At 60.9% G+C, this 53946-nt stretch carries 63 protein-coding genes (2 of these 63 cut by a window edge); 16 read left to right on the top strand and 47 right to left on the bottom strand.

What is annotated here, in order from left to right; translation table 11 throughout:
- Positions 1-349, top strand: partial view of a CAF17-like 4Fe-4S cluster assembly/insertion protein YgfZ gene (gene ygfZ, locus A3OO_RS0105080; protein WP_018406754.1) — the 3' end only. It extends 488 nt beyond the left edge of the window; 349 of the gene's 837 nt are visible here — the last part of the coding sequence; its start codon lies beyond the left edge, outside the window; it ends in the stop codon at positions 347-349.
- A gap of 63 nt (positions 350-412) precedes the next feature.
- Here the strand turns inward: ygfZ and A3OO_RS0105075 are convergent, their stop codons facing one another.
- The 12 genes from A3OO_RS0105075 to A3OO_RS0105020 form a co-directional block, all read right to left on the bottom strand.
- Entirely contained in the window at positions 413-1171 is a 759-nt protein-coding gene (locus tag A3OO_RS0105075) for a 4Fe4S-binding leucine-rich repeat protein (RefSeq protein WP_026222702.1), read from the bottom strand.
- Positions 1161-1694: a tetratricopeptide repeat protein gene (locus A3OO_RS0105070; RefSeq protein WP_018406752.1), complete on the bottom strand. Its 534-nt coding sequence runs from the start codon at positions 1692-1694 to the stop codon at positions 1161-1163. The genes A3OO_RS0105075 and A3OO_RS0105070 overlap by 11 nt, the downstream gene beginning before the upstream one ends.
- An 11-nt stretch (positions 1695-1705) precedes the next feature.
- Positions 1706-2044 carry a HesB/IscA family protein gene (locus A3OO_RS0105065; RefSeq protein ID WP_018406751.1) on the bottom strand — a complete coding sequence of 113 codons (339 nt, stop codon included), beginning with the start codon at positions 2042-2044 and terminating at the stop codon, positions 1706-1708.
- 10 nt (positions 2045-2054) lie between these two features.
- Positions 2055-2279 carry a 4Fe-4S binding protein gene (locus A3OO_RS0105060; RefSeq protein ID WP_018406750.1) on the bottom strand — a complete coding sequence of 75 codons (225 nt, stop codon included), beginning with the start codon at positions 2277-2279 and terminating at the stop codon, positions 2055-2057.
- A gap of 34 nt (positions 2280-2313) precedes the next feature.
- Complete coding sequence (gene nifB, locus A3OO_RS0105055) at positions 2314-3825, bottom strand: nitrogenase cofactor biosynthesis protein NifB (RefSeq protein ID WP_018406749.1); 1512 nt, start codon at positions 3823-3825, stop codon at positions 2314-2316.
- Positions 3826-4296: 471 nt separating this feature from the next.
- Positions 4297-5616: a Fe-S cluster assembly protein SufD gene (gene sufD, locus A3OO_RS0105050; RefSeq protein ID WP_018406748.1), complete on the bottom strand. Its 1320-nt coding sequence runs from the start codon at positions 5614-5616 to the stop codon at positions 4297-4299.
- Positions 5617-5619: 3 nt separating this feature from the next.
- Entirely contained in the window at positions 5620-6378 is a 759-nt protein-coding gene (gene sufC / locus A3OO_RS0105045; RefSeq protein ID WP_018406747.1) for a Fe-S cluster assembly ATPase SufC, read from the bottom strand.
- Positions 6379-6404: 26 nt separating this feature from the next.
- Complete coding sequence (gene sufB, locus A3OO_RS0105040; RefSeq protein ID WP_018406746.1) at positions 6405-7892, bottom strand: Fe-S cluster assembly protein SufB; 1488 nt, start codon at positions 7890-7892, stop codon at positions 6405-6407.
- A 12-nt stretch (positions 7893-7904) separates the two neighbouring features.
- Complete coding sequence (locus A3OO_RS0105035) at positions 7905-8660, bottom strand: 4Fe4S-binding leucine-rich repeat protein (protein WP_018406745.1); 756 nt, start codon at positions 8658-8660, stop codon at positions 7905-7907.
- Between the two features lie 26 nt (positions 8661-8686).
- Complete coding sequence (locus A3OO_RS0105030) at positions 8687-8881, bottom strand: 4Fe-4S binding protein (RefSeq protein WP_018406744.1); 195 nt, start codon at positions 8879-8881, stop codon at positions 8687-8689.
- A 281-nt stretch (positions 8882-9162) separates the two neighbouring features.
- Positions 9163-10947, bottom strand: coding sequence for a nif-specific transcriptional activator NifA (gene nifA, locus A3OO_RS0105025; protein ID WP_245257107.1), 1785 nt, complete (start codon positions 10945-10947; stop codon positions 9163-9165).
- Between the two features lie 250 nt (positions 10948-11197).
- Positions 11198-11677: a hypothetical protein gene (locus tag A3OO_RS0105020; protein WP_018406742.1), complete on the bottom strand. Its 480-nt coding sequence runs from the start codon at positions 11675-11677 to the stop codon at positions 11198-11200.
- Between the two features lie 333 nt (positions 11678-12010).
- Between A3OO_RS0105020 and A3OO_RS0105015 the strand changes: the two genes are divergently transcribed.
- Positions 12011-12313, top strand: coding sequence for a hypothetical protein (locus tag A3OO_RS0105015; RefSeq protein WP_026222700.1), 303 nt, complete (start codon positions 12011-12013; stop codon positions 12311-12313).
- Positions 12314-12517: 204 nt separating this feature from the next.
- On the top strand, positions 12518-14545 hold the full coding sequence (locus tag A3OO_RS0105010) for a thioredoxin domain-containing protein (protein WP_026222699.1): 2028 nt from the start codon (positions 12518-12520) through the stop codon (positions 14543-14545).
- 24 nt (positions 14546-14569) lie between these two features.
- On the opposite strand, the gene A3OO_RS0105005 is transcribed toward A3OO_RS0105010, so the two are convergent.
- Positions 14570-15196 carry a class I SAM-dependent methyltransferase gene (locus A3OO_RS0105005; protein ID WP_018406739.1) on the bottom strand — a complete coding sequence of 209 codons (627 nt, stop codon included), beginning with the start codon at positions 15194-15196 and terminating at the stop codon, positions 14570-14572.
- 230 nt (positions 15197-15426) lie between these two features.
- On the opposite strand from A3OO_RS0105005, the gene mtnC reads away from it, so the two are divergent.
- From mtnC to A3OO_RS0104990, 3 genes are all read left to right on the top strand, one after another.
- Complete coding sequence (gene mtnC / locus A3OO_RS0105000; RefSeq protein ID WP_018406738.1) at positions 15427-16113, top strand: acireductone synthase; 687 nt, start codon at positions 15427-15429, stop codon at positions 16111-16113.
- Positions 16114-16176: 63 nt separating this feature from the next.
- A complete protein-coding gene (locus A3OO_RS0104995) occupies positions 16177-16506 on the top strand; it encodes a 2Fe-2S iron-sulfur cluster-binding protein (RefSeq protein ID WP_018406737.1) in 330 nt (109 codons plus the stop codon).
- Positions 16507-16624: 118 nt separating this feature from the next.
- Positions 16625-16879 carry a hypothetical protein gene (locus A3OO_RS0104990; protein WP_014892083.1) on the top strand — a complete coding sequence of 85 codons (255 nt, stop codon included), beginning with the start codon at positions 16625-16627 and terminating at the stop codon, positions 16877-16879.
- A 117-nt stretch (positions 16880-16996) separates the two neighbouring features.
- Here the strand turns inward: A3OO_RS0104990 and A3OO_RS0104985 are convergent, their stop codons facing one another.
- The 3 genes from A3OO_RS0104985 to A3OO_RS0104975 form a co-directional block, all read right to left on the bottom strand.
- Entirely contained in the window at positions 16997-17632 is a 636-nt protein-coding gene (locus A3OO_RS0104985; protein ID WP_018406736.1) for a cysteine dioxygenase family protein, read from the bottom strand.
- 64 nt (positions 17633-17696) lie between these two features.
- A complete protein-coding gene (locus A3OO_RS0104980) occupies positions 17697-18803 on the bottom strand; it encodes an aminotransferase class III-fold pyridoxal phosphate-dependent enzyme (RefSeq protein WP_018406735.1) in 1107 nt (368 codons plus the stop codon).
- Between the two features lie 55 nt (positions 18804-18858).
- The gene (locus A3OO_RS0104975) at positions 18859-19329 is read right to left on the bottom strand and encodes an SRPBCC family protein (RefSeq protein WP_018406734.1); all 471 of its coding nucleotides are present in this window, start codon (positions 19327-19329) and stop codon (positions 18859-18861) included.
- 217 nt (positions 19330-19546) lie between these two features.
- Between A3OO_RS0104975 and A3OO_RS0104970 the strand changes: the two genes are divergently transcribed.
- From A3OO_RS0104970 to A3OO_RS0104960, 3 genes are all read left to right on the top strand, one after another.
- Complete coding sequence (locus tag A3OO_RS0104970; RefSeq protein ID WP_018406733.1) at positions 19547-20020, top strand: J domain-containing protein; 474 nt, start codon at positions 19547-19549, stop codon at positions 20018-20020.
- Positions 20021-20325: 305 nt separating this feature from the next.
- Positions 20326-20523: a CsbD family protein gene (locus tag A3OO_RS0104965; protein ID WP_026222698.1), complete on the top strand. Its 198-nt coding sequence runs from the start codon at positions 20326-20328 to the stop codon at positions 20521-20523.
- Positions 20524-20700: 177 nt separating this feature from the next.
- On the top strand, positions 20701-20889 hold the full coding sequence (locus A3OO_RS0104960) for a hypothetical protein (protein WP_018406731.1): 189 nt from the start codon (positions 20701-20703) through the stop codon (positions 20887-20889).
- Positions 20890-21100: 211 nt separating this feature from the next.
- On the opposite strand, the gene A3OO_RS24765 is transcribed toward A3OO_RS0104960, so the two are convergent.
- The 7 genes from A3OO_RS24765 to A3OO_RS0104920 all read right to left on the bottom strand — a co-directional run bounded on the left by A3OO_RS24765 (position 21101) and on the right by A3OO_RS0104920 (position 27446).
- Positions 21101-21265, bottom strand: coding sequence for a NepR family anti-sigma factor (locus A3OO_RS24765; protein WP_425338972.1), 165 nt, complete (start codon positions 21263-21265; stop codon positions 21101-21103).
- Between the two features lie 255 nt (positions 21266-21520).
- Positions 21521-22312: an energy transducer TonB gene (locus A3OO_RS0104945; RefSeq protein ID WP_018406728.1), complete on the bottom strand. Its 792-nt coding sequence runs from the start codon at positions 22310-22312 to the stop codon at positions 21521-21523.
- Positions 22309-22734, bottom strand: coding sequence for a TonB system transport protein ExbD (gene exbD, locus A3OO_RS0104940; protein WP_018406727.1), 426 nt, complete (start codon positions 22732-22734; stop codon positions 22309-22311). The genes A3OO_RS0104945 and exbD overlap by 4 nt, the downstream gene beginning before the upstream one ends.
- A gap of 3 nt (positions 22735-22737) precedes the next feature.
- Positions 22738-23547 carry a tonB-system energizer ExbB gene (gene exbB / locus A3OO_RS21155; RefSeq protein ID WP_018406726.1) on the bottom strand — a complete coding sequence of 270 codons (810 nt, stop codon included), beginning with the start codon at positions 23545-23547 and terminating at the stop codon, positions 22738-22740.
- On the bottom strand, positions 23544-24227 hold the full coding sequence (locus A3OO_RS0104930; RefSeq protein ID WP_018406725.1) for a Fe2+-dependent dioxygenase: 684 nt from the start codon (positions 24225-24227) through the stop codon (positions 23544-23546). The genes exbB and A3OO_RS0104930 overlap by 4 nt, the downstream gene beginning before the upstream one ends.
- Before the next feature lie 5 nt (positions 24228-24232).
- Positions 24233-24916: a Fe2+-dependent dioxygenase gene (locus A3OO_RS0104925; RefSeq protein ID WP_018406724.1), complete on the bottom strand. Its 684-nt coding sequence runs from the start codon at positions 24914-24916 to the stop codon at positions 24233-24235.
- A gap of 13 nt (positions 24917-24929) precedes the next feature.
- Positions 24930-27446 carry a TonB-dependent receptor domain-containing protein gene (locus A3OO_RS0104920; protein ID WP_026222697.1) on the bottom strand — a complete coding sequence of 839 codons (2517 nt, stop codon included), beginning with the start codon at positions 27444-27446 and terminating at the stop codon, positions 24930-24932.
- Positions 27447-27922: 476 nt separating this feature from the next.
- Here A3OO_RS0104920 and A3OO_RS0104915 point away from each other — a divergent pair, with 476 nt between their 5' ends.
- Both A3OO_RS0104915 and A3OO_RS0104910 read left to right on the top strand, forming a co-directional pair.
- Complete coding sequence (locus A3OO_RS0104915; protein ID WP_018406722.1) at positions 27923-28360, top strand: response regulator; 438 nt, start codon at positions 27923-27925, stop codon at positions 28358-28360.
- 43 nt (positions 28361-28403) lie between these two features.
- Positions 28404-28829: a group III truncated hemoglobin gene (locus A3OO_RS0104910; protein ID WP_018406721.1), complete on the top strand. Its 426-nt coding sequence runs from the start codon at positions 28404-28406 to the stop codon at positions 28827-28829.
- A gap of 23 nt (positions 28830-28852) precedes the next feature.
- Here A3OO_RS0104910 and A3OO_RS0104905 read toward each other — a convergent pair whose 3' ends face one another.
- Positions 28853-29059 (bottom strand): TOBE domain-containing protein, encoded by a 207-nt coding sequence (locus A3OO_RS0104905; RefSeq protein WP_018406720.1) that lies wholly within the window; start codon positions 29057-29059, stop codon positions 28853-28855.
- An 846-nt stretch (positions 29060-29905) separates the two neighbouring features.
- Between A3OO_RS0104905 and nifA (A3OO_RS0104885) the strand changes: the two genes are divergently transcribed.
- Positions 29906-31645, top strand: coding sequence for a nif-specific transcriptional activator NifA (gene nifA, locus A3OO_RS0104885; RefSeq protein ID WP_018406717.1), 1740 nt, complete (start codon positions 29906-29908; stop codon positions 31643-31645).
- Between the two features lie 115 nt (positions 31646-31760).
- Here nifA (A3OO_RS0104885) and A3OO_RS0104880 read toward each other — a convergent pair whose 3' ends face one another.
- The 4 genes from A3OO_RS0104880 to A3OO_RS0104870 all read right to left on the bottom strand — a co-directional run bounded on the left by A3OO_RS0104880 (position 31761) and on the right by A3OO_RS0104870 (position 34446).
- Positions 31761-32216, bottom strand: coding sequence for a hypothetical protein (locus A3OO_RS0104880; protein ID WP_156824758.1), 456 nt, complete (start codon positions 32214-32216; stop codon positions 31761-31763).
- A 76-nt stretch (positions 32217-32292) separates the two neighbouring features.
- Positions 32293-32562 carry an usg protein gene (locus A3OO_RS0104875; protein ID WP_018406715.1) on the bottom strand — a complete coding sequence of 90 codons (270 nt, stop codon included), beginning with the start codon at positions 32560-32562 and terminating at the stop codon, positions 32293-32295.
- Between the two features lie 261 nt (positions 32563-32823).
- Entirely contained in the window at positions 32824-32901 is a 78-nt protein-coding gene (gene pqqA / locus A3OO_RS24760; protein WP_083481327.1) for a pyrroloquinoline quinone precursor peptide PqqA, read from the bottom strand.
- Between the two features lie 156 nt (positions 32902-33057).
- Positions 33058-34446 (bottom strand): ATP-binding protein, encoded by a 1389-nt coding sequence (locus A3OO_RS0104870; RefSeq protein ID WP_156824899.1) that lies wholly within the window; start codon positions 34444-34446, stop codon positions 33058-33060.
- Positions 34447-34555: 109 nt separating this feature from the next.
- Between A3OO_RS0104870 and A3OO_RS0104865 the strand changes: the two genes are divergently transcribed.
- Positions 34556-35188 carry a response regulator transcription factor gene (locus tag A3OO_RS0104865; RefSeq protein WP_018406713.1) on the top strand — a complete coding sequence of 211 codons (633 nt, stop codon included), beginning with the start codon at positions 34556-34558 and terminating at the stop codon, positions 35186-35188.
- Between the two features lie 101 nt (positions 35189-35289).
- Here the strand turns inward: A3OO_RS0104865 and A3OO_RS0104860 are convergent, their stop codons facing one another.
- From A3OO_RS0104860 to A3OO_RS0104805, 12 genes are all read right to left on the bottom strand, one after another.
- Positions 35290-35796: a hypothetical protein gene (locus A3OO_RS0104860; RefSeq protein WP_018406712.1), complete on the bottom strand. Its 507-nt coding sequence runs from the start codon at positions 35794-35796 to the stop codon at positions 35290-35292.
- Positions 35797-35803: 7 nt separating this feature from the next.
- Entirely contained in the window at positions 35804-36328 is a 525-nt protein-coding gene (locus A3OO_RS0104855; protein ID WP_018406711.1) for an SRPBCC family protein, read from the bottom strand.
- Positions 36325-37329, bottom strand: coding sequence for a vWA domain-containing protein (locus A3OO_RS0104850; RefSeq protein WP_018406710.1), 1005 nt, complete (start codon positions 37327-37329; stop codon positions 36325-36327). The genes A3OO_RS0104855 and A3OO_RS0104850 overlap by 4 nt, the downstream gene beginning before the upstream one ends.
- Positions 37329-37937, bottom strand: a complete 609-nt coding sequence (locus A3OO_RS0104845) for a hypothetical protein (protein WP_026222696.1) — start codon at positions 37935-37937, stop codon at positions 37329-37331. Before A3OO_RS0104845 ends, A3OO_RS0104850 begins: the two co-directional genes overlap by 1 nt.
- Positions 37934-38935 (bottom strand): vWA domain-containing protein, encoded by a 1002-nt coding sequence (locus A3OO_RS0104840; RefSeq protein ID WP_018406708.1) that lies wholly within the window; start codon positions 38933-38935, stop codon positions 37934-37936. Before A3OO_RS0104840 ends, A3OO_RS0104845 begins: the two co-directional genes overlap by 4 nt.
- The gene (locus A3OO_RS0104835) at positions 38932-39825 is read right to left on the bottom strand and encodes a hypothetical protein (protein WP_026222695.1); all 894 of its coding nucleotides are present in this window, start codon (positions 39823-39825) and stop codon (positions 38932-38934) included. The genes A3OO_RS0104840 and A3OO_RS0104835 overlap by 4 nt, the downstream gene beginning before the upstream one ends.
- Before the next feature lie 8 nt (positions 39826-39833).
- Entirely contained in the window at positions 39834-40679 is an 846-nt protein-coding gene (locus A3OO_RS0104830; protein ID WP_026222694.1) for a DUF58 domain-containing protein, read from the bottom strand.
- The gene (locus tag A3OO_RS0104825; protein ID WP_018406705.1) at positions 40676-41707 is read right to left on the bottom strand and encodes an AAA family ATPase; all 1032 of its coding nucleotides are present in this window, start codon (positions 41705-41707) and stop codon (positions 40676-40678) included. The genes A3OO_RS0104830 and A3OO_RS0104825 overlap by 4 nt, the downstream gene beginning before the upstream one ends.
- Before the next feature lie 130 nt (positions 41708-41837).
- Entirely contained in the window at positions 41838-42128 is a 291-nt protein-coding gene (locus tag A3OO_RS0104820; RefSeq protein ID WP_018406704.1) for a methanol dehydrogenase [cytochrome c] subunit, read from the bottom strand.
- 68 nt (positions 42129-42196) lie between these two features.
- The gene (moxG, locus tag A3OO_RS0104815) at positions 42197-42778 is read right to left on the bottom strand and encodes a cytochrome c(L), periplasmic (protein WP_026222693.1); all 582 of its coding nucleotides are present in this window, start codon (positions 42776-42778) and stop codon (positions 42197-42199) included.
- A 35-nt stretch (positions 42779-42813) separates the two neighbouring features.
- On the bottom strand, positions 42814-43719 hold the full coding sequence (gene moxJ, locus A3OO_RS0104810) for a methanol oxidation system protein MoxJ (RefSeq protein WP_018406702.1): 906 nt from the start codon (positions 43717-43719) through the stop codon (positions 42814-42816).
- 110 nt (positions 43720-43829) lie between these two features.
- Entirely contained in the window at positions 43830-45704 is a 1875-nt protein-coding gene (locus tag A3OO_RS0104805) for a methanol/ethanol family PQQ-dependent dehydrogenase (RefSeq protein ID WP_018406701.1), read from the bottom strand.
- Between the two features lie 325 nt (positions 45705-46029).
- Here A3OO_RS0104805 and A3OO_RS0104800 point away from each other — a divergent pair, with 325 nt between their 5' ends.
- On the top strand, positions 46030-46899 hold the full coding sequence (locus tag A3OO_RS0104800) for a trypsin-like serine peptidase (RefSeq protein ID WP_026222692.1): 870 nt from the start codon (positions 46030-46032) through the stop codon (positions 46897-46899).
- A gap of 1 nt (position 46900) precedes the next feature.
- Here the strand turns inward: A3OO_RS0104800 and A3OO_RS0104795 are convergent, their stop codons facing one another.
- Both A3OO_RS0104795 and A3OO_RS0104790 read right to left on the bottom strand, forming a co-directional pair.
- The gene (locus A3OO_RS0104795) at positions 46901-47773 is read right to left on the bottom strand and encodes a c-type cytochrome (RefSeq protein WP_156824757.1); all 873 of its coding nucleotides are present in this window, start codon (positions 47771-47773) and stop codon (positions 46901-46903) included.
- Between the two features lie 110 nt (positions 47774-47883).
- Positions 47884-48537, bottom strand: a complete 654-nt coding sequence (locus A3OO_RS0104790) for a pentapeptide repeat-containing protein (protein ID WP_018406698.1) — start codon at positions 48535-48537, stop codon at positions 47884-47886.
- A 158-nt stretch (positions 48538-48695) separates the two neighbouring features.
- On the opposite strand from A3OO_RS0104790, the gene A3OO_RS0104785 reads away from it, so the two are divergent.
- Entirely contained in the window at positions 48696-49115 is a 420-nt protein-coding gene (locus A3OO_RS0104785; protein WP_018406697.1) for a DUF3617 domain-containing protein, read from the top strand.
- Positions 49116-49384: 269 nt separating this feature from the next.
- Here the strand turns inward: A3OO_RS0104785 and A3OO_RS23470 are convergent, their stop codons facing one another.
- Complete coding sequence (locus tag A3OO_RS23470) at positions 49385-50146, bottom strand: hypothetical protein (protein WP_156824756.1); 762 nt, start codon at positions 50144-50146, stop codon at positions 49385-49387.
- Positions 50147-50352: 206 nt separating this feature from the next.
- Between A3OO_RS23470 and A3OO_RS0104770 the strand changes: the two genes are divergently transcribed.
- Positions 50353-51429 carry an alkene reductase gene (locus tag A3OO_RS0104770; RefSeq protein WP_018406694.1) on the top strand — a complete coding sequence of 359 codons (1077 nt, stop codon included), beginning with the start codon at positions 50353-50355 and terminating at the stop codon, positions 51427-51429.
- A gap of 227 nt (positions 51430-51656) precedes the next feature.
- On the opposite strand, the gene A3OO_RS0104760 is transcribed toward A3OO_RS0104770, so the two are convergent.
- The 4 genes from A3OO_RS0104760 to A3OO_RS21135 all read right to left on the bottom strand — a co-directional run.
- The gene (locus tag A3OO_RS0104760; protein ID WP_018406692.1) at positions 51657-52406 is read right to left on the bottom strand and encodes a L,D-transpeptidase; all 750 of its coding nucleotides are present in this window, start codon (positions 52404-52406) and stop codon (positions 51657-51659) included.
- A 132-nt stretch (positions 52407-52538) separates the two neighbouring features.
- On the bottom strand, positions 52539-52985 hold the full coding sequence (locus tag A3OO_RS21140) for a peptidoglycan-binding domain-containing protein (RefSeq protein ID WP_018406691.1): 447 nt from the start codon (positions 52983-52985) through the stop codon (positions 52539-52541).
- 62 nt (positions 52986-53047) lie between these two features.
- Positions 53048-53509 carry a peptidoglycan-binding domain-containing protein gene (locus A3OO_RS24525; protein WP_026222691.1) on the bottom strand — a complete coding sequence of 154 codons (462 nt, stop codon included), beginning with the start codon at positions 53507-53509 and terminating at the stop codon, positions 53048-53050.
- Between the two features lie 101 nt (positions 53510-53610).
- Positions 53611-53946 carry the 3' portion of a peptidoglycan-binding domain-containing protein gene (locus A3OO_RS21135; RefSeq protein ID WP_018406689.1) on the bottom strand. Its footprint extends 150 nt past the window's final position, so the window shows 336 of its 486 coding nt (coding positions 151-486); its start codon lies beyond the right edge, outside the window; it ends in the stop codon at positions 53611-53613.

The following is a 53946-nucleotide window of genomic DNA, read 5'->3' as shown; positions in this document are numbered from 1 at the left end:
TGATTTCGCCTATGGCGCCGCATTTCCGCACGAAGCGAACATGGACCTGCTCGCCGGCGTCGATTTCACCAAGGGGTGCTATATCGGCCAGGAAGTGGTCTCACGCACGAAACATCGCAACCTCGTGCGCAAGCGCGTGACGCCTTACCACGTGGACGGCGAGGCTCCGGCGCCCGGAACAAAAGTCATGGCGGGCGAGATCGAAATCGGCGTGGTCGGCTCACACAGCGGCGATAGGGGCCTCGCGTTGATCCGCCTGGACAGGCTTGCCGACGCTTTGGCGGCCGGAACAGTCCTGACTGCTGGCGGCGCGTCTTTGGATTTCGTCGTGGGGCGGGCTGCGAGTTGAAGCCGGCTTAAGGCTGATGCGGCGACGCGGCGGCGCCAATGGCGCAACGTCGTCGGCAGGCTTTCATCCCTTCAATGCCTCGCCCGCGAGACGTTCGCGGGCGGCCTCCGCGACGAGCGGATCGCTGTCGTTGATCAAATGTCCGATTTCATCCACGTTCAGTCTCGTCGCGACGTAATGGCGCACGCGCCAATCGACGTCATCTCTCAAATCCAACAATTGTTCCGGCGTCAGCCTTTGCGCCGCCTCAAGGCGCACATCGGCGTTCGAATCTCGACACACGCGCCCGAGCCACTGGGCGTCGATCCGTTGCGCGACAATACGCCGGACTTCCACTTCCGGATCATCGAACATCATCACCAGCAGCGCCGGCGCCACCTTCCGCGCGATCACGATCCGCACGTAATAATCCTCATCCTGCATCATCGGCAGAAGGTCTGGATCATCAAGCAGAGTGGCGACGCGGATGCGCACCTCGCGATGCGGATCGTTGCGCAATTCGCATTGATAACGCGCAGGCAATCGGCGCACCGCTTCCCAGCGCACGGTTTCATCGGGATCCGACAATAAGCGCGGCAAGAGAAACGGATTGGCGAATTTCGCCGCTATGGCGCGCACTTCGAAATGGGGATGCGCGAGATAGCCGTCGGCGAGTTCGGGATTCCAATTGAAGAAGCGATCGATGCGCCGCGCATATCGGTCGTGCACGCAGGCTTTGCGCAATTCGCACCGCCCCGCGGCCAGCAGGTCCCGATGCGCGCAGTTCGCACAATCGATATCCAGACCGCGCCAGTCGCGCGCTTCGTCGATCTCACGCGTCATCGTCAAAGCCGATTCTGTCTAGAACGCCAAGAAGAACCTTGGCGCCGATCTTGTCCGTTGGGTCGAGCTCGAGAAGCTTGGCGATGGCGACCCGGCTTTCGTCGAACTCGCCAAGGCGCATCTGCAAATAGGCGTAGCCCTTCAACGTAAAGAGAAAGAAGCGCGGCAGAATTTCGTCGTAGCGGTCAAAAACCGCGTCCTGCGCCGAGGCGCGTCGCCAGTCCCGCGGCATGTTGTTTTCGCGCGCCGCTTTTTCGAGACAGCGATTGGCGATCTCCAATGCTTCTCGCAATCTGCCTTTGTAAAAGTAAAAGCGATAGAAGCCGATCAGCACCGCCGCGTGATCCGGGGCCCATTGCTGGGCCTGGCGTAAGTAACGCTCAGCCGTTTCAGAGTCAGCGTAGGTTTCGCTGGCGAGATGGAGAAATTCTTCGGCCTCCGATGGCAGGCCCTCGCCAAGCAGCGCCCCGGCGAGAAGTTCCTTCTCGTCGGGGCTTAGAGTGGCGTGCTCGCCATTCACCATGACGCGCGCCTTTAATGCACATGCTCCATGACGGGCCCGCCGGTGCTCTTGCACGATCCCGTGTTCTTTGGATCGTGAAAGACGAGCCCCCCGCTTGAAGAGGAATCGGCGAAGTCAATCGTGACGCCATCAAGCAGCAGGCGGCTTTCGGCCGGCAGGAAAAACTTCACGCCTTCGACGATGAACTCCTGATCGCCGGCGCGCGGCGCGGCTTCGACGTCAAACAGCGCGCTGAGCCCGGAGCACCCGCCCGGCGACACCATCAAGCGAAAGCCTCCGCCTGGGTTGGCGCTGAACTGAATCATTCGCCGGATGAATTTTTGTGCGGCCGGCGTAAGCGTAAATTTCATTGCGGCCTCCTCAAGCCGGTGCTTGGTAACGGGGATAGGCGTTGTCGATCACGCAGGTGTTGTCGACCGGACAGACCGCCGCGCACTGCGGCGCGTCGAAATGGCCGATGCACTCCGTGCATTTCTTCGGATCGATGACGAATGTGCCGTTCTTCTCGGTGATCGCCACATTCGGGCATTCCGGCTCGCAGGCCGAACAACTCGTGCACTGCGAGGAAATGATCTTAAGCGTCATGTCTTGCTCCCTAGCTGGTTCCTTGACGCATGTCTCAAGCCGCGTTGATGAGCGCGCCCTGTCGGATTTCGGCGTCGCCGCGCTCCTGATGTTCGATTTCGCCGCTGTTCACCTTGTCGAGATAGGCCTTGAACCAGGCGATCGCCGACTTCTCGATGAACTCATGGGCGAATTGATCGACGGGCTCGATCCCGGCCTTGATCAGGTCGTTCTTCGGGCAACCGCCGATCTTCGCGACGAACACCGCATGGCAGTCGTTGATGGCGCGGATAACCGTCTCCAGACTGTCCTCGTCGCCATATCCGCCCTGGCAGTAGAGATCGACGCGGCGATGTCCGACGAATTTCGCGCCCGAGGTCGAGAGTTCGTAAACCTGGAACTCTTTGGCGTGACCGAAATGTTCGTTGATGAGGCCCGAACCCTTCGTCGCCACCGCGATCAACAACTTGATGTCGCTCGCCGCGCCGGCCAACGTCGCCAGCTCTTCCTGTTTCGCGGCCACCTTGGCGACGCGCTCTTCTTCGACCTTCTCTTGATAGGCCTTGCGGGACTCAAGATCGTAGTCGACCTCCATCGCCATGATCTTTTCGGTCGTGAACTCAGCGCTGCGATCTTCGCCGAGCAGGCCGACCGCGTCGGCGCGGCACTGGCGACAGTGGCGCATCATGTTCATCTCGCCTTCACAGCTGTCCTGCAGCGCCTTCAGCTCTTGCGCCGACGGACCGCGCTGACCGTTAAGGCCAAACACCGTGCCGTGCTCCGGAGCCGAGATCAGCGGCATGATGTTGTGCAGGAACGCGCCGCGAGATTTGACGGCCTTGTTCACTTCGACGAGGTGCTTGTCGTTGACCCCCGGGATCATCACCGAATTCACCTTGCACAGAATGCCGCGCTCGGTGAGCATTTCCAGGCCCTGCAGCTGGCGGTCGGTGAGAAGCTTCGCCGCTTCGACGCCGGTGTAGCGCTTATGCTTCCAGAACACCCAAGGATAGATCTTCGCGCCGACTTCCGGATCGACCATGTTGATGGTGATCGTGACGTGATCGACGTTGTAACCAGCGATCGTGTCGACGTGATCCGGCAACGCCAGGCCATTTGTCGACAGGCAGAGCTTGATATCCGGCGCGGTGCGCGAGATCAGATCGAATGTCTTGAAGGTTTTTTCTGGATTGGCGAGTGGATCGCCCGGGCCGGCGATGCCCAAAACCGTCATTTGCGGAATGGTGGAGGCGACGGCCAAAACTTTCTTCGCGGCCTGCTCCGGGGTCAGCTTCTCGCTGACGACGCCGGGGCGCGATTCATTGGCGCAATCATATTTGCGGTTGCAATAGTTGCACTGGATGTTGCAAGCGGGCGCGACGGCGACATGCATGCGCGCATAATGGTGGTGCGCCTCTTCGCTGTAGCAGGGGTGGTTCTTGACCTTCTCCCAAATCTCCGTCGGGAGGTCGCCCTCACCGGCGCCCGAACCGCAGCTCGCCTTTCCGCTGCCGCCCGACGTGCCGCACCCCTTGTGCTCGGCGATCTTCTGCATCACGTCGCCCATGGCGACCGCCGCGTTCACCCCTTCAGCTGCCTCCGCCGTTCCAACATCCAGAGACGTCATGGCTTTGCTTCCTTCTGTCGCTGCAAAGTCGTCTTTGCCGACTCTCGGCTGAGACGGAGCGATGCATCAGTTTGCCGGAGGGATCGCAACAACCATGCCAGCGCCTGAACTAACATTTTACGTTATATTTCAAAGCTGTATGGCGATCCAACAATGTAAATATTCAAACACGTCCCTACAATCCGTGTGACGACACTTGTTACAGATTCAACATCGTCGACAGGTTCGGCGACGCAGGGCGGCTCATCCGCTCGGACGAGCGTCTGCCGCATTATCCATGTCGAGGCATTTTCGCCGACGCCGCGTTGTCGAGGTCGACTCGCGGCTACCGTGGATTTTTACGTTCAAATCGGAACGTCACGACGAAACCGCGCGACGTCATATGATGCGTCGTTCACAGGTTTGGAATCTTTATCGCGTTCTCAGCCGCTCGGAAACGAGGCCGGTGAGAGCCTCTCGCAGGCTGCGATTCGCCACGACGTCGATCACTTCCCCGACGAAGGCTTCCGTCAGCAGCGATTGGGCTTCCGCCTGGGGAATCCCCCGCGCCATCAAATAGAAAATCAAGTTCTCGTCCAAAGCACCGACGGTCGACCCATGCGCGCATTGCACGTCGTCAGCAAAGATTTCTAGCTCAGGCTTACAGTTGGCCTGCGCCCCTTCGGACAATAATAGCGTGCGGGCCATCATGCGCGCATCGGTCTTTTGCGCGCCGGGCCGAACCAGGATCTTCCCCTGAAACACCGCCTGCGACGAGTCATCCAGCACGGATTTGAACAGCGCCTTGCTTTCCGAACGTTCCGCCGCATGATCGAGGAACAAGGTCGCGTCGGCGTGCTCCTTGCCCTTCAATATGTTGGCCCCGCGCAGGCCGGCATGGGCGCCCTGCCCGTTAATGTTGATGAAGGACTGGTTGCGCAACACGGCTCCGCCGAGATTGAACCCGAAATCGCTCAGCTGGGCATCGGCGGCGAGTGAGGCGACGAATGTCGAGACATGCATGGCGGCGGCGCCTTCGCGACTGATCTTGAGTCGCTCGAGGGACGCGCCCTCTTCCAGCACAATTTCGGTCGCGGCGTTCACATGGTATTCCTGCGCCGTTTCGCCCTCAAAGCTCTCGATCAGAGTCGCCCGCGCGCCTTTTTCCACGATGACAAGCGAGCGCAGGAAATAGGTCGCCGGCTGCGCGCCCGCCACGAAAACCAATTGTATCGGCCTGTCCACGCATACGCCGGCGCCGACCCGAATAACGACGCCTTCGCCCATGAAGGCGGTGTTGAGCGCAAAGGCCGGATCGTCGACCTCGCCCACATTCCCGATCTGTGCCGTCGTCCCGGCGTCGCCCTTGGCTAAGGCCTCCGACAGCGACACGACGCTCAACCCTGCTTCCAAATCGCCAAGATCGGAAAGCTCCGGGACGAAATAGCCGCCGACGAAGACGAGCCGCCGCGCCGCGACGCCCTCAAGAACTGCCGCACTCCGCGCGCTTTCCTTCGCGCTATCTTCCGGCGGCGCCGCCAGGGGCTTCACGTCGCGCAGCAGGGCGCGCAAATCCGTGTATTTCCACGCCTCGTCGCGTCGGTTGGGGAGGCCGGTCTTCGAAAACGCGTCGAAGGCGGCGGTGCGCAGCTTCGCAAGCTGCGGCGCGCCATCGCTTTGCTGCATGGCGAAGATTTCCGCCAGCCGAGCCTCGGCGTCGGTGAGTTTGCGAGTGGTCGGTGCGTTGCCCATGACTTATGCCGCCTCGCTTTGGTAGCGCGCGTAGCCCGTTTCCTCGAGCTCCAGAGCAAGCTCCTTCCCGCCGGTCCGCACGATGCGGCCGGCAGACTGCACATGAACGACGTCCGGCGTGATGTAATCGAGCAGCCGCTGATAATGGGTGATCACAACGATGCCGCGGTCCTTCGAGCGCAATTGATTGACGCCGTTGGAGACGACTTTCAGCGCGTCGATGTCGAGTCCCGAGTCGGTCTCGTCGAGGATGCACAGCTTGGGTTCGAGCAGCATCATCTGCAGCGTCTCGGCGCGCTTTTTCTCTCCGCCCGAGAAGCCGACGTTCACCGGACGCCGCAGCATCTCCATGTCCATGTCGAGGATCTTGGCGAGTTCCTTGACGCGCTTGATCAGATCGGGCGAAGACATTTCCTCCTCGCCGCGCTTCTTGCGCTGCGCGTTGAGCGCGGCGCGCAAAAAAGTCATCGTTGCGACGCCCGGCACCTCCAGCGGATATTGAAACGCGAGGAACAGCCCCGCCGCAGCGCGTTCGTCGACGCTCATCTGCGACAGATCGGCGCCGGCGAGCAGCGCCTGTCCCTCGGTGATTTTATAGCCGGGCCGGCCGGAGAGCACATAGGACAGCGTCGATTTGCCCGAGCCGTTGGGACCCATGATCGCATGCACCTCGCCCGCCTTCACGGTGAGGTCATAGCCATTCAGGATCTGCTTGCCGGCAATCTCGGCCTTGAGGTCGCGAATTTCCAGTAGCGCCGTCATTCCACCACTCCCACTCTATCGAGGCGTCAGCCGACGCTGCCTTCGAGACTGACCGAGATCAGCTTTTGCGCTTCGACCGCGAATTCCATCGGCAGTTGCTGCAACACGTCGCGCACGAACCCATTGACCACCAGCGCGGTCGCATCTTCCTGCGATAGGCCACGTTGCATGCAGTAGAACAAGACGTCCTCCGAGATCTTTGAAGTCGTCGCCTCGTGTTCGAACACGCAGGACGGGTTCTTCGCTTCGATGTAGGGGATTGTGTGCGCGCTGCAGGCGTCGCCGATGAGCAGCGAGTCGCAATTCGTGAAATTGCGGGCGCCCTCCGCCTTGCGATGCGCCGAGACGAGGCCCCGATAGGCGTTTGACGAGCGGCCGGCCGAAATGCCCTTCGAGATGATGCGGCTCGTCGTGCCCTTGCCGAGATGGATCATCTTGGTGCCGGAGTCGACTTGCTGGCGACCGTTGGAGATCGCGATCGAGTAGAATTCGCCGCGCGAATTATCGCCGCGCAACACGCAGCTCGGATATTTCCAGGTGATCGCCGAACCGGTTTCGACCTGGGTCCAGCTGATCTTCGAATTGGCGCCGCGGCAATCGCCGCGCTTTGTGACGAAATTATAGATTCCGCCCTTGCCGTTCTCGTCGCCCGGATACCAATTCTGCACGGTCGAATATTTGATTTCGGCGTCGTCGAGCGTCACGAGTTCGACCACCGCCGCGTGCAACTGATTCTCGTCGCGCTTGGGCGCGGTGCAGCCTTCGAGATAACTGACGTAGGAACCTTTGTCGGCGATGATGAGCGTCCGCTCGAACTGCCCGGTGTTTTTTTCGTTGATTCGGAAATAGGTCGACAATTCCATCGGGCAGCGCACGCCCGGCGGGATGTAGACGAAAGAGCCGTCCGAAAACACCGCGCTGTTCAGCGTCGCAAAGTAGTTGTCGGAGGTCGGCACCACGGTCCCGAGATATTTGCGCACCAGTTCGGGGTGCTCGCGCAGCGCCTCGGAGATCGGGCAGAAGATCACGCCCGACTTCTTCAGCTCCTCTTTGAACGTCGTTGCGACGGAGACCGAGTCGAATACCGCATCGACCGCGACGCGCGGGCGCTCTTCGCCCTCCGGCCGTTCGACGCCGGCAAGAATTTCGCGCTCATGCAGCGGAATGCCGAGTTTTTCGTATGTGCGCAGCAACTCCGGGTCCACTTCGTCAAGCGATTTCGGACCAGCCGTCGATTTCGGCGCCGCGTAATAATAGAGATCCTGATAATCGATCGCCGGGTAGTCAACGCGCGCCCATTTCGGCTCGGTCATCGTCAGCCAGCGGCGATAGGCCTCCAGCCGCCATTCGAGCATCCATTCGGGCTCGCCCTTCTTCGCAGAAATGAAGCGGATCACCTCTTCGGAAAGACCCTTTGGAGCGAGATCGGATTCGATGTCGGTGATGAAACCATATTTATATTGATCAGCGCCGACACGACGAACCTGTTCAACTGTCTCTTGCACCGCCGCCATTTCGCTCTCCGTTCACTGTTGCGCTTCGTCCAGGCGCGCCTGGACGAGGCGCCTCACTTCCGGATCAGGATCGTCGCGCAGACGCGCCAGCAATTCCGTCCCGCATCGCTCCGCCACCAGGAAGCGGACTCGTAAATCTTCGTCGGCGACAAGCAGTCCCAATTGTGCCGGCGCCAACCGCTCTGCAATAATCATGCGCACGCGGGGTTCGGGATCGCGCGCCATGGCCGGAAGTCTGTCGAGGGCGATCCGGCGCGCCGCTTCGCATCGCACCTGCGAGTCGTCATCGTTGGTCGCGCCGGCGAGGATATCGGGCGGCGCGCGACGCGCGGCAATCAGGCGGACGCCGCTGTCTTCGTCGAAGAGCAGCTTCACGAGGCCCGCGCCCTCGACTCGCTGGGCCATCGCCATGCGCACTTTGCGGTCGGAGTCGCCGATCAATTTTTCAGCGAGACGCAACGGCAGACGTTGCGCCACCATGGCTCTGACGTCCGGCTCCTCGTCGTCGATCAGCGCGCGCAACTGAAAGACGCTCGCATATTTGACCGCGCCGACGCGCAGTTCAAAATAGGGATGGTCGAGATATTTCGTAGCTTCTTGCGGACTCGCGGCGAAGAACCTGTCAATGCGGCGGGCCCTTCGGTCGCGCACGCAAACCTGGCCGAGATCGCAAAGGCCTTTCTCGCGAATCTCCCCGTGAGGACAATCGCGGCAGGATAGGAAGTTTCCAAGCCAGTCGACGGCGTCCATGCGATCCATGCGATGCATCGCCCCGCTCGGCCGCACTTATAGCGCTAGGCCGGCACGCATGTGTTTTCGACAGGGCACACGACCGCACACTGCGGCTTGTCGAAATGCCCCTCGCACTCGGTGCATTTCTTCGGGTCGATGATGTACATGTCGTTCTTGAGGCGGATCGCCGCATTCGGACATTCGAATTCGCAAGCGCCGCACACTGTGCATTGTGAGGCGATGATTTTGTACGCCATGTCGCGATTCCTCATGGATTCACTGCAAGCTTTTCCCCTCCTTTCAAATCGCATGCCAGTCGCAAACCACGCCTGTTTGCCGCCAGCGGCAAGCCGCGGAACGAAAGCCGACGATCGCGTGCCGCCTGAAAACTCGCGGGCCAAGGTCGGTTTGGACCGTCCGCCCGGTTTAGTCCGTTCGCTTCCAGGCGCGTTCGCTCACCCCCTTCGGGTGGAACGAACAGCCCGCTTGGCCGCATGAACTGAACAAATGTTCTAAAAGCGACAATCGCCGGATACGGTCAGATGCGCTTTATTTCTATGTTGTATTTCTTCAGCGCATAATTGACCTGGCGCAGCGACAGACCGAGCAGACGGGCAGCCTTGGCCTGGACCCAGGCGGCCTTCTCCATGCCTTCGATGAGGCGCTCGCGATCGATCATCTTGCGGGAGGATGCGAAACCGTCGCTCTCCTCCGCCCCGGCGGCGTCCAGCGGCGACGAGTTCTCCTTGACGAAGGTCGGAACCGACGCAGCCGCGCCGCGGCTCGCCGATCCGATCTCCTCAGGCGGAGCGGGGGCGCGCATGCCGGCCGGTTCGGGATGCGCATGCGGATAGGCGCCGCTGGCGCTGCTGGTCCATAGCAAGGCCGAGAGACATTTGCCGGAGGCGCAGGCGAAATCGTGATCGACGATGGTTTCGTCGCGCGCCAAAGTCGCCGTGCGGCGCACGCAATTTTCCAGTTCGCGCACGTTGCCCGGGAAGTAGCAGCGTTGCAGCGTCTCAATGGCGCTCGCCGAGAGTTCGTGCTTTTGATCGTTTTCGCTGTTGAACGTCTCAATGAAATTCTGCGCCAACAGCGAAACGTCGCCAGGCCGCTCGCGCAACGGCGGCAGAAACACCGGCACGACGCTGATGCGGTAATAGAGGTCGGCGCGGAACTCGCCCTTCTCAACGGCCTCTTCGAGATTTTTGTTGGTGGCGAAAACGAAACGGACGTTGACTTTCAAGGTCTTGGAACCGCCAACCCGCTCGAATTCGCCTTCCTGCAGCACACGCAGCAGCTTCGCCTGGAAGGCGGGCGATATTTCGCCGATTTCGTCGAGCAGCAGCGTGCCGCCGTTGGCCAGTTCGAAGCGACCCGCACGCTGTGCGACAGCGCCCGTGAAGGCGCCGCGTTCATGACCGAACAGCTCCGATTCAAGAACGCTTTCCGGCAGCGCGGCGCAGTTCAGCTTGACGAAGGGCTTGGCGCTGCGGCGCGACAGGTCGTGCACCGCGCGTGCAAAAAGCTCCTTGCCTGTGCCGCTCTCGCCGCGCAGCAGCACGGTCGAATTGGACTTCGCGACGATGGCGATGGTGTCGAGCACTTCCATGATCGCCGGGCTCTCGCCGATGATGCCGGCGACGTCGGGCCGCTCTCCACGAATCTCCTTCGGCAGGCAGGAGACCAGCGCCTTCTCCAGCGTGCTGCATTCGTTCAGCAACCGCTGCCGGTCGGCCGAAAACATGCGGTGCAGCTTCACCGTTTGGCCGATCAGATTGGCGATCATCGTCAATAAACGCAGATCGGCGTCGAAAGCGTAGGAGATCCAATCTTCTGACGAGCGATTGATCGACAACGTCCCGACGACGCGGCTATCGCTCTTGATCGCCACGGCGAGGAAGGAGACTTTCGCGCCGACCGCCCGGGTGATCGTCTCCGCGGCCGTCGCGAACAAAGCGTCGCGGGACACGTCCTCGACAATGACGGGCATGGCGGTGGCGACAAGCCGGTCGATCACCTTGGCCGGCAGCGTGTCAATCGGCTTGCTGCCGTCGCGGCTGGTCCAACCCGAGGTCGCGACGATCTCCGGATTGCCCTGCTGATCGAGGATCGTGATCATCCCCAATTTCATGTCGAGGAAGGAGCTGAGCACGGCGACGACATTGCCCAGCGTCTGCTCGAGGCGGGCCGGCGCGGTCAGGATTTTTGAGATTTCATAAATGCCGAGCAGCGCCGTATCGGCGGACGGGGGTCTCGCCCGCGGCGATTTTGCCGCCATGCCTTCTGTGAGCATAGAGCGTGAAGTGGCTACGTCGTCCATGGCCGCCTTCCTCGAACAGCCGCCGTTAGCACGAAGCCACGGTTTCCGTTCGCACATGCGAGGATCGATTCCGATCGTCTCACGCGGTTCATAGTTTGTTTTATGCAAGAACCACGCAAAGCAACGCCCCGTCGCCCAAGCGCAGCGCGCAATGTCGGTTTTGCGACAAGCGCGGCGCGATATCGGCCGAAGCGTGACATTCGCGCGGAGTTTTGTTGGGGTTACGACATGGCCGTGTCACGCGCATCGATCACACGCTGCCCTGCGCCAATTCCTCGATCACCTTCCAGCCGACGCTGCCCTGCGGATCGGCGCGGGAGAGGATATCGAGATATTCCTTTGCGGTTTCGTTGCGACCGCGCTTCAATTCGATGAAGCTTAGCGCCTTCAGCGTATAGAGGGCGAAGCGCGCCGGCCCGTCATGCGCCTCGGCCGTCGCCGGCCACGCCATAGGATCGCTTGGCCAACCCGCCTGACGCGTGGCCTCCTTCATGCCTTGCGCGGCGACGTCAGCGGCGTAGTCGAGACTGCCCATGTAGGTGTGGATTTTGTAGAGGCAGTAATAGGGCGCCAGCTCCTGCGGCGTCAGCGCCAAGGCCTGCTTGAACAGGCTGTCGGCCTTCTCACGGTCAGTACGATAGGCGACGACGCCCTGCTGCAGGAGTTCGTTGGTCTTTGGGTCGAGTTCGCCGAAGTTCACGACGTCAGCGTCGGCGCGCGAAGTGTTCATGGTCGGCTCAAAGCAATCACTGAGCCAATATGGAAGTTGTCGTGGACCTCATTCGCAAAACGCCTGGCGAGATTTTTTTGCGCTCGCTATCGAGACGGCTGAGTAGGAGACGGAAATGACGCTCGACGAGGACGGGCCGGCATGGCGCTTTTCCGATCTCCCAAGCGCCTCTTGCCTCCTTCAAAAGCAATTCAGTGCATGTTCGTACAAAACCAAGGTCCACGACGCACAAATGGCACGCAGTTTGCGTGCGCGCCGGGCACGCGGGAGCCGCCGAACGCCAAGAGGCGCGCAATCGCGGACACAACCAAGCAAATGAAAAAAGGGCCAGGAATGATACGCGAATTCCGCTACAAGGGGGAAACCTTCCGGGTGAACGCGCATGGCTCTCCCGGCCATGAGGAAGTGTTTATTATCCATTTGGTCGACGACGAGGAGATGGGTGAAATCTCGATCGACCGCATGACCGAGGAAAACGACAGAGACGCGCCGATCGACGCCATTTGCATCATGCTCTGCGACAAGCTGATCGCCGAACAGGACATCGCATGCGCCGAACCCGACGGGGCTTTCGTCTGGGTGGAAGGCAAGCGCATCCGCGACGTGCTCCCGAGCAACGAAGCCGCCCCACATTAACCATCGCGCGGCGCCAGCGAACCATCAAGGCGGACCCAAGCGCCGCGCGCGACTCTCTCCCCGGAAACGCCTCTTCCCAGCCGCCCCTCTGCTCTTTGCGCCCCGCGAGTTTTCTCGCCTGCGGCGCATCGGCGAAATCCGCCAGCAGCGAATGGCGCTTGACGTCCGGCAGCCGTATGTAATCCGCACAGGGAGGACGGCTCCATGAGCGTCGAGAGCAACCGGCTCGGTCAAGAGACCAGCCCCTATTTGTTACAGCACCAGCACAACCCGGTGCACTGGCAGGCATGGACCGCGGACATGCTCGCGCTCGCCAAGCAGACGGGCAAACCGATATTGCTCTCCTCTGGCTACGCCGCCTGTCATTGGTGCCATGTGATGGCCCATGAATCATTCGAGGACCCTAAAATCGCGGCGTTGATGAACGAATTTTTCATCAATGTGAAGGTGGATCGCGAAGAGCGGCCAGACGTCGACTATCTGTATCAGCAAGCTTTGATGATGATGGGTCAGCGCGGCGGTTGGCCTTTGACAATGTTTCTGACGCCGGAGGGCCAGCCCTTCTGGGGCGGAACATATTTCCCCCCTTCTGCGCAGGGCGGGAGACCCGGCTTCGCCGAGCTTCTAAAAACCATCGCGGAACTTTGGCGCACGCGCGCCAATGCGATCGAACATAATGTCGCCGAGCTCAGCGCAGGACTGGCCAGCCTGTCCGAAACGACTCCCGGAGAGCCGGTCTCTCCAGACCTCGTCGAGAGCATTTGCGCGCAGTTGGAGCAACGGCTCGACCACGTCGACGGCGGCTTCGGGGCGGCGCCAAAATTCCCGCAGGCGACCAGCCTCGACTTTCTCTGGAGGGCCTGGAAGCGAACGGGCCGCGACTCATTGCGGCAAGCCGTCGTTTTGACGCTCGATCATATTTCGCAGGGCGGCGTCTACGATCATTTGGGCGGCGGCTTTGCACGCTACTCGACCGACAATCGATGGCTGGTGCCGCATTTTGAAAAGATGCTCTACGACAACGCGCAGCTGGTCGAACTGCTGACGGAGGTCTGGCAAGACGAACGTCGCGAACTGTATCGCCTGCGCGTGACAGAGACGATCGAGTGGATGACGCGCGAGATGCGCGCGCCAGGCGGCGGGTTCGCCAGCAGTCTCGACGCCGACAGCGAAGGCGAAGAAGGCAAGTTCTACAGTTGGAGCGAAGCAGAAGTACGGGAAGCGCTGGGCGCGCGCGCGCCGTTCTTCGAACGCGCCTATGGCGTCAGCCGCGAAGGCAACTGGGAACACGGCAAGTCCGTCCTCAATCGCCTCGGCTCAATCGAGCTGCTGGATGAGGAGACCGAGGCGGCGCTGGCGCGAGACCGCGCCGCCTTGTTCTTGGTGCGCGAGCGCCGCGTCAGGCCGGGGTGCGACGATAAGGTCCTGGCGGATTGGAATGGATTGACGATCGCGGCCATCGCGAAGGCGGCATGCGTGTTTGAACGTGGGGACTGGCTCGATATCGCCATCGAAGCCTTCGATTTCGTCAAGAGCGCGATGACGACGGACGATGGTCGTCTGCTCCATTCCTGGCGATGCGGGCGCCCACGTCATATGGCCGTCCTCGACGACTACGGCGCAATGTGCCGAGCGGCGCTGGCGCTCTACGAAGCCACCGGCGCGCCGTCCTATCTCGAATGCGGGCGACGCTGGGTCGAGCATGTGGAGCATCATTATCGCGATCGAACTGGCGGCTATTTTTATGCCGCCGACGACGCTGATACGCTGATCGCGCGCGTGAAAATCGCCGAGGACTCCCCCCTTCCCTCCGGCAATGGCATGATGCTGCAGGTGCTGGCGCAGCTCTATTATCTGACGGGCGAGAGCATCTACCGCGAACGCGCCGAGGCGATCGCGAAGGACTTTGCCGGAACAATTCGCGAGCGCGTTCTTGGTTTTTCGTCATTGCTGAACGGCATCGAAATGCTGCGAGAGGCGTTGCAGATCGTCGTGATTGGCGAAACAGACGCCGCGGATACGGCGGCGCTGAAGCGCGTGATTTACGGCGTCAGTCGGCCCGGTCGGGTTTTGAGCGTCATCGCGCCGGGCGCCGCGCTGCCTCGCGTGCATCCGGCTTTCGGCAAAACCTTGCTGGGCGATCGCGCCACGGCCTATGTCTGCCGGGGAATGGTCTGCTCGCTGCCGATCGTCGAACCCGATGCGCTCGCGGCGGCTCTGCGCGAGACGTGACTCGCTTCCCGCATCCGACGCCGCCTATTCGCGCCGCCATACGCTCGCCAGCCATGGCTGTTCGCCCGGCGGCGCCCCGCTGGGCCTGTAATAGTGCTCGACCTCGCCGAAGCCGGCCGCCGACCCGAAAGCGCGCCAGCTTTCAGGGGCGTGAAACACGCCATAGCGTCCATTGCTCCATCCTTCTTGATCCGCGCCATGCGGAATGGAGCTGAACAGAATGCCTCCGGGCTTCAGAGAGGCGTGGAGCGCGCGCAGGATGCGTGGCAATTCGCTGCGCGGCACATGAAACAGCGACGCATTGGCGAAGACTCCGTCAAAGTGGCGTTCAGGCAAATCGAGCGCGAGAAAATCCTGCAGCCACACCTCGCAACCGCTGTGAATGCGCGCCATTTCGACGAAGCGCGGCGCTCCATCAAGCCCGATCACGACATGGCCGAGTTCGGCGAGCGCCTTCAAATCGCGTCCTGGCCCGCAACCGAAATCGAGCAAGGTGAAAGGAGGCTCGCCGCGAATGTGGCTGAGCATCGCCGCGATATTTTGTGTGACGTCGTGGCTGCGCGTTCCCTCCCAGAACCACTCGGCGCGCTGATTGTAATGTTGCAGCGTGCCGCCCGTGACCGCTTTCAACTCGTCCGCGCTTGCAGCCATTGTGGGGCCTCCGAACAATCGTCTCGCTATCGCCGACGCCGCAAACACGTCGCTCTGCCCCGCTGGGTTCGCTCCTCGTCGATGTGGCGCAGGGAGCGACACGATCGCCTTGGAGCCTCGCGCGGGAGGATACGGCACATATGATGCTTGCCAGAGCCAACTTTGGGAGCGGCTGAAGCACAGGCGGCCGGCGCCACGGCTGCGACAATTCTACACCAAACGGAGCCGCGATGAGTGAACCGGTGCGCGCCGTCCTGATCGAGCTCGAAGGCGCCGCCGTTCCGATGGCTTTCGCGACCGGGACTCTCATGCCGCTCGCGGAGGCGCGGCTTGGCGCCTTCATCGCGGAACATGCCTCTGACCCGGATGTGGAAGACGCCTTGGAGGAAACGGGGCGTCTCCTTGGCGGATTCGACTTGAAGCTCGAGGAAGCCGAAGCGCTGTTGCTGCGCTGGATGAAGCAGAACCGCAAGGCGACCCCGCTGAAGACGATCCAGGGCCTGATCTGGCGCGAGAGTTTTGAGGCAGGCGCGATCAAAGGCGAGCTTTATCCCGACGTTGCGGAATCGCTGAAATCATGGGTCTCATCGGGCCGTCGCCTGTTTGTTTACTCGTCCAATTCGAGATTGGCGCAGCAACTCTTGCTGAGCCACAGCGCCTCGGGCGACCTCACAGGCTTGTTCGAGGAGTTCTTCGACACGTCCATCGGTCAGAAAATCGAACCCGCCTCCTACCGTGCGATCTGTGAGCGTCTCGATTTGCCTTCAGGATCGGTGCTGACGCTGTCGGGCGATGCGGAGGAATTGGACGCCGCCCAGTCGGCAGGCCTTGCGACGACGCTCATCGGGCGAGAGGGTCCTGCGGATAGTCGCCACGCGGTTAGCCCTGATTTTGCATCGCTGAATTTGGGATCGTGACGCGCTCCGCGCTCCCTCCGAAAAGGAAAAATATCGCTGACGACTTCGGGCGGATGGAGAAAGATGGCCACGTTCACTCTTGAAACCAGAGACGGCGCCAGACAGGAAATCACCGGCAAGAATGGCGTCTCGCTGATGAAATTGATCCGGCGCGCCGGCGTCGAAGAGCTGGTCGCGCAATGCGGCGGCAGTTGCGCTTGTGCGACCTGCCATGTCTATCTCACCTTGCCTCAGGGGATTGAAATGGCCGACTCTGGACCCGGAGAAAACCGGATGCTTGCGACAGCCAGCCATCGCAAACTCAATTCGCGTCTCGCCTGTCAAATCAGGTTCGATGACATTTTCGACGGGATGGCGATCCGCATCGCCCCGGAGGATGCGACCGGCTTTTGATTCGCCCACACGGTTTCGAACGTCGATGGTTGCAGCGAACGTTCGCGCGGAAACGCTATATGGTCTGGAACTTGCTCAACGGCCATGCACGCAGCGCCAAGATGCAGGGTGAGCATCCATGCCGATGAAGGAAGAAAGCGTTCTGCCCGGGAAGTGCTATCGAACGAAGGGCGGCGAAATCAACTCGGAAAAGTACACGGTGATCAGCATCACCCGTGGGATCGTCACTTATCAAAGCTGGACGTCCGACCCCAATCGCCTGTCTCTGCGCACGAACACCGGCCTGAAGGCCTTCGCCGAAGTGCTGTTCAAGGAAATCCCCTGCCCGAATAGAGATCCAGGCCAAAAAATCGAATATTTCGATCCCTCATAGAAATTGCCCTCTCTGCAAGGATTAAATCTGACGCGCGTGGCCACCGTGCGTTGCAGCGTCTAGAGAGCACCGATGGCGAGAACCTTCAGAGTTCCCGCCTCAATCCCGGATCTCGTTCTAAATTGAAAAGATATCGTAGGGAGGATCGTTGTCCGAATTGGCGTAGCCCAATGGCGGCGCGTCGCCGCTTCCGCCTGATGCGCCAGATCGGCGGCTGATCCGGCCGATGTCGCCCCCACAAACATGGAAAATGATGGATGTTTGATCATCCAGCGCGTTGCGAAGCTCGAAGACCTCCCCGCTCGCGGTCGACCGGGCGGCTTCCACGGCGCTCGCTTGCAATAGACGGGACGCGCCGGCCTGCGCGCTGTTCGTCGGAGAACCATCGAGTTGCTGGCGGTTGATTGCGCCGCGCAACACGCCCGCAATCTCCCAAACCGAAGGCTGAGAGATTGTCACACAGGCGCCGCCCGACAGAATTGTGCTCACGACGGAAAAGCGATCTAGCCCGTCGCGATAAATCTGGAATTGCTGGCCTCCGGCGGGATTTGGGACGGCGAAGACCGTTGGCAGCCAATCATCAGTCGTAAAGAGTCGGGCCATGAGATCGCGGCCGATCAGCAAAATCTCCCGCTCGCTTTCGGCAAGTTCGACCATGGACTGAATGTCCCAGATGAATCGCCGCAGCGCGGGGGGAACAGGGTCTCGCCCGATGACTCGCAAATTTGGATCAGCCGAATTTATCTCGATCATGATGTTGAACGGTCCGCGATTTGAGGGAATGCGTCAGTGAGGCGGAAGCAAACGCCTCGCGCGCTCATCGTTCCTCCTGCGCGCAAACGATTTCGATGCAGGATACCGCCGCATCGATGTCGCTTTCCTCAACTGAGAGCGGCGGAAATAAACCCAGAACCGACCCCATCGCGCGCGTGAGGAGCCCCTGCACGGCCAATTTCGCGCGCATGGGCTCCGCGTCTCCCGCGAGCGTTAGCGCCTGCATCAGGCCAAGGCCATCCAGCGCCGTAAAGGCTGCACGACGCCGATAAAACAACGCGGACAGCTGGTCTTCGAGATACCAGCTTCGGTTCTGCACGCGCTCCTGAAAGCCTGGCGTCGAGAGAGCGTCGACAAGGGCGTGCCCGGCTAGAAGCGCGGCCCCGTCAGCGAGCGTCGAGCCGCCGAGCGCCCCTCGCGCCAGTCTTTGCGTAACGACGAGCGCAGCCAGCGGCGGGGCGTCCGCAGGCGAATGACGGGCGACCATCAGGTCCGGGGTGACGCCGGTCCATTCGTGCGCCCAAAGCATGCCTGAGCGGCCGAGGCCGCAAAAGGTTTCGTCGAAACCGAGTATGAGCCCATATTCGTCTGCGGTCTCGCGCAGTCTGGCGAGGACGCTTCCTGAGACGACCTCAAAACCGGCTTGCGTCCTAACCGGCGCGATCAGAATTGCCGCGGTCCTCACATCGACTTCCGCCTGCAATGCGGCATGATCGTCGGTTCGGAGAGTGACGATCTCGTCGTCGCCCTCAAGGCCGGGCGGAAGACTGGCCGTTGCATCAGCAGGCCCGACGCAGACAATGAACCGTCGGCGCTTGGGGCGACCGACGAGGCGATGGTAGCGCCGAACCATTTCGACGGCGGCACGCCAGGCATCGGACTCGGAGGGACGCAAAAACACGTGGTCGCCAAAAGAAACGGGCGAAATCTTCGCGCATAAAGCATCCGAGAGCGCCGCGACTTCCGCCGCTGATTGCGGCGAACCTATCGGCGCATCCGTGCGAAGCGTTGATCCTGCAAAATTCTCCGGAAAGAAGAGCGATGCGCCGGAAAAGTCGAGCGGCGCGGCCGCGACGCATGTGTCGTCGTCGACGGCGGGTGTGATGGGCGCGTTAGGCTCGCTCGTCGAATCTGAGAATGTGGCTGACATGTTGCTCTGAGCTCGCCTGGTCGCCGCTCCGATAAGCTCGGGCAAGCGCGGCGTTTCAGGCGCCGTGTTCGATGAGGTCAGGGAGTCTTTTGGCAAGAGAGTTCAACACGCTCTGCGAGCCTTTGAGCATGACGTCGTAGACCGCGTCCGCCGTAGGGGCAGCGTCGATTCCTTCCTGCATAAAAACAAAATGCGTGCCGCCATCCGGCAGCTGCGAGATCGTCCACGTAACTGTCGTGTCGATGTATCGGCCAAAACCCTTCAGCTCGTCATCACCGCCCGACCAGCTGAAACGCAACATACGACCGGGCTCCACAGCGAGAACCTGGCACTTGAACTCGCCGTCCCAACGCTCGATCGGGCGGCTCCAGATCGTGAACTTGTGGCCGACAACCGGCTCAACGTCATTTGGAAAGAACCAAACGGCCAGCCACTCCGAATCTGTCATCGCGCGCCAAACCGCCTCGATCGGATGTTCGAGGTCCTTCTCTGTCGTGAGGCTGCGTGTCTGTGTAGCGTCAAGCACCGAGTCCTGCTCCCGTTAGCCCCTAACATGCAAGGCTCAAGCCAAGCCCGCGGGCGGCGCGGAAGTAGACATCATGCGTTTGTCGACGCCGCGGCTCGGCTTCTCACGCAGCATGCGCCTTTGGCTCTGAACATGCATGGCTCTCAGTACAGCTCTCGTGAACGCTTTTGTTCAAAAAAGGCGAAGCGCGGGGTCGGGTCACGCATGAGCGCTCCGTATGGCGGACAAAGAGGAATGGGTCGTCTGGAACGGCTCGATGGGAATATTGGATATGGCGACCATCGGCGATATCCAGCATGACGAGACCGGCAGGAAGGCGTCTCTGGCGCCGCCCTATGGCGTCGTGGGGCCCTTCAGTCTTGACGAACTTGAAACGCTGGGCCGGATCGCCTTTGGCGAATGTCTGGTTATGTCGCGCCAGCGATGGCAAGAGGATCAGCTCGATCTGCGTCTCGAGGCGCGAGAAAAGCGCCGCACGCTATTGTTTCGGATGGATATCGACGATGACCATGATCATCGGGAAATTCTCGGGCTGCCATTCGAGGGCCTGCTCAATCTGTCCGAGATCAACGCCGCCTTCCGTCAGTTGGCCAAGACCGCACATCCCGATGCAGGCGGCAGCGACGAACAATACCGTCGCATCGTCGAGGCGCGTGACGCGCTGCTCAAGCGCCTCACGATGACGGGTTGACGCAATTTGTCGCCTTTGGCGAGGACGCGGCCGCGACCGTGAAATCGAGATGCGGTGGCGCCGCTTCCTATGTGCGTGCGCGACCCTTTCAATATAGCGCAGGCACAGGCCAGAACTCTCAAGCTTGGCGAGCGAGAAGCGATCGCTCCAGACATGGGCTAGACTGCTAATTTATAGCGGGAGCGGAAGTCGACAGGGAACATCTAGGCCGGTGAAAAGTTCTAATGCTCGTGAAAGCTAGGCCCGGGCTCGGCTTTCCAAAGGCATCGCCGCGACTGCGGCCGCCTTCTGACCAGGAGGAATTCATGAACTGGGACATGATCGAAGGCAACTGGAAGAAGTTCACCGGAAACGTGAAGGAGCAGTGGGGCAAGCTCACCGACGATGACATTACGCGCATCAACGGGAACCGCGAGCAGCTCGAAGGCATGATCCAGGAGCGCTACGGCGTCGCCAAGGACAAGGCCAAGGAACAGGTCGACAGCTGGATGTCGCGCCACTAACTCCAGCCCATCATTGCAAGACGCCGGCGAGATACCTTCGCCGGCGTTTTCATTTTGAAATGCGGTCAAACCGCGCGCGAGCAATGTTCGCGAAATTGCGTCCAGCCTTTAGAGCGCCGGAACATCTGGCTTGGCCCCGAGGTTTTATAGACGCTCTCCCAAGACGAAGGTCTGTCGATGAAGAAAACTGTTCGCCCGTTCACCGTCGAATATCGACCGAAACGCGGCAAATCGCACGCTTCCCGTGGCGGCGGCGCGTTCCGCTTTTCGGATCGATCAGCCGAACGTATGCCCGCGCGCAAGCACATGCGCGATGAACTCTCTGCTTGGCAGTCGCTGTTCAAGCAGGAGGCGCGTTCGCCATGACTGCCGCGTCTTCGAAGCTCGCTCTTAGACAGGGCAAGAGAGCGCTGCTTCGGCGCTCCATAAGCGAGGCGCTCGGAAGGCGCTTCTCACTTTTATATCTCGACTTGATCATGAGGCCGGCGCCAGAGGACCTCAAAGATCTCCTGATCAAACTGGACTTCGGGGATCGTCCGAAAAAGATGCGCTGAGATTCGAGAAATCTCTCTGCGCGTCACTCGACCGCGCTTATCTGGTTAAGCTCTTCCAGAAGGGCCAGCATGTCGTCAGGCAGCGGCTCCGAAGCAATATCGGAAAATTGGCGCCTAAGCTGCTCACCGAGCCGCTTCACGCTCGGCTCCGCATCAACAGCATCGCGTAGGTGTCGATTTCCTCTCATGGTCGTCTCTGTCAGTCTCGCTCGGTTTTCATGTGGCGGCATGAGCAGCTCTCCACACGGGGAATGAAGCGCCGATTCGAAAATCTGTTCCGACCATGCTCCAAATATTTTAAGGAATAGAAAAGCTTAGCCGCAAATAAGCGCTGTGGAGAACCCCAAACTAACCTTCACAAGGTTCAGTCGCAGCTGGATTTTTCTTAGCGGCGGGTCGGAAGCCTCCGGCTCTCGAACCGCCGCCGTTCGATCCAGCCGCAGCTATTTCTTGCCAATGCGAAATTGCACGGGCACTTCGAAGGTCAGCCCCTCGTCTGCGATCACCGGCGGCGGCGGCGGAACGGGGTCGGCCCGCTTCATCATCGCGAGCGCAGCGTCGTCGAAGAGTGGATGTCCCGCAGAACGCTTGATGCTGTAGCTGACGACATGGCCGTGCCTGTCGAGCGTGAACGAAACGCTCGCTTCGGCGGATCGACGACCGGCGGCGGCTGGATAGCGCTTGTGTCGGTTGAGATGCGAGAGCAAGGCCTTTTGCCACGTCAGCTTCACGGCGTTGGCGACGGCGTCAGCCCCTTGAACAGGCGCCATGGGCCTGTCGGATTGCCGGTCGGCGTCGGACTTGGGCGGCGCAGTCGCCTCGGAGGCGGCAGACTCGGCCGAGACGACCGGCTGCGCCTGATGTTTCTTCTCCTCCTCGATCGGCTTCTCCGGACGAACGTTGTGCGTGAACTCGGCGTCTTCCGACTCGGCGTGGGTGATCCGCTCTTCGTTCGTCTCCTTCGCCTCTGATGCGGCGACGGAAGGCGCAGCGGCGGCCGCTTCGTCAGAGAGCGGTCCAGGCGGCAGATCCGCGGCCTCGGCGTCTCGCGGCGCGGCGGGCTCGAGAGACAATTCAATCGCTGGAGCGCCGGACGCGTCCTCGTCGAAGTCGCCCCGTAAGGTCACCAGCGCGGCGACGGCGCCGCCGACGTGCAGAAACAGCGCCAGGGCGACTGCGGCGCCCCAAAGCTTGCCGTTCGACTGCGGCTTCTGGAGAGCGGCGGCGGCGCTCATTGCGGGGCCTGCTCCTTGCCGCCGGCGTCGAGCGCGACGAGCGCCACGCGCAGATAACCGCCAGCGCGCAGACGCTCCAAGATCGCCATCATCTCGCCATAGGGCACGCTGGTGTCGGCTCGCAAAAAGATGCGTTTCGACTTGTCGCCCAGGAGCCCGTCGAGTGCCGAAACGAGATCGTTGCGTTTGACGGGCGTCTCGCCCAGGGCGAGCGCGAGGTCGCCCTGGATCGTCACGTAAATCGGCTTGTCGGGTTTTTCATGCGGCGCGGCGTTGGAAGCCGGTAGATCGACCGGAAGATCGACAGTGGCGAGGGGGGCCGCCACCATGAAGATGATGAGCAGCACGAGCATCACGTCGATAAACGGCGTGACGTTGATTTCGTGCGTTTCCTGAAGATCGCTTTTGAGATGAACGGCCATGATCTACTCCGCCGCATGAATCTTGTTTGTGGAGGCTTGTCCGGCGCGATCGAGGTCGCGCGAGACGATGCGAAGCAACTCGCCGGCGAGATTAGAGACGAGTTCCAGATAGGACGTCGCCTGGCGCGCAAGATGATTGTAGATGAGCACCGCCGGGATGGCGGCGAAGAGGCCGATCGCCGTCGCGAGCAGCGCTTCGGCGATGCCGGGCGCGACGACGGCCAGATTGGTGGTCTGCGCTTTGGAAATGCCGATGAAGCTGTTCATGATGCCCCAGACGGTGCCGAACAGTCCGATGAAGGGGCCCGTCGATCCGACGGAGGCGAGCAGTCCGGTGCCGCGCTTGATCGAAAGCGCTTCGGCGCGTTCGATTTCGGCGAAGCACGCTGCAATGCGCTCCTTGACGCCCGGCGCCGCAAGAATATCGGACGAAAGCTTCAATTCCCGCGTCGCCTCGCCAAGCAGCGCCTGCGTCAAACGGTCGCCGCCGCCAAGCGCCAGTCGCGCCTCGGAGAGGCCGCGCGCCTCGGAGAGGCGGCGTATCGCCGTCGTCACGCGCTCGCGCGACCGTTTCAATTCGATCGTTTTGGCGATGAGGATCGTCCATGTCGCGACGGACGCCAACAACAAGCCGATCATCACGATCTTCACGACGATGTCGGCGTTGACGAACATCGTCCACACAGAAAGATCATGCGGTTTAGTGGCCGCTATCGCTGCGTCGAGCGCTGGCGACCCTGGTGCGGCTGCGACGCTCTGCGCAGCGAGAAGCGCGATGATTGAGATCACGAGAAACTGCAAAGAACGTTTCATGCTTCAGCCCATGTTCGGATCAGATTGTGATAAACGCCCGACATTTTGACGCAGGCAGGATCGCCGGCGCCCAGCCGAGTCGTCAGGGATTGGATGGCCTGGTCGAGATCGAAGAGCAAAGCGCGCGCCACATTGTCTCGAATCATGCTCTGCATCCAAAAAAACGAGGCGATGCGCTCGCCACGCGTGACGCCTTTGACAAGATGAAGACTCGTTGAAGGATAAAGCACGAGATCGCCTGCGGGAAGTTTCACTTCCTGCTGTCCGACCCGATCCTCAATCACTAATTCACCGCCATCGTACTCGTCCGCCTCCGAGAGGAACAACGTGCAAGAAAGATCCGTGCGAATGCGAATCGGCGTTCCGGGAATGCCGCGGATCGCATTATCGACGTGCAATCCGAAGTCGTGCCCAACGCCATAGCGATTGAAGAGCGGCGGAAAAATCTTGTGCGGCAACGCCGCCGAGACGAACATCGACGACTGCGCAAGCGCCTCAAGCACATGTTCGCCAAGTTCGCGCGCGACGTCGCCGGCTTGCGGCAGTTGAAGATTGTTCTTCACCAGAGAGGACTGCGAACCAGCGGTGGCTCGGCCGTCCTCCCACGCCGCCCGGTCCATGGCCGCGCGAAAAAAGGCCACCTGCTGCTTGGAAAGAACTTCGGGTATGCAAATAAGCATCAGCGCTATGCTTCTCCCCAGTAGCGGATGAGATTGTGGTACACGGTCACCAGCTTGCGCAGATCCGGATCGTCCGCGCCCACGCGCGGCGCGAGCTCTTGTATCGATTCGTCGAGATCGCAAACGAGGCTGCGCGCCTCGTCGGCGCGGATCATGCTTTGCAGCCACAAAAATGAGGCGAGACGTAGGCCGCTGGTGACGGGGGTCACCATATGCAGACTGCCGGCCGAATAAAGAATGAGGTCGCCAGCCGGCGGCTTGAAGCGCCTTGAACCATAGATGTCTTCAACGATCAGTTCGCCGCCCTCATATTCGCCGGGATCAGAAAGAAGCACAGTCGCGGCGAGGTCAACGCGGATACGCGCGCCGGTCAGGGCGTCGCCGCGTATCGCATTGTCGACATGCGGATCGAAGTGGTCGCCGACGCCGTAGCGGTTGAACAACGGCGGATAGATGCGCAGCGGGACAGCCGTTGAAACGAAAGCGGCATTGGCGAGGAGCGACGAGAGCAGCCGCTTGCCGAGCGCGCGCGAGATTTCAGAGTCAGGCGGGAGTTGCTCGTTGCGCTTCGCTTCGCCGGCGTTCGCCCCGGCGGTGGAGGCGCCGTCCTCCCACGCCGCCTGCGCCATCGCCTCGCGAAGGACGTTGACCTCCTTCCTATCAAGCGCGCCTTGTATGTGAGCAAGCATTCGAAGCGCTCCCCTAGAACAAAATGCTCGTTTCGAGATAGACCGAGCGGCCGGGCGACATCTGCGCGAAGGGCGTCGACGTCTGATAGAAGGCGTCATAGATTGTGCGGTCGAAGAGATTGTTGACCGAGAACTTCATCGTGATGTTTTGACCGATCTTGGCCTCAGCAAAAACATCGAAGCGCCAGTACGAAGGCAGGATCGTCGGAACGTTCAGAAAATTCGTCGCGGTCGGAGTGGGCAAGCCAAACGCGTTGAACGATGTGCCGCCATTGGCGACGATATTGTTGCCGCCATAGATCCTGGAACGGTAGATGGCCTGGCCGCCAAATTCGAGCGCGTTCGGAGCGAGGCCGATAAGGTCGCCGAATTTGTACTTCGAGAGCAGGCTGAAGGACTCATGCGCGATATTGGCGAGTTGAAGACCGATATTCGTTCGCGCGTAGGAGCTGGTCACCCGCGAGTCCATCAGCACGATGCCGCCAAGGACCATCCACTTATCCGTGATATTGCCCGCAACCTCGAGATCGACGCCCTGGACGTAATAGGACGCGTCGCCCGTGGTGGTGCCGGAGTTCACTTCCCTAGCGCCGCTCACATCCGTCTTGAAGAAGGCGGCTGTCGCGAGCAGGTGTCTGTCGAACAGCTCCCATTTCAGGCCGACCTCCGCCGCCTTGTTGAGTTGGGGAGCAAAGATTTGCGACGCCGTCGTCAAGCCGCCGTAATTTGCCGCGCCGCCGTCAAGCTCGGCTCCGACGGGCGTCGCCGAGGTGGCGTAGGCGGCGTAGGCGCTGACGTTCGGCAAGGGCTTGAAAACGACGCCGGCGTTCCAATTGAACAGCCCAGAATGGCTCTTGGCGAAAGTCGAAAGAGTCTCAGTGCGGTTCGTGATGTTGTAATCGTCAAAGCGCGCGCCGCCGTTCACGATCACGACGTCCTGATAGTTCGCAGTTTCGATCAGATAGCCTGATTTCGTATCGACGGCGATCCGCGTGGGATTGGTATTGCGGTAGGGCGTGTTGAGGAACGGCAGATAGGTGCACGGAAGATAGAGGTTACACGTAACGTTGTTGCCGGTCGGTATTCCGTTCAACTCGGAAGCGAGGCCCTGATAATTGGTGCGCGTTACGCCTTCGCGGGCGAATTCCACGCCGGCGACGAGCGCATGCTTGACCGGTCCCGTATCGACTTTGAGCGTCGCCTCTGTCTGGTTGTCGAGCGTGTTCACCACCTGGTAGCGGCTTTGCGCGCCGATTCTCACTGTCGAAGCGAATAGATCCGCGCTCCCCGTCAGCGATCCGATATAGTCCAGAACGGAGCGGCTCTGTCGGAACCGATTGTCGAATACGAGATTGTCGTTGTAGCGATAGTGGGCAGTGAAGGTGCCGAAATTCTGCATCGCAACTTGGAAATCGCGGTCGAGGAAACCGTACCAGTTGGAGCGAGGAATGACGCCTTCGGGGAACGGCCTATTCCAGATCCGGTTATACGGCACGCCGAAGTCCGGCAGGCCATTCTGATAGACATGCGTGTATTGAGCGGTCAGCGTCAGGTCCTCGAGCGGCTTGAACACCACTGAGCCGGCGACGCCGTCGCGATAGTCGGTGACAAAGCTGCGGCCCGCGACATTCGAGTCATGATAAAGACCATTGACGCGCACCGCGAGGATCGGGCTGATCACTTTGTTGACGTCAGCTGTCACCCGCTTCATGTGGTCGGAAAAGCCGCCAATCGCTTTGAGTTCGACGAAATCGCGATCGGTCGCTTGTTTCGTTACGATGTTGATCGCGCCGCCCGCAGTGCCACGACCGGCGAAAGTCGATCCCGGCCCGCGCAGAATTTCGACCTGCTCGGTATAGAAGTTCTCGCGAATGCTGACGCCAGGATCGCGCACGCCGTCGACGAAGATGTCGTTGCGAACGTCGAAGCCGCGAATGAAGAAGCGATCGCCGAACGCGTTGCCGCCTTCGCCCGTTCCCAGCGTCACGCCCGCCGTGCTGCGACCGATTTCGCGCAGCGTGAAGGCGTTCTTGTCGTCGAGCACTTCCTTGGTCAGCACCGTGATCGTGCGCGGCGTGTTGAGCACGGGCTCGGTGAATTTCGGCGAAGACAGGCGGTCAACCTTATAGGGCGCAACCGGATCGGCGTAAGGATTGGCGTTGGGCGCCGCAGCGAAGATCGGAAGGCCTCCGCTGCCTGCGCCTTGGCCGCCGGCGCTTGAAGCGCCCGGCGCGCCGCGCCGCTGCCCCGAGGCCTGATTGGCGGCTGCATGACGCGCCGGATGCGGCTGAGCGGCGGCGATGGGCTTGGGTTTCGCCGGCGCCGCCGCGCGTGGCTTCTCCTGCGGCGCGTCGACTTTAACGGGCGGCAGCGTCGTCGAAGCGGATTGCGCCAGAGCCGAAGCGCTGACGCTCGATGCAAGCGCCGCAGCAACGCTCAGCGCCTTCACCGACGTCAGGTCTCCTGCACGAGTCCGCGGAAGCGACTGAGTCAGCATTCGTAGAGAAATTGGAGTTTTTACGTCGCTCATCGGGAACCGCCAGGGAGGGTTGTGCGTTGTCTACTTTCGCCTCGTGCGAAGAAGTTGATTAAAGCTAAATTTGGCGGCGGCCACGGTCAACTGATAAACTGTTGAATGGAAGTATTGTAATCTGTATAGTTTCAGACAGATACAACAATTTTTTGGACAATTGTTACCTTTCGGCCACACGCTAGTTTGGAAACGCTTTAATTCCAAACTACGCGGCAGTAATTTTCCTGCGAAAATATTTGTTCTTGATCCCAGCGCAGAGCCGCGCGCGCCGTAGCGTTGCGGCGCAAGAGTTCGGTTTGGCCGAGCCTAACGATTGGCGCCCCCCACCAGTCGGGCGCCGCTATGCTGCTGACGCAGGTGCGCCGACGCAATCCTGTTGAAAGCCGTCGGAGTCGCGCAGCGCGACGCTGCAGCATTTGGCGCGGCACGCGACTTGCTTTGCTATCGTGAGTCAATCACCGCGCGAGGCTGCCATGCAGATCAGCGTAAAGGTGGCGAAAGCCATCGAACGCAGGCGCGTTTTCGTCGTGGACGACAATGAAAGCTTTCGCGCGGCGATCGAGTTCATGCTCCATGACGAATATGAGGCGCATGAACTTGCGAGCGCGTCCGAAACGCTCGCAAAAGCGGAGCAAATAAGGCCGGACTTACTGGTGCTTGCCGAAGGCGTCATCCGCGTCAACGGGCTGGATCTCATTCAGGAGTTTCTGGCGCGGGTTCCCGAAACCAAAATCATCGTCATCGTTGATCAGATATCGAGCGGATTCGGCCAGGAGTGCGTCGCTGAGGGCGCGCACGGCTTTTTGGCGAAGCCGCTGCAAATTGGACTGCTGCGCGATAAGGTCGACGCGCTGCTGAGCGCCAGGAAAAAGTCCGGAACGACCCCGCGGGCCGTTCTGAACCTGCGCTAGCGCCGGAACAGCCGCCAATCGACAAATATGCAGGGAGGTCGCCATGGAGCCCGTCATTCCGCCGATCGAGGACGGCGCCGAACGCGACAAGTTAGAGATCGCAATCGACGATTGCGTGCGTCGCTTCTACGCCAAGGGCGCCGAAGATCCATTGTTGGGTCCTGTCTTTATGGCGATTGACGGTCTCGACCAGCATATGGGGATCGTCGCGAATTTCTGGTCCAAGACCTTGCTCGGCACGGAGCGCTATCAGGGCCAGCCCTTCGCCGCGCATATCAATTTACCGATTGAGCCTCAGCATTTTACGCGCTGGCTCGAACTCTTTAGCGAGAGCGCCAATGAAGCGCTGCCGAAGACGCAGGCCGAGCAGGCGATCGCCAAAGCCGCCCACATGACGCAATGTTTCCAGTCTGGGCTGTTCCCCTTCGTCGGCGCCGATGGAAAGCCGTCGCGCGTTCCAGCGCCATAGCGTCCATCGGCCGCCCACGAGCGTTAGTCGACCGCGATCATCACATCCGACGACTTGATGACCGCGTTGACCTTGGACCCTTCGCGGAGTCCAAGCTCATCGACGGATTCATTGGTGATTGCAGCTGTGACGGTCAATCCGTTGACGTCGATCGTCACATGCGCCGTGGTTGCGCCCTTCTGGATGTGTTTGACCGTCCCGGGAAGGCTGTTACGCGCGGAAATCTTCATGCCGTCGGCTCCTAAGATAAAGTGTTATCGCTATGGCCTCCCCTCGACGGCGCCCGACGTCGCGACGGCTGCGGCATAATAGTCAGCCGCTCTAGCCGGGTTTCCTTCGATGAAATGGGACTGCACGATCGCGTCTATATCATCGGCGACGCGCGTCGCATACCAAACGACTTCTGCATAAACGACCAATAACTATCCAGTCTGTTACAAATCTAGGCAGCAGCGCGATGATGCCCTTCACGTCAGATCCCCGGGTCAGCTTCGACTGCATCCAACCAAGCGGCTTGCCGCCGGCCGCTGAGCGCCGCGTGGATCACGCGCAGTCGGTCGTCATTGCGTCGATCGCTCGAACGCCATGGTAAGGAAGAATCTGCGTACATGTAGATCGACGCGCTCGGCTCTCCGCCAGATCGTCAAAGATTGCGCTCAATAGGTCACGCCGCTGCGCGGCGGATCGGGAGCGCGGAAAGCGTTAAGCGCGACAGAAGCCCCATGGCGGCGAAATGCCGCATAAGGCATGGAAGCGCCTGTAAATCAGCTATCGACTGGTTACGATGCGCGTGGCGCTAAGCGCATCGCAATTCTTCGCGCCGGAGTCGGAAGACGACATCCATGTCGGTTGCGGCGAGAGAACGGTTGGATGGAGCCGGTCGCCGATCAATCGGGCGGCGGCGCCGGAGGAGACGGCAGAAGGCGCAAGAGTTGATCAAGAAAGCGCGCCAACGCCGATGTCGAGGCCATTGCAGACCGTTGTTTTTGTGATGCTAAGAGCAAAAAAGGCGGTATGGCACAATGCTTGCGTCAAAACCAGTGAAAATACCCACGCATGTCGTGAGGCTAAATAGTATGGGTTTGCAGCTGGCAGGCGGCGCGTGCGCGCCGAAGGCGCGCGAATTCGATGTGAGAGACACCGCTCTCGTCGGCATCTACGAAATATCGAAGCTCCTGGCGTCGCCAAACCGTCTGGAAACCACGCTTGCGGGCGTGCTTGCGCTGCTTTCGAGCTTTCTTGATATGCGCCATGGCTTGGTCGCGCTGCTCGACGCGGCGGGCGGGCCCGAGGTTGTGGTCGGATCGGGCTGGAGCGAAGATTCCGCCAAGCGTTTCTTCGACCGGCTTCCCGAACGCGCCGTGGGGCAGATCGTCGCGACGAAAATGCCGCTCGTCGTCGAGAACGTCGCAGCTTCACCGCTCTTCCAAGGTTCCGACTTTTCCGAATGGGGACCGACCGACGGCCGGCCATTCTCGCTCATCGGCGTCCCGATCAAGGAGGGCGACGCCGTCGTCGGCACGCTGACGGTGGATCGCGTCTATGACGATCGTTCAGTGACGCTGTTCGACCATGACGTGCGCTTCCTGACGATGATCGCCAATCTCGTCGGCCAGACCCTTCGACTGCACAAGCTCATCGCCCGCGATCGCGAACGTTTGATGCAGGAAAAGGCCTGGCTCGAAAAAGGCGACCGCCTTCCGCAGATCGAAACAAAGAACAGCGGCATCAATGGCGTTGTCGGCAGCAGCCCGGCGCTGCGCGCGGTGATCGACAAGATTCGCGTCGTCGCCAAGGCCAAGTCCACCGTCCTTCTGCGCGGCGAATCGGGCACTGGCAAAGAGCTGTTTGCCGCGGCGATACACAATCTCTCGCCGCGCCGCTCGAAACCCTTCATCAAGCTGAATTGCGCGGCTCTCCCCGAGAGCGTGCTGGAATCGGAGCTCTTCGGCCATGAGCGCGGCGCTTTCACCGGCGCAGTGAACATGCGCAAGGGCCGTTTCGAACTGGCCGACGGCGGCACATTGTTTCTGGACGAGATCGGCGAAATCACGCCGGCGTTTCAGGCAAAGCTGCTGCGCGTTTTACAGGAAGGCGAATTCGAACGGGTGGGCGGCACGCGCACGCAGAAGGTCGACGTTCGACTCGTGTGCGCGACGAACAAAAATCTCGAGGAGGCAGTCAAGCGCAACGAATTTCGCGCCGATTTGTACTATCGGATCAGCGTCGTGCCCATCTTCGTGCCGCCGCTGCGCGACCGCAAGGGCGATCTCGAACCTCTCGCCAATGAATTTCTCCGTCGCTTCAATGCGGAGCAAGGCGGAAGGCTGAGCTTTTCGGAGTCAGCTCTGCACGTGCTCACCGCCTGCGCCTTTCCGGGCAACATCCGAGAGCTGGAAAACTGCGTGTTTCGGACAGCGACTTTGGCGCAAGGGAATGTCATCACCGACAAGGATTTCTCCTGTCGCAACGACGGCTGTCTCTCTTCGGTGCTTTGGAGCGGCTCATTGGAGCGTTCGGCGCCTCCTCCACCCGTCGCGTTGCCGACCCTGGCGCCGCCGCGCGAGCGTCAGCCTGCGCCGCCGCCGGCGACGACGAGTGAGCGCCCTAACGCCGACCCTTCGCCCGAGACCTGTCCCGGCGCCGAAAACTGCACCGCCGTGGAGCGTGACGGCCCTTCCGATCGCGAACGTTTGGTGGACGCCATGGAGCGCGCGGGCTGGGTCAAGGCGAAGGCGGCCCGGCTGCTTGGACTAACTCCTCGTCAGATTGGCTACGCGCTGCAAAAACATGGCGTCGAGGTAAAGAAGTTCTGAGTTCCTGCGCGCTGGCGAAGAGCTCGGCGATTTGCCGACAGGCGGCCATTCGTGGCGTGACGTCGGCGTCGTCCCCAGCGCGCGCCGAGCGCCGAAGCCGGCGCGCCCACCCTTCTTAGCAGTCGCCCGCATCAATTGAGACGTCGGCGATCACCTCGCCCTTATTGTCCTTCAGCGAATATCGGATGATGGCGCCGCTCGTGCGATGATTCGGCATCGTCAGACACACGCGCTCCTGCAGCTGGGTCCTCAATGCGGCGAGCTTCTTGGCGTTGCCGATCAGAGTTCGCGCTGTTTCATCGTCGACGATCGTATAGCTGTAATTGAACGCGTTGCCCGGACCCGCCGTCGCCTTGTCGAGACGAACGCCCTCGCTGACCATCTCTGGCAGCGTCGCATTCACCTCCGCCGCTTCTCGCTCCAAAGCCAGCGAGAGAGGCTCCGGCGGCTCATCGATATTAAGGCTTTCCCGATATTGCCTCGCGAGAAGGAAAGCCGTCGCCACGATGACGATCAGCGCGGCTGCTTCCCAGATTCCCATCCATGACTTCGTATCGCCCTCGTCCCTCACGGCAGCCCTCGCTCCAGCCCGCGTCAATTTTGTCTCGGCGAAGCGCGTTGCGCAAGGTGGCGGTCATAGGAGTTTTTCAGTGCAGTTTGAATTCCTTATCAAGTAGCTTCAACTCAGCCGGTTTGATGAGGTTCGAATGCGCGACGGTGACGGAATGCAGCGGGCCGTCGAGGCTGCGCATCCAGAAATCGAGAAATTTGCGCAGCTCCGGAAACTCGGGATGAAGATCATATTCCTGCCAGATGTAGGATTGGATGATCTTCGGATAATCCGGCAGACGATAAAGAATATTCGCCGTCGTCAGGCCATAGCCTTGAAGCTGCAAACGGAAGCCGCTGGACGCCATGGCATGCTCCTTGACGATCTGATTCCTTTCAGATTAGGAGCAAATCTTCGGAGAGCAAGCGCCAGGAATGGCAAAGGCCTGAAAAAACAATATGCTATCAGCAGCCGTAGGTGAGTGCCAAAAATGCGCTCTTCAGCGCCGGCGCAGCTCAGAAAAAACTCTGCACGCGGAAGGCGCGCAAAAACAGCAGCGCCGTCGCAAGCGACGGCGCCAGCTCATGTTTACTCGGTTGGCCAGCCGTGGCCGGCCGCGACGGGCTGATCAGATCTCAGCCGATTCGTAGCTGGTGATTTCCATACCGACGCAGATTTCGACGATGATCGGTTGCGACCAGACCATGGCGTTGCTCCTCTGTTTTTTATAGTCCGCCCGACACGACGGCTCCGGTGGAGAATAATGAAGGGCGCATATCGTTACACCTTCAAAATTTCGCCATCCACGCTTCCAAAATTTCCCGCTCCGGACGGAGGTCGGAAGAACAGCTCCTTGTCTCAGTCATTCGACATCGTCCAGTAGCGGAAGCGACACCGTGATCCGCGTGCCGCCGGACTCCCGCTTCTCGATCCGCTGCGCGCCGCCAAGCGCGCGGACACGCTCGTTCATGCCAAGCAGACCCATGCCCGGAGCAAAGCCATCTGAAATGCCGACGCCATTGTCCTCGATCGTGATCTTCAATTGCGGCGGCGCTTCTGCGTCGAGCTCCGAGAAGTTTGATGACGCGTCCAAGCCAAATTCCAGCGTGACCTCGCCCTTATCCGCGCCAGAGTGGCGGAAGATATTGGTTACGCCCTCCTGCACCACACGGTAGGCCGTCAGCGCCGTCTCCTCGTCGAGGGACGAGAGATCGTGGCGCGCGACGAGCCGCAGATCCACCTCGGGATGGGTGAGCGCCCATGAGGCGAAGAGCGCCTTCAGCGCTGGTTCCAGACCAAGTTCCTCGAGGCCTTTCGGCCGCAGCCGTCCGAGCAGACCTCTGAACAGCGATTGAAGCGACTCGCTCGCCTTGTCGATCGTTACGCTCATCTGTCTCAGTCGGCCCAGATCGGGAGCGGGATGCGAGAGAAGCTCCTGTAGCGTCGCCGACGTGGCGCGTATGGAAAAGAGACATGGACCGGCTTCATCGTGCAGATCGCGTGCGATGTCCTTGCGCTCGCCTTCCTGCACCTGAAAAAGCCTATCGACGAGATCGCGATTCTCCTGCTTGACGCGATCAAGCGTCGCCCCGAGCGAATTCAGGGCGGCGGCGATCGATCGAAATTCCGTCGCGCCGCTGACCGACAGGCGCACGCCGCTCCTGCCAGCCTCCAATTGCGCCAGGCCGAACTTCAGCGCATTGAAAGGCGCAAGCGAGGAGCGAAGGAACAGCAGCACGAGCGTCAGGAAGATGATCGTGACGGCGAGGCTGATCGCCGCAAGCCATAGCATGTCGGACCAGATCTCTTCGAGTTCGTCGAAGGGGTTCGAAATCACCACAATATTGCTGTAGGCGCGCCCGCCGACCATCACGGGAATCGTCAACACGCGCGGCGAGGCGCCGACGAGCTTCACAAACCATTCCGGCACGTCCTGACCGGAATGGCGGATCTTCTCTAGCCAGTCGCGAGGCGCGATCTCGTTAGCGGCGAGGATCTCAACATCAGCATGGCGAAGGTTGCCCAGCGACGCGTAGAGACGCCGCAATGCAGGAAGCGGATCTTCGTTTTCGGGAAGATTTGCAATCGTGGCCAGGACAACTTCCCGCATCAATCTGAGATTGCTTCCCGCTTCCGCGCGCACGCGCGGGCCGGCGTGAAGAAGCTGGATTGCAAGATTGATCAGCAACGTCGCGATGAGCACGACGCCGATCAATCCGCCCAGTCTGACTTTAAGCGAAACCCCGCGCATGATGAACGCCCTCGTCTCCATGCTTAACCGTTGACGTCCATTTACAGTCGATTGACAAGACTAGCGGTTTTCACAACATAAGTTCAGGCTCTCAAACAAGCGAACAAGGATGCGCATTCTCATCGTCGACGACCACCCCATGGTGATCGAGGGCTGCCGCGGCATGCTTTCGGGACAAAAAGACATCGAAGTGCTCGAGGCGCATGACGCCAATGAGGCGCTTGACTCCTACGCGTCCGCAGCGCCCGACGTCGTGGTGCTCGACATCAATCTACCCGGCGTCTCCGGCTTCGAACTGCTGCGCCGCATCTTGAAGCGGGACGCGAACGCTCAAATCATCGTTTTCACCATGAACGACGATCCGGTTTTCGCCGCGCGGGCGATCGAGGGCGGCGCGCGCGGCTATGTCGCGAAGAACGAGGACCCACGCGTCTTTATCAAGGCGATCCGCGCCGTCGCGGCGGGCGAGCGCTATCTGTCGAACACTCTCGCGCTCAAGCTCGCCTTCGCCGACCAGAGCCGCGCAAGCAACCCCCTCGACGCGCTGAACGGCCGGGAAATCGAGATCCTGCGCAATCTCGCCGACGGCAAGGATATGACGGAAATCGCGCATATTCTTAAGGTCTCCTACAAGACCGTCGCGAACAATTGCATCCTGCTGAAGCGCAAGCTCGGCGCGCGTTCGAAAGCGGATCTTCTGCGTATCGCCGTCGAAAACAAGGTTGCAATGAAACTTGCTTAAAGCAGGTTCCGAAAAAGTTGACAGACTTTTTCGATGCCTGCTCCAACAGCGATTCCTTCGATCACATGATTCCATGTGATCGGGAAGCGCTTTAGGCGCCGCTATCTGAATTGCTTCTGCGTTCGATAACGGGCGGCGAGCATCCGCAGCGCCTCTTCCCGTTCAACTCCGCTATGGCGCAGATTGTAATAGTGCTGGCAAACCTCGCCATAGGTCTGCTTTTGGCCGGCGATCGCGGCAACTTCTGCAAGCGAGTTGATCAGCTGCGCGAAGTCCTCGGCATGGCCGTCGGCCGCGAGCATCTGCCCGACCTGAGCGGTGCGATTCGCGAGCATGCGGTCGGACTCGAGGAAATGCGGCTGCGCCGAGAGCAGAGCCGCGCGTATGCGCTCGACCGCAAGTTCACGCATGCCGACGGCGCCGCCGGCTTCGCGTTGAGCGAGCCAGAGTGCAGGTTCAGTGCGATCGGTGGCGCGCAACCAAACGTCAGCGCCCTTAAGGGTCCCAGACTCGATCAAATCGTCCTGCTCGGCGGCGCGCCGCTCTTCGCCGCATGAGGCGAAGAGCGCGCAGACGCCTGCAAGAATGATCGCTTCGCGAAAGCGCATCGCCGAGCTATTTCCCTTCCACTTTCTTCTTCAGGCCCTGAAGACCGTCGCGCAAGTAGCTCGCCATCGCCGCGCGCGCGGCGTCATCGTTGAGGTTTTCCGGCGGCTCATTGCTCGTGTCGCCGCGATAGAGACGGCCATACCATTTCACCAAACTCCCACCCGCCGACGCAGGTTCGATCGTGAAGGTGACAGTGTAGGAACTTACGGGCAGCACATCGAGATTTGGATCAGACATGCGCCAGGAAAGCTTGAACGCCGAAGCGTCATATTCATCGAGCCCTTCCTTCAGAACGCCGCCCTTCTTGAGGATTATTTCGCGCTCCGCGCCGGCGGCGTCTCCGCCCTTGGCCGTCACGCTCTGAACGTCAGGGTGCCAGTTCGCGAGCCCGTCGAATTTACCGGCCAGAGCCCATACGGCCTTGGGATCGGCGGCGATGACGATCGACTCGTCGACCTTAATCGGCGTCGGTCCGTGCGCGAGCGCAGGCGCGCAAATCAGAAGGGCGAAGAGCCCCAGCAGCTTCCTCATTTTGATCTCCTTGGTTGGGGAAAGCGGTAAAACGGCGCGGCGCGGCGCATTTGAATGAAAGCCTGCGCGAAAAACGTTGCGGCGACGGCCATGAATGTGAGAAGCGCAGCCGTCACGCCAAAGAACGGGCGCAGGTCGAGCGCTGCGTCACGCGGTCGAACGGACGCGACCGCGGCATAGTCCTTCCACAGTCGCTTGCCGTCTTCGAGATGGGCGTAGGAAAGCCCGGTCTTTTCGGCGAGCGAACGCAAGTAGTCTTCCTTTACGGAAGACAGATGCTCGACGCCGATCGCCGCACTCGCGCCGAAGGGCGCGTTGCGGGCGTTGTAGCCCTCGCGCCGCTCCGCGCCTTCAGGCGGCAAGCCGAAGCGGCTCTCGTGCGGAACGTCGTCGGCGCCGAGGAATCCAACCTCGCGGCCCCTATCGTCAAATTTCGGGATGGGCGAAAGCTCAAAGCCGCCGACGCCAACGACAAGGCCGCGCACCTCGCCCGCACGCCCTTCGAATGTCGGCGCGCCACGCGCGGGAAGCGGCGGCGCTTCCTGGCCATCGCTGAAAAACAGCAGGTCGCTTTTCAATTCTCTCGCCATATCGATCGCGCGGAAAAAGCCTGCGGATATCCGGCTGTCGCCTTCCCATGCCATGCGCCAGTCGAGCGCCTCAATCGAAGCTTGTAGAGGCGTGAAGTCTGCGCAGACGTCGATCGGTTCGAACAGCAGGAATGGCCTGCGTTCGGTAAAAACGCCGAGAGCGACATGCGACGGACAGGGCAATTCCGCGAGCATGGCGCGAAGCGCGGCTTTCACGGCGTCGAGACGGCTGACCGGCCGACCGGAGGCGGCGTAATCGCGAACGTTCATGCTGCCGGTGATGTCGACGATGGCGAGAAAATCGAATGACGGACGCCGGATCATAATCTTTGGCGTGAAGAAAGTGGCTGCGAGCGACAGCGTCGCTAGCGCGAGAAGAGCGACGCGGGGATCGCGCACATCCGGGCGCATCACGGCAGTCCTTTCGGTTTGCCGGGAATATCGGTCCAGAGCTTCTTGGGATCGGCGCTCAGTTCGTCGCCGCTCTTTCTCTCAAAATCCGGAAAATCCCGGACGAGCCGCGCCGCGACGTCGAGATTGAATTTCGCGTCCCAATAGTCGGGCGCGAGCTGCAGCGCACGTCGATATTCGCGCTTGGCGAGATTGACGAACGGATTGGCCGCTTCGAGTTGCGATCGTTCGACATGATCGAACGCCTTGCGCAGCAGCGCGTTCGCCAGGAGATAATGTCCCCGCGCGCGCGTTTCGATGCTCCCGCTACGATCGAGCGTCTCCACCAAGGCTCGGGCGCGATCGATGTCGCTTCGCGCCGCAAGAAAGGCGACGCGCGCGAGAATCGTTTCCGGCCTGTCGTTCGCGTCGACGGCGACGTCGCGGCCCTCGCGCATCGCTTCGATCGCATCGTTGGCGACGACGGCGCCGCGCCATTGGCTAAGCAATGCAGCCGTCGTCAGGATAAGCGCGAGAAGGAGCGCGACCAGAATCGACGATTTTGCTTCACGCCAAAGCGCGCGCGCCTTGTTGCGCAGGATCGTGATTCTCGTCTCGAAGGCCATCATCGCGCGTTGTCCACAACGCTCAGCCTGACCTCTGCTAGCTTCGCCGCAAGAAGCAGCGCCATGGCGGCGAGCGCGAGCGTGAAGGCCCATGCGCTCAGATCCGTGCGTGGCAATTTTTCGACATATCGGACGGGATGGCGTTCGAGCCTGTCGATTTGTTTTAGGGCCTCCTCCGTCGCCTCGACGCCTTCAGCCTCGAAGGCTTGGTATGGAACGCCGAGCGATTTGAAGAAGAGATCGAGATGACGTTCTGGCGCGGCCTGTGGCGACTCATCGTCGCCCGCCGGCTGATCGGAGATGCCTCTGCTGCCTTGGGTGCGCAGGAACAGCCAGTAAAGGCTGACGTTCGTCTTGCGGAATTCCGCCTTTAAATCATCGCGCAGCTTTGGATCAATGACGCCGGCGCCGTCGGATATCAGCAGGACCGCGCGCGACAGATCAGCCTGGCTCGTCTTGAACATCGAGAGCGCCATGGCGAGCCCACGCGCAATATTCGTATAGTCGAGGCCCGGACGGTCGATCGCGTCGATGGCGGCTTCGGTGGCGCCGATATGATCCGAAATCGGCGTCACCAGCATCGGCGCCGTCGAAAATGCCGCGACGCCCACGAGATCGTGACGGCGCGCTTCGACAAAGCGCTTGAGAATGCGCCTTGCCGCCGCGGCTTTCGACTCTTCGTCCCCAGACGGCGTTCGCCCCGCGAAGGTCTCGTTCATGCTGCCGCTGCGGTCGATCAGCATGACGATCTGCGCGCCCTCGGAAAAGCGCTCGACGTCCGCGCCTGCAACATAGGGGCTGGCGGCGCCGAGTAGGCTGGCGCCGATGGCCACGACGCCGCAGAACTTCAGAAGAATGCCGGCGACGATCGAAAGGCCGTCGACGGGCGCTGCGAGGAGCGAGGGTATCGTCGCGCCGCGCAAGACGGACCGCAACAGTGGAAGCAGCGCCAGAGGCGCTAGGAACAGCGGCTCGATGTGCTCAAAGCCGAAGCCGCTCATCCTGCACGCTCCTGCCTGGCGAGCCTGCTGACAAATTGCGCGAGCTGCTCGGCGGCATAGTCGTCCTTCGAGCTTTCGCCGCCAAAAAAAAGCTGCTTCGAGGTTTCGAAGAATCGCTCGAAGTCGACCTGCAGCGGCTCGAATTCCGGACGTCTGCGGAGAAACTCCGGAAGGTCGCCTGACAGCAGAATTGCGCCATTGGCCCGATCGAGCGCCCGATGCACCGATTGAATCGACGCGGCGAAATGTGCGTCACCAGCGCCGCGCCGCCTCGAAATTTCACGCGCGAGCGCCGAGAAGACTCGCGCCTGCCGTTGCTGGAAGGGCGGCCAGGCGCGATCTCGCGCGACAAGAGCGAGCGCCAGCAGGGCGCCGGCGCCTGCGCCGAACGCCAGATTGCGCAGCGTGGCTTCGTCAACGAATGCCGACGAACCGTCGGGACGCAGATAATCCGTCGCCTGCTCTTGCTTCTGCGGCGCAACCTCCCGCAAAGGAGAAACGCCAATCCTCCATGCGGGAACGGCGACGGCCTGCGCGCCTATTGCAGTCGAAATGGAGAGTTCGAACCCAGGAACCTCGATGTCACGCGCATCGAGCGCCACATAGAAATTCTGATATGTGAGGTCGAGACGCCATAGACGCGCGCCGTTTTCTGACGTCTCGCTAAGTTTGATGTCCCGGAGATCGAGCGAACCGCTGAGCGGACCGGGACTGGGCAAGGAGGCGCGCGAAAGCACGGCGTCCGCGGGCGCGGAGACGTCGATGCGCGCATGAATGAGATCGCCCACGAAATAGCCGAACGGGCGCGCCGAGTGGATGCGCACCGTCGTTTCCTGCGCACATGCAGGAAGCGTCGCGGCCAGCATGAGGGCGATACATGCCATGCGCATCGCAGGCCTCACGCCGCCGTCAGCCGCATGCTGAGATCGCTGGCGTCGAAACCGTCCTGAATGAAAATCGGCGCACGGCTGCGTCTTGAAGACGCGCGGGCGAGATTTTTGCGACGGGACTGCTCGGCTTCGACCCAGCGCCGCTGAAGCGCGGGCCTCATCAACAGGGGCTGACGGCGGCCGCTCTCGCTGTCGCAAAGCTCCAGCACGCCCCATTTTGGCGGCGCGGCTTCGAGTGAATCGATCAGAACGAGCGGCGCGACGTCATGCAGTGAAAGCGCCTCGAACGCCTGCTCAATCAATTGCACGGGCCAGCGAAAATCGGAAATGAGAAACACCAACTTGCGCGTGGCGCCGAGCGCCGCCGCGGCGTCGAGCATGCCTTTGGCGCTCGATCCGCTGGGCGTTTCGACGCCGATCCTTTCGACGGCGGCGAGCGCCGCCCTTCTCGAACGCGTCGCCGGCAACGTCGCCCGATCAATCAACACCTCTTTAAAAGCGTACACGCCGAAGCGATCGCCGTTGCGTGTCGCCGAATACGCCAGCGCGCCGCAAAGATCGACGGCGACCTGAAATCTGTTGACGGCTCCGGCGAAGCCCATCGAGGCGGAAAGGTCCACGAGCGCGTAAACGTCGATCGCCGCCCTTTGCTCGAAGCGACGCACATAGGTTACGCCGAACGGATCGCGCAGCGTCGCGCGGAGGTCGATGCGGCGGGCGTCCGGATAGCGCATGAAAGGCGCCTGGTCGCGAAAGACTCCAAAGCCGCCGACCTCGCTCGACGTGTGGGCGCCGACGTGGTTGGCGGCAAAGCGACCGCGCGGTCGATACAGGATATCGACGATCGTATTCATGGAACGGGCGTCGCGTCGAAAGCCGCGCGGCACAGTCGCTTGACGATGTCGTCGCTGCGCAAAGCGTGGATCGGATCGACAAAGATGCGGTGCGCCATGACTTCAATAAAGACATCGCGCACATCTTCCGGGATGAGATAATCACGCCCTTCGAGCCAGGCGCGCACCCGCGCGGCGCGCACCAGCGCCGCCAGTCCGCGTGGACTCGCGCCGCCCTTGACGAGACTGTCGAGGTCGACGTCCGGCGGCGACACGCCGGCGGAACTTGGGTCGACAAGAGCCCGCCAGAGGTTCAGCACGTAGCGTTCAAGCGCTTCGCTCGATCTCACATGTGTCTGGATCGCGCGCGCAACAGCAGGCGTCTCGCGATAGTCCAGCGTACCGGAGCTCACCCGCTCGAGAAGCATTTCCGTATCATGGAACGCTGGATCGAAAACCAGCCGGCGGCGCGCCTCCTCATCATCCGGCGCAGCCATAAGAATTTCCATGAAAAATCTGTCGCGCGCGGCCGCCGGCAGTTCGAAGGTTTCTTCCCGCTCCACCATGTTTCGATCAGCGAACACATTGAGATAGGGGAAGTGATGCACGCGATTGAACGCCGACACGCTGCGCTCGGCCATCAGCCGCAACAACAGAGAATGAACTTGCGGGCGCGCGCGGTTGATCTCATTGAAGAAGAAGACCGGCAGCGTCTCCGCATGGCGGAGAAGCTCGGATGGATCGACGCGGGGGCGACCGTCATCGCCCAAATAGGTATGATAAAGAATGTCGCTCGGCATCATGTCGACCGTGCCTTCGACGCGAGCGAAGTCGCCGCCAAGCGCGCGCGACAGGGAACGCAGCAGCGTGGTCTTGCCGACTCCGACATCGCCTTCGATCAGCACATGACCGCGCGCAAAAATGCAGATCGTCACGAGCCTGACAACGCGCGCTTGCCCGATGACCGCCTTTTGAATTTCCTGTTCAAACTCGAGGGCGCGCGCGCGCCAATCGGAGAGCTTCTGGACGACGTGCAGAGTTTCGTTCAAGGCCTGACCTAGCGCGCGCCAAACATAAAGAGGCGGCCACGATCTCGGGAATAGAGCCGATGCGCTGTTGTCGAATACGCCGGCTCCAGATCGTGGCCGCTAGATCATCGCGCTTTTGTCGCGATGAAACTTATTGAGCAATCTTGCTCACGTCATATTCCCACTTGCCGGTCTTCTTGAAGTTCTCGACCCGCTTCTTGTTGCGTTCTTCCATGGCCTGAACGGACGCCTGCTGTTTGGCGATTTCCTTGGGGTCGTGCTTGGGATCGTATTTCGACCCCTCGACCTTGTCCGGGAAGCCGGGCTTGGGTTCCCAGCAATTTCCGGGCGCCTTGCACTTGGTGCCGTCATAGGCGAGCGCGCTCCCGGCGCTAAATAGAATGCCGACGGTGAGCGCCGCGGCGAAATGCATCTTACGCATCCCTGTTTCCTCCTTTTTGCGAGGCTTGCGCCTCGGTGTTTGCGCCTCCGGCGACGGCGTCGTAGAACCTACTTCGCCTTCTCCTGGCACTTTCCAGGCGGGCTGTCCGGCAGGGCTTCGTGACCCGCGTAGGGTTTGAAAGACTTGCGCTGAGCGTCCGTCAGCCAGCTCGCCTTCTCCGGCGCTTCCTTGAAGAGATGTCGGATCCAGGCCATGACCTTCAGCATCTCATCGAGCGTGAGGTTCTGGTACTGCGGCCCCATCGACGCCTGCCCGCCGCCATAGATCGTCGAGAACAGGCCTTCGTCGGTTTCGTTCTGCGGATAGGTCCAATAGGCGTCGTTGAGGCCGGGGCCGATCTTTCCTTCGGCGAGGTGGCCGTGACAGCCGGAGCAGGCGGAAAGAAAGAGCTGTTCGCCCAGCTTCAGACAGCTTGCATCCTCGTTATAGGGATTCTTGCCCGACGTCATGAATTCCTTGACGCCCGCGGTGTCCTTTCCCTCCGGCAGCGCGTCATCAAAGTTCAGCACCTCGCCCGTGATCGTGTTGCGGAATGTGATCCCTGCGGTCTGCGCGATGGCGCCGAGCGCAACCAAACAGGCCGCGGCGCCGATGAGGGACAGGGAAACGCTTCTTTTGCTATTCGACACGTATTTCGTCCTGCTTTTCGTTTGCGCGCGGCGCATCATTGGGTGACGGGAAGAAGAGGAACGCCTTCCGCTTTGAGGATGTCATCGATCTTTGGCCGAGCGGCGACGAGCGCCTGATCGATTTCAGTCAGCAAGGCTTTGTCGTCGCGCCGCACCGCGACCGATTGATCGAAGCGCTGCGGCACTTTTTCGCCATTGCTCTTCGCCGCATCGTCTTCGATCAGCGTCATCCGCAGCGGCGTCAATGACGCTTTGACGTAACGCGCGACGTCGGGCGCGAAGCCGACCGCGACATCGGCGGCGCCGCTGACCACCTCGCCAACCATGCGGGCGGGATCAATCTGCGTGTATTGGTTGCGCGCCGATTTGAAATTCACCAGCGAATAGAGATAGGCCATATTGTCTTCGTACTTGCCCATATCCTTGAGCAGCGTTTCGCCCGGAGAGCCGAACGCGACGGCGATGTGGTCGAGCTTCTTCAGACGTGCGTCGGACCATGATTTGATGTCGAGGTCGCGATCGGCGCGGCTGACGAAGACATAGCCGGTGCGATAGTACGGTTTCGACGTCGCGACGCGTGGATCGCCGGTATCAAGACCGATGACGACGTCGCAGAGCTTCTTGTCGAGAGAATCCCGCACGAGATAGATCGCCGGCTGCTGCGACCAGACGAATTGGGCCTTACGTTTCATGGCGTCGGCGAGCGCAACGCCGATCTTGTTCTCAAGTCCCGAGCCGTCTTCCATCGAGAGCGGCGGCTGGTTCTTCGCCGCGCAGATGCGAAGCGTATTGGGCTCTGACGGCTCTGCCGTCGAAGCGGTCGCGGCGTTCGAGACGGCGTCGCCAGAAACGCCAAGCGAAGCGCCTTCTGCGCTCATGGCCGCAAGAGCGACGAAGAGCGCACAGCATGCGCCGACGGGCAAGCGAGTGAATCGCGACATGGCTTTCTTTCCGTGATCATTTCGATCGCCTGCTCGGACGCATGGGGGCGCGTCCGAACAGGCGTCTCGTAACCGCCTCAGGCGGAAGAGATCGATGGAACGAGCGGCGATTAGTTCGCCTTGTATTCGCCCACGCTCAGATCGTCGTAGGGGCCTTTGCCGTCGAGCGAGAACACCATCACGCCGCCGCCCATCTGCGTGTAGTTGGCGAGCTGCTTGAAGGCGCCAACCGCGCCGAGACCGGCTGTCGGATCCTGGAGATCGAACACGAGGCCAACGCCCGGCCAACCGCCGACGCCATACATGATGGCGAGATATTCAACGCCGTTGTGCTGATAGACGATCGGATGTCCGATGACGCCGGACGGCAGCTTGAACTTCCACAGCAGTTCGCCGGTGTCGCTGTGACGGGCCTTGATGAAGCCGTCGAGCGTTCCGTAGAAGACGACGTTGCCGGCGGTGGCGGCGGTGCCGCCCCAAACAGCGAAGCGCTCCATCTTCTCCCATTTGAACTTGCCGGTGATGGCGTTGTAGGCCTTGATCTGGCCGAGGCCTTCAGCCTTCTGACGATCACCCTTCGGACCCGGAAACATGTTGAGCGTCGCGCCGACGAAGAACTGACCCGCGCGATAGGGAAGCATGAAGGGCTCCCAGTCCATGCAGATGTGGTTCACGCCGAGGAAGAACAACTCCTTATTGGGATCGTAGGAGTCGAGGCCCTGGTTGTGATAGCCCATCGCCGAGGGACAGATATCCTTGGCGAGATGGTCCATCCGCGTGCCATATTCCGGATCGCGCACCGGCAGGCCGCTCTTCAGATCGACCTTCTTGAACACATTGACCGTGTCGTCGATCTTGTCGGCGGAGACCAGCGTGCCGTCGGTACGGTCGAGCGTATAGACGATGCCGTTGCGGTCAGGATGGGTCAGCAGCTTGCGCAGCTTGCCGTCCTTGTCCTTCTGCTCGCTGAGCATCATGAAGTTGATGCCGGCGTAGTCCCATTCATCGTGCGGCGTCTTCTGATAGCCGAACTTCGCCTCGCCCGTGTTGAGGTCGCGGCCCCAAATGGTCATCGTCCACTTGTTGTCGCCAGGACGCATCGTCTCGTTCCACGGCGCCGGATTGCCGCTGCCGTAGTAAACGAGGTTGGTGCCCGAATCGTAAGCGAACCAGCCCCAATTGGTGCCGCCGCCGATCTTCCAGGCGTCGCCTTCCCAGGTCGCTGTGCCGAGGCCCTTCTGACCATAATGCGGATTGGCCTTGTTGAAGTCGTCGCCGATCAGCACGTCCGAATCCGGACCGGTCGCGTAGGCGCGCCACTTCTGCTCGCCGGTGCGCACGTCATAAGCGGTCATGTAGCCGCGCACGCCCAGTTCGGCGCCCGAGCTGCCGATGAGCACAATGTCCTTATAGATGTGCGGCGCGACGGTCAGCGTGGAGCCGACCTTGAAGTCGGAGTTTTCGATCTTCCAGTATTCCTCGCCGGTGCTGGCGTTCAGCGCGACGACATGGCCGTCGAGCAGCGTCTTCACGATCAGCGCGGGTGCCTTGCCGTCGCCGGGCCAGTAGGCGAGACCACGATTGACGATGTCGCAACAGGCGACGGCGCGCGCCGCGGCGTTCTGCTTGGGCTTATGCTGCCAGAGAATGCGGGTCGGGTCGTCGAGGTTGAGCGCGAACGTATTATTGGGAAAAGACGTGTGAATATACATTTTGCCGTCGATGACGATCGGCGAACCTTCGTGGCCGCTGAGCAGACCGGTCGAGAACGACCAGGCGACCTTGAGGTTCTTGACGTTATCGGCGTTGACCTGGGTCAGCGTGCTGTAGTGGTTGGAGCTGTAGTTCTTGCCCTGCATGGCCCAGTTGTCTTCGCTCTTCGTCAGAGCTTCGAGCTTATCCTCGGCAGTCGCAGCGGACATCGTCACCATCGGCGCCGCGATCAGCACGGACAACAGGGACACGGAATTCAGCAGTTTCCTCATCGACGAGTCCTCCTGCAACCTCGCCCGGACGCCTTCATGGCGTCTTCGACGGCGACGTCGCCCCGCAAATAGACGGCAAAATGCAGCCGCCGTGGTTCATTGACGGTCGCTTATTCTCGCTGCGCGTTCGCGCGCAAATTCGAGAGACGATCCGCCGGCATATAAGTTTATGCGCAAGGCCGAGTCTTCACGATTTATCGGTAATGTATCTCGGGAAAGATCGGCATGTTTGCTCTCCATACTTCCCGATGTCGTGGCGCTTGACGCAAAATCGCGCACAGCTTTTGTTGAGGGACGATCCTCTCCTCCTCATCAGAAGCATCGAATGCCAAAACCTGTCGGGCCCATGAATTCGCCCGCGCGCCGCCATCGCGTGTTCCCTCCGGCGAATCTGCGCTCCCCCGCTTTTCCGGTCGCCCTGGTCATGCTCATGCTGCTCGGCGTGACGTTTGCGCGCATCGGCGCGCAAACAGCCCACGCCGCGCTTTACCCCGACGACCGGCGGCAAGCGATGACGGAGGCGGACGCCAATCGCTTCGCCGGCGCCGGCGTGCTCATGTGCTACTCAGATTTCGGAACGCTGGAGCGCGCGGCGGCCGCCTGGCTCGTCGGTTCGCATGATCTCGTCGTGATGAATGCGCATAATTTCGTCGACCGGCGTCTCGTCCCAACCCATCCGGTGACGAATTGCTTCTTCAGGATCGCTGGCGGCGACTATTATTTCGATGAGAACAGCCTTCGCATCGGCGCGTCCGTCGATTCGAAAGCTCTGCACATCACAGACGACTGGGCCTTGCTGCGTCTGCTTCAGCCCACGCCTGAAACCGTGAAACCCCAGCCTTCGCCGGACGTCAGCGATGTCGCCACCGGCGCGCGCTTCAAGGTCGTGATGGTCTCGCCGGCCGGACATTCCAACACACGCCTCGTGGCCAGTATTGAATCATGCGATGTTTATCGCGTCGATGAACCCACCGAAGGTCACATTCGTCGCGTGCGTCACGACTGCAATGACGGCTATGGCGGCTCGGGTTCCGGCCTTTTCACCGAAGACGGCCGCCTGATCGCCATGCATAGCGCTTCGCTCGACATGAATCAGAAACGGCCCTTCGATATCGAGACGCATTATGGTTCTGCGATGCTTTTCGAAGGCGAACTCGCCGAGGCGATCCGCGACGCGGCGTCAAAGCCGCGTTAGCTCATTCCTTTGGCGGAATCGTTCGCACCCAGGCGACGAGCGTGTCGAGATCATCGGGCGACATCTTCGAAAAATGCGCTTTGGAGAGCGTCGACATGGGCGGCTTCAGCGGCGCGCCGTCGCGCGCCACGCCCTGTGTGATCGCGCGCTTCAAGTCATCGTCCGACCAGGCGCCGACGCCCTTTGCCGGATGCGACGTGATGTTGGAGGCGACGACGACGCCGGCGGCGTTGCGGAAGGTTTTTCCGCCCGCGCCGAGACGATTTTGATAATCAGGCGCGCCGTCGACCTCCTCGCTGTGACACGACAGGCAACGGGCGAGCGACGCGACATAGAGGCCGCGCGTGTTTTTGTCGGCAAGAGACGCGTCATCAAAGGCCGCCGCCGCTCCGGGCATCAGGCGAGGCGTCCATTCGCCGCTGCGCTGCTGCGGCGACTGAAGCGGCGCGTGGATTGGCGTCGCCGAGCGCAGAAAGGCGATGATCGCGTCGAGATCGCTCGGCGTCAGGGGCTTGTAGGAGTCCGACGGCATGACAGGCGCAAGGCGGCCATCCCGGCCGACTCCGTCGACGATCGCGGCGCGCAATTCTTCATCGGTCCACGCGCCGACGCCGGTCTCTCTGTCTGGAGAGATGTTGGGACCGCGCACGACATAGGATTTGTCGGAGAATGTCTGCGCGCCGCCGCTCAAGCGACTGGAGAGATCATAGCCTGCTGCGCCGCGCGGCGTATGGCAGTTGTCGCAGGCCGTCAGCGCTTCGACGAGATAGCGGCCGCGTTCGATATCGCCAGCATGGGCTATAGGAACGACCAGGCAGAACGCGAGCAGAACGACTGGCATAGCCAGACACGATGGCGGTCCTTTGGCGCTCATGATGCGGATGCGTTGGTGTCGGATACGGCGCACTTAATGCAACCTTCTCTTTGCGTCTCGCGGAAATATTCCCTAGCAGCACAGGAATTTTTGGCATGACGCCGCAGGAGTCAGCGCCCGAGAGAAAGGTTCGAGCCGTCGAGGACGGCATAGTCGAAACGTGCGCCGGTCACGATCGCCGCGGTGAAATTGGCGCCGGTTAGAACTGCATGGGTGAGATTGGCGCGCGTAAGGTCCGCCCCCTCGAAATTGGCGTCGGGGAGTTCGGCGCGCACGGGAACCATGCCCTGATTGGCCGGATCGGCGCCGAGATCCGCGCCGATCAGCTTCGCATTGCGAAAGTTGACGCCCTTTCCGCCGCCGATGATGCGCGCATTCGAGAGGTCGGCATCGGCAAAACTGGCGCCATCGAGAATCGCGGCGTAAAGCGTCGCGGCCTTCATCTGAGCGCCCGAGAGGTCGGCGTTCTGCAAATCGGCGCGCGTGAAATTCGCACCCGACAGATCGGCCTTCGCCAGCTTCGCGCCCGCGAGCTTGGTGGAGAAAAAGTCTGCGCCATGCAGGTTAAGGCCGGAAAGATCGAGGCCTGAAAGATCGAGATTTGAAAGATCGATCGGCTTACCCTGCGCTTCGGCGACCTTACGTTCGATGTCGGCGCGAGTCATCTCCGCAGCTAAGGCGCACAAGGGCGCGGCGGCGAAAAGAAGCGCGGTCGCGACAAATAAAAGTTCGCGACCGACTCGCATCAGATTGGGCGAACTCATCCCGCAAATCCCCGGCACATGGCTTCGCAAAGGTATGTACGGCGGTGCAGAAGACGCAACAGGACAATTTCCCGGGCGCGCGGGGAAAGAAGGGCAGCCATCGGCCACGGCGCCGGCAGCACGTAGATCGCCATGCGCTTTCGCGATAAGGAAGGGAGATGCAACGCGCACAACTTATTTCCTCCGGTCTCGTCGTCGCTCTCTTGATTTTGGCGGGCGCGCATTCGCCTGCATTTGCAGGTGACGCTGAACTGCCGAAGCGCCGGCCGGGCCTTTGGCGCATTTCGACGATTTCGCCGGAGATCGGGCTGCAGACCAATGACGTCTGCATCGAAGGGGGCGACAGCATCATCGGCGCCCAGGACGAAAGTTGCGCGAAGCCTTCAGTTACGCACGCGAATGATCAGATCATCGTCACGATCGAATGCGGCCCGAAGGACGCGCGCGACGTCACGAGTCTGCTGTTCACCGGCGACTTCAAAAACTGGTATCGCGCGCAGTCCAAGGCAACGGCGAAGGGGACTCGCTCAGGCTTCACGATCGACGCGAAGTTTCTGTCCGAACGCTGCACGAACTAGCCGCCCGACGATCCAGTCGGAACTACGACGCCGAAAGCCCTGCTCTGGCGTGCTGTTCGAAGATGAAGATGGAAAGTCGGTCTTTGAATATGACCAGCCGTCACGCTCTTCGGGCAGTTCGACGATGAACGCGTAACTGAGGTCGGCCGATATCTCGACGCCGCGCTTGAAGCTGCATTGCTTCAAGCGGCCGACTAAGGCGGCGCGAAATTCGCACGCTGACGCAATTCCTGCATGTAGCATTACTCTTATCTACGTTCTTGCCCCTCTCAGCGAGATCCATCAGGGGATGACGAACGTCCCTGATCGGGTGGAGTAGCGGGAGGCGTGCGCCGCTCGACTCGGTATTTGCCGTGCAAACCGGCGAGCGCGCGATTTACGTAAGTATGGAACTCCGTCGCTTTCTCGATCGGCACGGTGAAAACGGCGATCCCGAAACCTATCGCTGCGGCGATCAAAGCCGTGATGACGACAGAAACGAACCTGTACGCGATCGTCCGAACGATCCCGCGACGGGGAGCAGGATGGACTTCGAAACGGCTTTTGTATCCTTGACTGTCTCTGACAATTTCGGGGGCTTTTTGCTCAAATACTTGCTCGTGGGCGTGTAAGATCGCTTCTGCCTCTCGCGGTTCAACCTCGGCCTGAACAAATTGCGGTTGTTCGACCTCCTGCCAGTGCGCCTGACTCTGATCAGGAGCTGTGTCAGTCGAGGTCCCCAAAACGATCTGTTCCTGCTCTTCCTCTCGCCGGGCGCGCGCCGCGGCCTCGACGAGTTCAGATCGCCGGCGTTCTTCTTCACTTTGTTCCACAGCGGCGAGTCTTTGCTCCAGAGCGGCAAATCTTTTCTGCAAAGCCGCGATGGTCCATTCGCTGCGCAGCATCTCACTGTCACGCGGCGGCGCCTCGGCTGGCGCGAACGAGGCCGCATGAGCCTGCTCTGTTACGCGACGATTTTCTTCTCCACGACGCTCTTCCTCTCTTTGTTTGAACGCGACGAGGGTCCAGTCGCTGAGAAGGGTCTTGCTCATCTTTCACTCCAGTCTTTCGATGTTCGCATCAGACGCCTCGCGCGGCATTGTCAGTCTCGGAAAATCCCGTAGAAGCTTTCAGGGTGTCTCAACGGTTCAATAGCCAGGCTGAGACGATGCTTGGCGTTTGTAAAGCTCGGCGCGCGGAGCCGAGCACGAGAACTCCTTCCCTGAAAATTAGGTCCTCACATAGGCAGAGCATCCCAATGTCGATCTTGTTTCAACCCGTGCGCATCGGCGAGATGGAATTGCCGAACCGCATCATCATGGCGCCTCTCACCCGCTGCCGCGCCAGCGAAGGGCGTGTCCCCAACGCGCTCATGAGGGATTATTATGTGCAGCGCGCTTCCGCTGGGCTCATCCTCACTGAAGCAACATCGATCATGCCGATGGGCGTCGGCTATCCCGACACGCCGGGGATTTGGTCGGAGGCGCAGACCGAAGGATGGAGACGGATCACGGAGGCGGTGCACGATGCTGGCGGACGGATCATGCTGCAGCTCTGGCATGTCGGCCGCGTCTCGCATCCCATCTACCTCAACGGCGCGCCTCCTGTCGGGCCGAGCGCGATCGCGACCGCCGGACATGTGAGCCTGTTGCGCCCCTACCAGCCCTATCCGATACCCCGCGCCCTCGCGCTTTCCGAGATCGCGGAAATCGTCGAGGCCTATCGGCGCGGCGCTGAAAACGCCAAGGCGGCCGGTTTCGACGGCGTGGAGTTGCACGGCGCCAATGGCTATCTGCTCGACCAGTTTCTCCAGGACAGCGCGAACACGCGAACGGATCGCTATGGCGGCTCGGTCGAAAACCGCGCGCGCCTCATGCTTGAAGCGACCGACGCCGCTATCGCCGTCTGGGGGCCAGGCCGCGTCGGCATGCATCTGGCGCCGCGCGGCGATTCCCACTCGATGGGCGATTCCGACCCCGCGGCGACGTTCGGCTATGTCGCGCGTGAACTCGGCAAGCGCGGCGTCGCCTTCATCTGCGCCCGCGAACATGCGGGACCCGACGCGCTCGGACGCGTTCTCAAGGAGGAATTCGGCGGCGCCTACATTGTTAATGAGGGCTATGATGCTCAAGCTGCCGAAGCCGCGATCGCCGCGGGCGACGCCGACGCGGCGGCGTTTGGCAAGCTCTACATCGCCAATCCGGACCTGCCCGAGCGTCTTCGCAGGCATGCGGCGTTGAATGAACCTCAGCCGGCGACCTTTTATACGAAAGGTCCGGAGGGTTACACGGACTATCCGGCCATGAGCGCTTCCCGATCGCATGAAATCACGTGATCGATACGGAATCGCTCGAAATCAAAATGACGCAGCAGGTTCTCATCGAAAAAGTTCGTCAACTTTTTCGTAAACCTGCTCTGGCGGCATGAGCGGAGTTAGCCCGCCCGCGGGATTTCCGTTGCAGGCGTGAGCGTCAGGCGGATAGCAGGCTAACGCGCGAGATCATCAGGGGCGCCGCCGAAATCCCATCCGCAACCGGCTGGCTAGAACGGCTTTAGCCGGGGCTACCGGCGCGCCACTTTGGCGGGAAGAACGACGACTCGGGTTCCAGGGGTCGTTTTTTGGTAGAGATCCATCGCGTCCTGATTGATCATCCGGATGCAGCCAGACGATTGGCTCTTCCCGATGGTCCATGGCTCATTCGTGCCGTGGATGCGAAAGAGCGTATCTCGATCCCCTTGCCAGAGATACATCGCCCGGGCTCCCAACGGATTTCCAGGACCGCCATGCATGCCAAGACCGCTTTGCAGCTCAACCAGCTGTTTTTTAAGGTCGGGCCTGCGTTCGATCATTTCCTTTGGCGGATACCAGTCCGGCCATTCCTGCTTGCTCTTGATCGTCGCTTCCCCCGACCAGGCGAAACCGTCGCGACCAACGCCGATGCCGTAGCGGGTCGCCCGGCCGCCCGCTTCGACGTAATAGAGATAGTGTCCGGCGGGATCGACCACGATCGTCCCTGGAGTTTCTCTGGTCGAATAGGCGACGTTGGCGCGATGGAATGCTGCATCGACGAGGCCGGGTCTGACCGCCGGAACGATGAAGCCGGCGTCCTTCATCTCGCCGTAGAGATTGCCGCTTTGGACGGCGACGGCGTCGATGCGGCCCCCCGGCGCGGCAGGATCGCTGCGAGGCGTCGGCGCAACGGCGGAGGCGCTCAGCGTCGCAGGCGTCTGCGTGCTGGCGCATCCAGCAAGGCCGGCCCCAGCCGCTGCTGAGGCAAATATGATCAGGATTTGTCGGATTCTGGGAGGCATGGGCGATCACCGTCCTCGGCTGCGTCCCCTCAATATAGCTATATCCGCGCCGTTAACCAATTCGCCCGGTGGGGATCGGCGCGGGGGATGGCGAGGTCGGAAGCGCAACATGGCTGCTAAATCGTGATCAGATTAGCTTACGCCTCCCTCATTCTCGAGGGCGTCAACGACTTGCCAAGTCTTCAGACCAACGATGCCGTCACTGTCTAGGTGATAATCGTGCTGCAACTTCTTGACTGCCGCTTCAGTCATGGCGCCGAAGCGCCCGTCGACTCCGCCGGTGTTGAAACCGACAGCGCTCATTCGGCTCTGCAGACGACGAACGGGTAGGCCCGTCGAGCCGATCTTCAGCACGGGGTGGCTTTGATCAGCTTCGTCAATGTTGATCCACGTAACTCGGCCCACCACGCCATCAACCGCGATCTCCCGCGCCTGCTGAAATTTCTTAACTGCGCTCTCAGTTTTCGCCCCGAACTCTCCATCAACGGGGCCGACATCGAATCCGAGAGATTTAAGGGCCTCTTGTAGGTCCCGCACGGCGGGATCCCTAGATCCTTGCTTCAATATCGGTTCCGCCATGGCGTGCCATCCTGTCAAAAAACATGAGCCCGGTTGGCCTCCGGACCCCTTTGAAGCCGACGCTAAAAAGAAAGCATGCCGCTCACCAGAGCCTGCCAAGTAACCGGACCGACAATTCCGTCCACTTTCACGGAAGGGATGTCGAGTGAAAGCGCTTGCTGAAAACCACGCACCGATGCGTCTGTCACTGGTCCGAAGATTCCATCGACCTGCGGTCCCTTGCTGGGATCGCCAGACAGATTGCGAAACTGAAACTCCTCCTGCACTCCCCTAACCGCGTCGCCTTGGCTTCCTTTTTTGACCTGCACGACAAGGGCCGTCCAAGTGGTTGGGCCGACAATCCCATCCGCCGTTAATCCCTGGCTTGCTTGAAATGCCTTTACCGCCGCGTCGGTTTGCGGACCGAACAGACCATCCACGACGGCGCTATGTCCGCGCGCCCTCAGCAGATATTGCAGTGTCTTGATGGGATGTTCGCTAGAGCCGGTCTTGACCACTGGCCAAGGGCTAATGCTGCCAGACATTTACGCCTCCCCGCAATTCATGGAATAAAAATTATGAGCCCAGCTTGAAGATGGTCGCGATCGACGGAAGCCGCGCTCCGAATACGCGACATGAGCGGCGTTTAAAGTATAAGACCAGAGAGGCTCTCGAGCGTTGCTCCGGCGGCGCCCGCGGGAGCCATCCATGTCCGTTCGTCCATCACGCCGGTGCCTGAGAGACCGGCGTTAGTCTGGTATTTACGGACGACGTTCTCGGTCGTGGGGCCGAAAATGCCGTCGATCGCGCCGGTGTAACCAAAGCCCGTCTTGAGCACGCCTTGCAGCATGGCCACCACCGGCCCTAGGGACCCGGCCTGAAGCGTCGGTGACGCCTCGCGGTACGGGTGCACGTGGCTCCACGTGATCGGCCCGACGACGCCGTCCGCGACCAGTCCGTTCGATTGCTGGAAGTCCTTCAC

Source organism: Methylocystis rosea SV97, from assembly GCF_000372845.1.
Classification (GTDB): domain Bacteria; phylum Pseudomonadota; class Alphaproteobacteria; order Rhizobiales; family Beijerinckiaceae; genus Methylocystis; species Methylocystis rosea.
The sequence above is the reverse complement of the archived record's forward strand: the minus strand, read 5'-3'. Positions and strand labels throughout refer to the sequence as shown.

What these genes read in the sequence shown, in the direction of transcription:
- A3OO_RS0105075 (WP_026222702.1), bottom strand. Translation starts at nt 1,171, where the DNA reads ATGACGCGTGAGATCGACGAAGCGCGCGACTGGCGCGGTCTGGATATC.
- A3OO_RS0105070 (WP_018406752.1), bottom strand. Translation starts at nt 1,694, where the DNA reads ATGGTGAATGGCGAGCACGCCACTCTAAGCCCCGACGAGAAGGAACTT.
- A3OO_RS0105065 (WP_018406751.1), bottom strand. Translation starts at nt 2,044, where the DNA reads ATGAAATTTACGCTTACGCCGGCCGCACAAAAATTCATCCGGCGAATG.
- A3OO_RS0105060 (WP_018406750.1), bottom strand. Translation starts at nt 2,279, where the DNA reads ATGACGCTTAAGATCATTTCCTCGCAGTGCACGAGTTGTTCGGCCTGC.
- nifB (WP_018406749.1), bottom strand. Translation starts at nt 3,825, where the DNA reads ATGGGCGACGTGATGCAGAAGATCGCCGAGCACAAGGGGTGCGGCACG.
- sufD (WP_018406748.1), bottom strand. Translation starts at nt 5,616, where the DNA reads ATGGGCAACGCACCGACCACTCGCAAACTCACCGACGCCGAGGCTCGG.
- sufC (WP_018406747.1), bottom strand. Translation starts at nt 6,378, where the DNA reads ATGACGGCGCTACTGGAAATTCGCGACCTCAAGGCCGAGATTGCCGGC.
- sufB (WP_018406746.1), bottom strand. Translation starts at nt 7,892, where the DNA reads ATGGCGGCGGTGCAAGAGACAGTTGAACAGGTTCGTCGTGTCGGCGCT.
- A3OO_RS0105035 (WP_018406745.1), bottom strand. Translation starts at nt 8,660, where the DNA reads ATGCATCGCATGGATCGCATGGACGCCGTCGACTGGCTTGGAAACTTC.
- A3OO_RS0105030 (WP_018406744.1), bottom strand. Translation starts at nt 8,881, where the DNA reads ATGGCGTACAAAATCATCGCCTCACAATGCACAGTGTGCGGCGCTTGC.
- nifA (WP_245257107.1), bottom strand. Translation starts at nt 10,947, where the DNA reads ATGGACGACGTAGCCACTTCACGCTCTATGCTCACAGAAGGCATGGCG.
- A3OO_RS0105020 (WP_018406742.1), bottom strand. Translation starts at nt 11,677, where the DNA reads ATGAACACTTCGCGCGCCGACGCTGACGTCGTGAACTTCGGCGAACTC.
- A3OO_RS0105015 (WP_026222700.1), top strand. Translation starts at nt 12,011, where the DNA reads ATGATACGCGAATTCCGCTACAAGGGGGAAACCTTCCGGGTGAACGCG.
- A3OO_RS0105010 (WP_026222699.1), top strand. Translation starts at nt 12,518, where the DNA reads ATGAGCGTCGAGAGCAACCGGCTCGGTCAAGAGACCAGCCCCTATTTG.
- A3OO_RS0105005 (WP_018406739.1), bottom strand. Translation starts at nt 15,196, where the DNA reads ATGGCTGCAAGCGCGGACGAGTTGAAAGCGGTCACGGGCGGCACGCTG.
- mtnC (WP_018406738.1), top strand. Translation starts at nt 15,427, where the DNA reads ATGAGTGAACCGGTGCGCGCCGTCCTGATCGAGCTCGAAGGCGCCGCC.
- A3OO_RS0104995 (WP_018406737.1), top strand. Translation starts at nt 16,177, where the DNA reads ATGGCCACGTTCACTCTTGAAACCAGAGACGGCGCCAGACAGGAAATC.
- A3OO_RS0104990 (WP_014892083.1), top strand. Translation starts at nt 16,625, where the DNA reads ATGCCGATGAAGGAAGAAAGCGTTCTGCCCGGGAAGTGCTATCGAACG.
- A3OO_RS0104985 (WP_018406736.1), bottom strand. Translation starts at nt 17,632, where the DNA reads ATGATCGAGATAAATTCGGCTGATCCAAATTTGCGAGTCATCGGGCGA.
- A3OO_RS0104980 (WP_018406735.1), bottom strand. Translation starts at nt 18,803, where the DNA reads ATGTCAGCCACATTCTCAGATTCGACGAGCGAGCCTAACGCGCCCATC.
- A3OO_RS0104970 (WP_018406733.1), top strand. Translation starts at nt 19,547, where the DNA reads ATGGCGGACAAAGAGGAATGGGTCGTCTGGAACGGCTCGATGGGAATA.
- A3OO_RS0104965 (WP_026222698.1), top strand. Translation starts at nt 20,326, where the DNA reads ATGAACTGGGACATGATCGAAGGCAACTGGAAGAAGTTCACCGGAAAC.
- A3OO_RS0104960 (WP_018406731.1), top strand. Translation starts at nt 20,701, where the DNA reads ATGAAGAAAACTGTTCGCCCGTTCACCGTCGAATATCGACCGAAACGC.
- A3OO_RS24765 (WP_425338972.1), bottom strand. Translation starts at nt 21,265, where the DNA reads ATGAGAGGAAATCGACACCTACGCGATGCTGTTGATGCGGAGCCGAGC.
- A3OO_RS0104945 (WP_018406728.1), bottom strand. Translation starts at nt 22,312, where the DNA reads ATGAGCGCCGCCGCCGCTCTCCAGAAGCCGCAGTCGAACGGCAAGCTT.
- exbD (WP_018406727.1), bottom strand. Translation starts at nt 22,734, where the DNA reads ATGGCCGTTCATCTCAAAAGCGATCTTCAGGAAACGCACGAAATCAAC.
- exbB (WP_018406726.1), bottom strand. Translation starts at nt 23,547, where the DNA reads ATGAAACGTTCTTTGCAGTTTCTCGTGATCTCAATCATCGCGCTTCTC.
- A3OO_RS0104930 (WP_018406725.1), bottom strand. Translation starts at nt 24,227, where the DNA reads ATGCTTATTTGCATACCCGAAGTTCTTTCCAAGCAGCAGGTGGCCTTT.
- A3OO_RS0104925 (WP_018406724.1), bottom strand. Translation starts at nt 24,916, where the DNA reads ATGCTTGCTCACATACAAGGCGCGCTTGATAGGAAGGAGGTCAACGTC.
- A3OO_RS0104920 (WP_026222697.1), bottom strand. Translation starts at nt 27,446, where the DNA reads ATGAGCGACGTAAAAACTCCAATTTCTCTACGAATGCTGACTCAGTCG.
- A3OO_RS0104915 (WP_018406722.1), top strand. Translation starts at nt 27,923, where the DNA reads ATGCAGATCAGCGTAAAGGTGGCGAAAGCCATCGAACGCAGGCGCGTT.
- A3OO_RS0104910 (WP_018406721.1), top strand. Translation starts at nt 28,404, where the DNA reads ATGGAGCCCGTCATTCCGCCGATCGAGGACGGCGCCGAACGCGACAAG.
- A3OO_RS0104905 (WP_018406720.1), bottom strand. Translation starts at nt 29,059, where the DNA reads ATGAAGATTTCCGCGCGTAACAGCCTTCCCGGGACGGTCAAACACATC.
- nifA (WP_018406717.1), top strand. Translation starts at nt 29,906, where the DNA reads ATGGGTTTGCAGCTGGCAGGCGGCGCGTGCGCGCCGAAGGCGCGCGAA.
- A3OO_RS0104875 (WP_018406715.1), bottom strand. Translation starts at nt 32,562, where the DNA reads ATGGCGTCCAGCGGCTTCCGTTTGCAGCTTCAAGGCTATGGCCTGACG.
- pqqA (WP_083481327.1), bottom strand. Translation starts at nt 32,901, where the DNA reads ATGGTCTGGTCGCAACCGATCATCGTCGAAATCTGCGTCGGTATGGAA.
- A3OO_RS0104870 (WP_156824899.1), bottom strand. Translation starts at nt 34,446, where the DNA reads ATGCGCGGGGTTTCGCTTAAAGTCAGACTGGGCGGATTGATCGGCGTC.
- A3OO_RS0104865 (WP_018406713.1), top strand. Translation starts at nt 34,556, where the DNA reads ATGCGCATTCTCATCGTCGACGACCACCCCATGGTGATCGAGGGCTGC.
- A3OO_RS0104860 (WP_018406712.1), bottom strand. Translation starts at nt 35,796, where the DNA reads ATGCGCTTTCGCGAAGCGATCATTCTTGCAGGCGTCTGCGCGCTCTTC.
- A3OO_RS0104855 (WP_018406711.1), bottom strand. Translation starts at nt 36,328, where the DNA reads ATGAGGAAGCTGCTGGGGCTCTTCGCCCTTCTGATTTGCGCGCCTGCG.
- A3OO_RS0104850 (WP_018406710.1), bottom strand. Translation starts at nt 37,329, where the DNA reads ATGCGCCCGGATGTGCGCGATCCCCGCGTCGCTCTTCTCGCGCTAGCG.
- A3OO_RS0104845 (WP_026222696.1), bottom strand. Translation starts at nt 37,937, where the DNA reads ATGATGGCCTTCGAGACGAGAATCACGATCCTGCGCAACAAGGCGCGC.
- A3OO_RS0104840 (WP_018406708.1), bottom strand. Translation starts at nt 38,935, where the DNA reads ATGAGCGGCTTCGGCTTTGAGCACATCGAGCCGCTGTTCCTAGCGCCT.
- A3OO_RS0104835 (WP_026222695.1), bottom strand. Translation starts at nt 39,825, where the DNA reads ATGCGCATGGCATGTATCGCCCTCATGCTGGCCGCGACGCTTCCTGCA.
- A3OO_RS0104830 (WP_026222694.1), bottom strand. Translation starts at nt 40,679, where the DNA reads ATGAATACGATCGTCGATATCCTGTATCGACCGCGCGGTCGCTTTGCC.
- A3OO_RS0104820 (WP_018406704.1), bottom strand. Translation starts at nt 42,128, where the DNA reads ATGCGTAAGATGCATTTCGCCGCGGCGCTCACCGTCGGCATTCTATTT.
- moxJ (WP_018406702.1), bottom strand. Translation starts at nt 43,719, where the DNA reads ATGTCGCGATTCACTCGCTTGCCCGTCGGCGCATGCTGTGCGCTCTTC.
- A3OO_RS0104805 (WP_018406701.1), bottom strand. Translation starts at nt 45,704, where the DNA reads ATGAGGAAACTGCTGAATTCCGTGTCCCTGTTGTCCGTGCTGATCGCG.
- A3OO_RS0104800 (WP_026222692.1), top strand. Translation starts at nt 46,030, where the DNA reads ATGCCAAAACCTGTCGGGCCCATGAATTCGCCCGCGCGCCGCCATCGC.
- A3OO_RS0104795 (WP_156824757.1), bottom strand. Translation starts at nt 47,773, where the DNA reads ATGAGCGCCAAAGGACCGCCATCGTGTCTGGCTATGCCAGTCGTTCTG.
- A3OO_RS0104790 (WP_018406698.1), bottom strand. Translation starts at nt 48,537, where the DNA reads ATGAGTTCGCCCAATCTGATGCGAGTCGGTCGCGAACTTTTATTTGTC.
- A3OO_RS0104785 (WP_018406697.1), top strand. Translation starts at nt 48,696, where the DNA reads ATGCAACGCGCACAACTTATTTCCTCCGGTCTCGTCGTCGCTCTCTTG.
- A3OO_RS23470 (WP_156824756.1), bottom strand. Translation starts at nt 50,146, where the DNA reads ATGAGCAAGACCCTTCTCAGCGACTGGACCCTCGTCGCGTTCAAACAA.
- A3OO_RS0104770 (WP_018406694.1), top strand. Translation starts at nt 50,353, where the DNA reads ATGTCGATCTTGTTTCAACCCGTGCGCATCGGCGAGATGGAATTGCCG.
- A3OO_RS0104760 (WP_018406692.1), bottom strand. Translation starts at nt 52,406, where the DNA reads ATGCCTCCCAGAATCCGACAAATCCTGATCATATTTGCCTCAGCAGCG.
- A3OO_RS21140 (WP_018406691.1), bottom strand. Translation starts at nt 52,985, where the DNA reads ATGGCGGAACCGATATTGAAGCAAGGATCTAGGGATCCCGCCGTGCGG.
- A3OO_RS24525 (WP_026222691.1), bottom strand. Translation starts at nt 53,509, where the DNA reads ATGTCTGGCAGCATTAGCCCTTGGCCAGTGGTCAAGACCGGCTCTAGC.